The sequence below is a fragment of the Stenotrophomonas sp. STEN009 genome (assembly GCF_056760395.1).
Genome location: NZ_JBRRES010000007.1, coordinates 1 through 56,487 on the forward strand (window position 1 = coordinate 1; position 56,487 = coordinate 56,487).

The following is a 56,487-nucleotide window of genomic DNA, read 5'->3' on the forward strand; positions in this document are numbered from 1 at the left end:
CCCGCCGGGCTGCTGACAGATTCCGGGGGTGCCGCCCGCCACGTAAAGAGAAAATAAGATCAAAGGCAAATGCGGCAGTGCGGGTGCCTGCGGGGGTCAGAGCCGGATCTGACCCCTGCCCCACCTCGGTGTGACAGATCTCATCCATCCGTCACCGGGAAACTGTCGAAGGCGGGGAGGTGTCGGATGGCGGGGTGTCCCCGGCCAGGGGGGCCCCGCCCACCCCCCCCCGCGGGGGGTAACCCCGGCCCCCCCCCCCCCCCCCCCCCCCGCCCCCCCGCCCCCCCCCGCAACACCCCCGCCCGGTTTGGGCTTGGGCGCGCGGGCCCCGGCCCGGCGCTACCCTACCCGTAATGGAAAGGCCGCCTCGCGGCGGCCTTTTCATTACTTCAGCTTGATCTCGCGCAGGCGTTCCTCGAGGAAGCCGTGGGCGGTGATCGGCTCCGGATACCGGCTCGGGTTCTCCGGGGTGATGCAGGACGGCAGCACGTCGATCAGGAAGTCCGGGTTCGGGTGCAGGAAGAACGGCACCGAGTAGCGCGGCTGGCGGGCCAGCTCGCCCGGGGGATTGACCACGCGATGGATGGTGGAGGGATACACGTGATTGGTCAGGCGCTGCAGCATGTCGCCGATGTTGACCACGATGGTGTCCGCATCCGACGTGAACGGCACCCACTTGCCATCGTGCGACTGCACCTCCAGGCCCGCCGCACTGGCACCAACCAGCAGGGTGATGAAGTTGATGTCGCCATGCGCACCGGCACGCACGTTGGGAATGTCGTCGGTGGTGATCGGCGGGTAATGGATCGGGCGCAGGATCGAGTTGCCGAAATTGGTCTTGTCGGCGAAGAAATCCTCCGGCAGGCCGATGTGCAGCGCCAGCGCCGACAGCACGCGCGACCCGAGGTTGTCCAGCGCCTGGTACAGGCCGTAGCCCCGCTCACGGAAGCCCTCGACCTCGGTCGGCCACAGGTTCGGCGGCATCACGTCGCGGTACCTGGAGTCGTCGCCGATCTCCCGGCCGATGTGCCAGAACTCCTTCAGATCGAAGTGCTTGGACCCCTTCGCGGTTTCCACGCCGAACGGGGTATAGCCACGTGCACCGCCCCCGCCGGCCACGTGGTACTTCCGCTTGATCTCCTCCGGCAGGGCGAAGAAGGCCTTGAAGACATCGTAGGCCGCGTCGATGTCGGCCTGCGGAATGCCGTGGTTGCGGATGCCCGCGAATCCCCATTGGCGATAGGCCGCCCCCAGCTCGGCCACGAAGGCCTCGCGGTCGCTGTCAAAACGGGTGATGTCGAGGGTCGGGATCTGGCTCACAGCGGTTCCTGGCTTGTCATTGGGTCTGGAGGGCCGCCGCATTCAGGGCCCACCTGAACATTGTGACAGATCGCCCGCAGGTCGACACCGATACGTTGAAACAAACCGATACAATGCGCGACCCGCGCGCGGATCCGCCGGCCGCGGCGGCGCCGCCCCCTTGTCCCGCTCCTGCTGAACACGTACCGACGATGCCCTCCGCTCCACCCGCCGCCGATCCAGCTTCCCGACCCGGTTGTACCCAGCACTGGCGCCGGCTGGCCTGGTGGTCCTTGTTCGTGGCGGCGAACGCCGTACTGGCAGCCGTCATCACCCTGGGCAACGTGCCGCTGCGGGACAACCCCGGCGGCCCCGTCGGCCTGGCGTATCTGGCCGTTGCCCTGCCCGGCCACCTGCTGGCGTTCGGCGCGCTGGCCGGCCTGCTGCCGCTGCTGCTCGGTCTGTGGGCCCGCAGCGCGCGTCCTCTGAGCATCGGCGCGGTGGTGCTGCAGGGCCTGTGGCTGTGCCTGCTGCTGGTCGATGCCAAGGTGTTCGCGCTGTACCGCTTCCACCTCAATGCCATGGTGGCGAACATGGTGTTCGGCGGCGCGCTGCACGATCAGGTCGCGCTGTCGTGGAAGACCTGGCTGCAGGCGATCGCCCTGGTATCGGCCATCTTCGCCGCCGAAGCCCTGCTGGCGTGGGCCTGCTGGAAGCTGCTGCCCGCCCTGCCCCGACGGCGCCACGTCCTGCAGGCATGGACACTGGTCATCCTGCTGATGGCAGGTGGCCAGGTGGCGACCGCCTATTACGATGCACGCGGCGAGCGTGACGTGATCAGCCAGTGGAACTACCTGCCCTGGGCGCAGCCGATCACCGCCAAGAGCTTCATGCGTCGCCTGGGCGTGGTCAGCCAGCAGCAGGCGGGCCTGCCCGACCCCCGCCATGCCCAGCTGCACTACCCGCTGCATCCGCTGCGCTGCCAGAGCCACCGGCGGCCGAACGTGCTGATGGTGGTACTCGAATCACTCCGCCACGATGTGCTGACGCCACAGATCATGCCGAACACCACGGCATTGGCGAAGTCCTCCCGCGTCTACGAGCATCACTTCAGCACCGGCAACGCCACCCGCTACGGCCTGTTCGGCCTGCTCTACGGCCTTCCCGGTGGCTACTGGGCAAGCATGCTTGACGAGCAGCGTGGCTCGCAGCTGTTCCAGGTCCTGGGACAGCAGGGCTATGACCTGCACCTGTACGGCAGCGCGCCGATGTACAGCCCGGAATTCGACCGCACCGTGTTCGCCGATGTCCGTGACCAGCTGCACCAGGGGCCGTCGGCACTGAAGCCCGATGGCCGCGACCGTGCCATCGTCGCGTCGCTGCAGCAGGACATCCGTAACAGCCAGGCCGCGCAGCGCCCGTGGTTCGGTTTCGTGTTCCTCGACTCCACCCACGCGCCCTACCACCTGCCGGCCGACTATCCGCCCCTGGCCACGCCGATGGCCGCGGACATCGACTTCCTCAAGTTCGGGCCGGACCACGATCCGACGCCGGAACTGAACCGCTATCACACCTCCGTCCACTACGCCGACAGCCTGGTCGGATCGCTGCTCGATACCCTGCGTGCGCAGGGCCTGGAGCAGGACACCATCGTGCTGGTCACTGGCGATCACGCAGAGGAGTTCAACGACCTCGCGCTGAACTACTGGGGCCACAACGGCAACTTCTCCGACTACCAGTTGCAGGTGCCGTTCGTGCTGCACTGGCCGGGCGAGGCCAGCGGCCGTGATGCGCGCACCAGCTCGCATGAGGACTGGGTGCCCACGCTGATGCGGCACGCCCTGGGCTGCGAGAACCCGCTGGCCGACTACAGCACCGGCCAGGACCTGCTGGCGGCCCCGGAAGGGCTCCGTGCCCTGGTGGTGGAAAGCTGGTCGCAGCGCGCCGTCCGCCACGGCGATGCCCTCTACGTGTTCGACAAGTTCGGCAATGCCACCGCGCTGGATCGGCACTATCGCCCACTGCCACAACAGGCGCCGGACGCAGCCGCGATCCGTTCCGCCTGGGAAGCGCTGACGCGCTTCCGCAATCGTTGATATCAAGGATCGAGTCCGCATGAAACGTTCGCTGCGCATCCTGCACACCGAAGCCGCCAAGGGAATGGGCGGGCAGGAGATCTACATCTTCCGCCACATGCAGGCCATGCGCGCGCGCGGCCACGACGTCTCGCTGCTGTGCCAGCCCGAGGCACGGCTGGCGCAGCTGGCGCGCGATGACGGCTTCACCGTGCATACGCTGCGCATGGGAGGGCTGGCGCGCCTGCTGCGCGGCATCTGGTCGGTTTCGCGCCTGGTGCGCCGCGAACGCTATGACGTGGTGAACACCACCAGCCGTCGCGACGCCTTGATTGCCGCCGCCGGCGCCCGCCTCGGCGGTGCGCCGCTGGTGGTGCGCTCGCGCCACCTGATGAGTCCGGTCAACTCGCTGCTGACCTATACCGGCCTGCCGCACCGGGTGCTGACCGTCAGCAGCTTCGTCAAGCAGCTGCTGGCCGACCGTGGCATTCCCGCTGAGCGCATCGGCATCGTGCCGCCGATCGCGGTTCCACCGCGCTGGACCGATATCCGCAAGGAAGATCCGTGGCAGTGCCTGCAGGACGTGCGTGCCGAAGTCCGTGCCGAGCTCGGCTTCGGCGAACAGGACATCGTGGTCGGCTGCGTGGCGGTGCTGCGCGAGCCCAAGGGCCATGCCGATCTGCTGCAGGCAATGGTGCCGCTGTGCAAGGCCAATCCGAACCTGCACCTGGTGGTGATCGGCGACGGGCAGCCAGTGATGGAGCGCCTGCAGGCGATGTGCGCCGAGCACGGCCTGCAGTCGCAGGTCCACCTGCTCGGCTACCGCGACGGCGCCTGCCGGCTGATGGCCGGCTTCGATATCTTCGCCCTCGCCTCGCACAAGGAAGCCGCCGGCACCGTGTTCCTGGAAGCGGCGTACGTCGGCGTGCCGATCGTGGCGACGCGGGTTGGTGGCGTGCCGGAGATGGTCGTGGACGGCAGCAATGCGATCCTCACCCGGCTGGGCGACAATGCTGCCCTGACGGGCGCTCTGCGCCTGCTGGTGGACGATCCGGAACGGCGCCGGCAGATGGGCCGTGCCGGCTGGGAATGGATGCGCGCTGCGCACCGCTTCACGCCCACCGGCCACGGCGAGACCACCGAACACTACTACCGCCAGTGGCTGAAGGAGCTGGGACATGGCTGATGCCCGAACCGTACCGGTGCTGATGCACCATCACGTCAGTCCGTCGCCCGGCATGATCACGGTGTCGCCTGAGAATTTCGAAAGCCAGATTGCCTGGCTGGCCAACAGTGGCTGGACCTCACTGACACTGGAGCAGTACGCCGGGTTCCTGGCCGGCAGGCCGGTGCCGCGCCGGTCGATCGTCATCACCTTCGACGATGGCTACCTGGACAACTGGGTCTACGCGCATCCGATCCTGCAGAAGTACGGCATGCACGCGGTGGTGTTCGTGGTCACCGGATGGATGGGCGAAGGCCCGGTGCGGCCGCATGCAGGCCTGCCCGGCGCGGTACTGCCGGCAACGCCGGACCATCGCGGCTGCGAGGCCGCCATCTACGAGCAGGGGCGCAGCGACGATGTGATGATGCGCTGGAGCGAAGCGCGCGCGGCGATCGACGCGGGCACCTTCGAGGTGCATTGCCACACCCACACCCATACACGCTGGTTGCGCCGCGACGACCTGGACCGCGCGCAGCGCCGGGCCGGCATCAGCAACGACCTGGCACTCTCGCGCCAGGTCCTGCAGGACAAGCTGGGCGCAGTTTCGGACACATTGTGCTGGCCGTACGGTGACTTCGACGATGACCATGTCGAAGTCGCGCGCGAGCAGGGGTTCCGTTACCTGCATACCACCCACCCGTTCGGCCGCAACGTGATCGGCGGCGATCCCGAACGCATCTACCGCTTCGCGATCCGCAACCGGCCGGCCAGCTGGTTGCGCAAGCGCATCGCGCAGAGCTACAACCCGTTGATCGCGCCGCTGTTCAACGGCTTCAAGGCCCGCCAGAAGAAGATGGTGCCGGGCCCCTGAGTCCGCCTCGGCTCAGCAGCGGCCCTCTGAACAGACAACGCCCCGGTCGTCCGGGGCGTTGTCCGTTGCGGAACCACCTGCGGGCTCAGGCCGCGGCGGCGGCCTTCACTGCGGCCGACAGGCGATCCAGCGTGTCCTGCATCAGTGTTGCGTCATCGGCCTCGACCGTCACCCGCACCACCGGCTCGGTGCCGGACGGGCGCAGGAATGCGCGCCCACGGCCGGCCACGGCCTGCTGCGCCTCCAGCAGTGCCGACTGCACGCTTTCGGCCTGCACGGTGGTCTTGGCCGAGACATTGCCCAAGCGCACGTTCACCGTCTTCTGCGGGACCTTCACCAGCGGCTGCAACGCCTGCCGCAGAGTCTGTCCGCTGCTGCGCAGCGCAAGCAGCACCTGCAGCGCACTGACGATGCCGTCACCTGTCGTGGCCCGGTCCAGGCACAGCAGATGGCCCGACGCTTCGCCACCGAGCACGCCGTCACCTTCGATCAGCGCCTGGTGCACGTAGCGGTCGCCGACGTTGCTGCGCTGGAACGGGATCTGCAGGTCGGCCAGCGCCTTCTCCAGTCCATAGTTGCTCATCAGCGTGCCGACCACCGGCCCACGCAGGCGACCTTCCGCCTGCCAGGTGCGTGCCAGGATGTACAGCAGGTCATCGCCGTCGACCGGATTGCCCTGGTCGTCAGCCATCAGCACGCGATCGCCGTCACCGTCGAAGGCGATGCCGAGATCGGCACGGGTCTCGCGGACCTTGGCGGCGAGGTTGTCGATATGGGTCGAACCGACGCCGGCATTGATGTTCACCCCGTTCGGCTCGGCACCGATGCCGATGACCTCGGCACCCAGCTCGCGGAACAGCAGCGGGGCGATCTGGTAGGTGGCACCATGCGCGCAGTCCAGCACCAGACGTACGCCACGCAGATCGAACGCACGCGGCACGCTGGCCTTGCAGAACTCGATGTAGCGGCCTACCGCCTCGCGCGCGCGCGAGGCCTTGCCCAGCCGCTCCGATTCGGCCGTGGTGAACGGCACGTCCAGTGCGGCTTCCAGCGCCAGTTCGGTGGCGTCGTCCAGTTTCTCGCCCTGTGCGGAGAAGAACTTGATGCCGTTGTCGTAATGCGGGTTGTGCGAAGCACTGATGACGATGCCTGCATCAACGCCCAAGGTGCGGGTTAGGAACGCCACCGCCGGGGTGGGCATCGGGCCCAGCAGCTGCACATCTGTGCCGGCGGCGACCAGGCCCGCCTCCAGCGCCGCCTCGAACATGTAGCCGGAAATGCGGGTGTCCTTGCCGATCACCACGATCGGGCGGCGCCCGTCCTGGCCGTGCCGGGCCACCAGCACGCGGCCCAGCGCATTGCCCAGGCGCAGCACGAAGTCGGCCGAGATCGCTCCCTCACCGACACGTCCGCGGATGCCATCAGTACCGAAGTACTTGCGGCCTCCCATCAAGCCACCTCCGGCGCCGGCTGGCGGCCCAGCATCGCCAGCAGGTCGGACAGGCGGTCACGCATTTCGCGGCGGTCGCAGATCTGGTCGATGGCACCATGCTCCAGCAGGAATTCCGAACGCTGGAAACCTTCCGGCAGTTTCTCGCGCACGGTCTGTTCGATCACGCGCGGACCGGCGAATCCGATCAGCGCCTGCGGCTCGGCGATGTTGATGTCACCCAGCATCGCGAACGAGGCCGACACGCCACCGGTGGTGGGATGGGTCAGCACCGAGATGTACGGCAGGCCGGCTTCACGCAGCTTGCCCAGCGCAGCCGAGGTCTTGGCCATCTGCATCAGCGAGAACAGGCCTTCCTGCATGCGCGCGCCGCCACTGGCGGAGAAGCAGACGTATGGCGCGCCGATCTCCACGGCAGCCTCGGCCGCCAGCGAGAAGCGCTCGCCGACCACCGAACCCATCGAACCGCCCATGAAGGCGAAATCGAACGAGGATGCGACCAGCGGACGGCCCTTGAGCAGGCCGCGCATGGCGATCAGCGCGTCGTACTCGCCGGTGTTCTTCTGCGCGATCTTGATGCGCTCGCTGTACTTCTTCTGGTCCTTGAACTTCAGCAGGTCGGTCGGCCCCAGGCGCGCACCGATCTCGGTGGTGCTGTCCGCATCGAACAGCGCGGCCAGGCGCGCGCGCGCGCGGATCGCCATGTGGTGACCGCACTTCGGGCAGACCTCCAGGTTCTCTTCCAGTTCCGGCCGGTACAGCGCGCTGCCGCAGTTGCTGCACTTTTCCCACAGGCCCTCGGGGACGCTGCGCTTCTTGCTGGGGGTGTTGTCGGTGCGGATGCCGGACGGCATCAACTTGCTGAGCCAACTCATGCGGGAGGACACTTCCGTTCAGGGCGGCCCGGGGGCCGCAAAGGCGGACAGTCTAGCTCCGCTTTCCCCGCCCGTGCACCCCTTGCCGGCCTGTGGGCGGCGGCGGAAAAACCATGCTGGGACGTACGTTTAGCGCAGGCAGCGCCGGGCCACGCCCGGCGGATACGCCGTAGCGCGCACCGTCGGGCATGGCCGGGCGCTGCCGTCAGGCGTCCAGGGCCTGGCGCAGGGGCGCCAGGAATGCGTGCGCCCGCTGAGCCGCCTCTTCGGCCGAGGTCGCTTCGGCCAGTGCCGCGACCAGGGCGCTGCCCACCACCACACCGTCTGCCTCGCGCGCCATGGCCGCCGCACTGGCGGCATCGCGGATGCCGAAGCCGGCCACCACCGGGACCGTGGCCCGTTCACGCAGCGCCTGCAGGCGTACGCTGGCGGCCTCGCTGTCGAGGCGGTCGGACGCACCGGTGACACCGGCAAAACTGACGTAGTACAGGTAGCCCCGCGCCAGCGCGAGCAGTTTGTCCGCGCGTGCCGGGCTGGTGGTCGGGGAGGCAAGCAGGACCAGGGCCAGGCCTTCCGCATCAAAGGCCTGCTGGGCTTCGCCGGCTTCCTCCGGCGGCAGGTCGACCAGCAGCACGCCATCCACGCCGGCGCTCACCGCGGCCTTGGCGAATGCCGCGTAGCCATGGATCTCCACAGGATTGAGATAGCCCATCAGCACCACCGGCGTCTGCGCATCGCGCTGGCGGAACTGCGCTACCGCCTGCAGGACGTAACGGCTGCCTGCACCGCGCGCCAGCGCACGTTCGGAACTGCGCTGGATGGTCGGGCCGTCGGCCATCGGATCGGAGAACGGCACCCCCAGTTCGATCACATCGGCGCCCGCCTCAACCAGTGCATGCATGACCGGCACGGTTGCTTCCAGCAGAGGATCGCCAGCGGTGACGAAGGGAATCAGTGCCTTGCGCTGCTGTTCGCGCAGGCGCTGGAAACAGGCGTCGAGTCGGGATACGGGCATGTCAGATACATCCTTCGATCAGGTCAACGGCGCCGCTGGCGCCCCAATGCATTCTGGATACGGTGCCATCCACGATCTCCACGCGGATCGCCAGATCGGAACCGGGGTCCTGCCAGAGCAGGGATTCGCCGGCGTCGGCATCAACGCCCAGCGCAGCTGCGATGACGCCCCGCGGCATCTGCTGCAGCACCTGCGCACGCGGCATGTCCAGGCGCAGTCCGAACGGCCCGGGCTGGGTCACCACCAGGCCCGAATCGTCGATCGGAGCCAGGTCGAAACGCACCACGTTGCCGTCCTGCACCAGCATCGCCACGCCCTCGGGCAGCGTGCCGCGCTCGTAATAGTCGCAGCGCCCGGCCGTCGCCTCGGCGAGGCCAGCCGAGTGCCACTGCGCCTCGGCCTGCAGTTCGCTGAAAGGCTGGCCGATCAGCACCTCGCCGGCATGGTCCAGCGCGACCGAAGCCACCGTCGGCGCGGCCCCGTCATCTGCGACCTCCCCTGCTGCAGGCAACGGTGCATCCTCGATCGGGTGATGGGCGGCATCGTCGTCGTTGCTGGCCACCTGGCGTGCCGGGGCGATGGCCGCCGGAGACGTCGCCGCGGGCGCCAGCACCGGCGGATCGGGCGGCGTGCAGCCGCCCAGCCCCACTGCCAGTACCAGCGCGCCACCATGGCGCAGCATGGGCCTCACAGCACCAGTCCTTCGCGTGCGGCGATGGTATGCACGTCCTTGTCGCCACGCCCGGACAGATTGCACAGCACGATCTGGTCGCGCGGACGCTCGCGCGCCAGCTTGATCGCCTGCGCCAGCGCGTGGCTGGACTCCAGCGCCGGCAGGATGCCCTCGGTGTGTGCCAGCAGATGGAACGCCTGCAGCGCTTCTTCGTCGGTGATGCCGAGATAGCGCGCGCGCCCGCTGTCGGCCAGGAACGCGTGCTCCGGGCCGACCCCCGGATAGTCCAGGCCGGCCGACACCGAGTGGGTCTCGATGATCTGGCCGTCGTCGTCGCACAGCACGTAGGTGCGGTTGCCATGCAGCACGCCTGGACGCCCTGCTGCGATCGAGGCGGCATGGCGGCCTGTGTTGATACCGTCACCGGCCGCTTCGGCGCCGATGATCTCGACCTGGCGGTCGTTGAGGAAGGCATGGAACAGGCCGATCGCGTTGCTGCCGCCACCCACGCACGCCGTGATCGCATCCGGCAGCCGGCCATACTCAGCCAGCATCTGTTCGCGCGCTTCGCGGCCGACGATGGCATTGAAATCGCGCACCATGCGCGGATACGGGTCCGGGCCCGCCACGGTGCCGATGATGTAGAAGGTGTCCTGCACGTTGGTCACCCAGTCGCGCATCGCTTCATTGAGCGCATCCTTCAGGGTCGCCGAACCGGAGGTGACCGGCACCACCGTCGCGCCGAGCAGCTTCATCCGGTAGACATTGATCTTCTGCCGCTCGATGTCGGTGGCGCCCATGTACACCACGCACTCCAGGCCCAGGCGTGCGGCAACGGTGGCGCTGGCGACGCCATGCTGGCCGGCGCCGGTCTCGGCGATGATGCGCGTCTTGCCCATCCGCGCCGCCAGCAGCGCCTGGCCGATGGTGTTGTTGATCTTGTGCGCGCCGGTGTGGTTCAGGTCCTCGCGCTTGAGCAGGATCTGTGCGCCGCCGACGTGGTCGCTCAGGCGCTGGGCATGATAGATCGGGCTCGGCCGGCCCACGTAATGAGCCAGATCGCGGTCGTAGGCCGCCTGGAACGCGGGGTCCTGGCGGGCCTGGTCATAGGCCTGGGCCAGCTCCTGCAGCGGACCGACCAGGGTTTCGGCGACAAAGCTGCCGCCATAGCGGCCGAAGTGGCCCTGGGCATCCGGGAAGGCGTGGTAGTCGGCAATGGGGGAGGCAGACATGGCAGGGACCGGTGATTCAGACAGGTGGATACTCTAGCGCACGGGTCATGACCGGAAAATGGATATTATCTGGCACATATCGTCAGGAAATCTCACATGAGCCGATCCCTGCTGCCGCCACTCAATGCGCTGCGCGCGTTCGAGGCCACCGCCCGTCTGGGCGGTGTGGGCCGCGCCGCGCAGGACCTGCATGTCACCCACGGTGCAGTCAGCCGGCAGCTGAAGCTGCTGGAGGATCATCTGGGCCTGGCCCTGTTCCAGCGCGCCGGGCGTGGCCTGCGCCTGACCGCATCGGGAACACTGTTGCAGGCGGCCTGCAGCGAAGCCTTCGCCGGCATCGAAGACTGCGTGCGCGAGCTGCGGCGGCCCGCGGCGTCGCCAGCGCTGGTACTGGGCTGCAGCGGCAGCGTGCTGGCGCGCTGGATGATTCCGCGCCTCCCCGCCCTGCAGGCCGCACTGCCCGGTGTGCGCCTGCAGTGGTCGGCACTGGACGGCAGCTTCACCGAGGCGCAGGCGGCACTGGATGCGGTCCTGCTGCTGGCGCAGGGGCCGTGGCCACGGGGCTGGCAGGTGCGCGAGCTGGCGCCCGAGCGGGTGGGCGTGGTGGTGGCACCGTCACATCCGGCGGCGCAGCGCCTGCGCCATGTGCCGCCCTCGGCACTGCTGCAGGAGACGCTGCTGCACACCAGCTCACGGCCACAGGCGTGGCCGACGTGGGCGCAGGCGCACGATCTCGACCCCGCCCGGCTGCGGCTGGGCACGGGTTTCGAACACCTTTACTACCTGCTGGAAGCGGCGGTGGCCGGGCTGGGTCCAGCGATCGCGCCGGAGCCGCTGGTCGCTGAGGATCTCGCGGCAGGCCGGCTGCTGGCCCCATGGGGTTTCGCCGCCACGGGCGGCTTCTGGGTCCTGGCGCGGCCGGAGGGCCAGGCCGACGCACGCGTCGACGCCCTGGCGGACTGGGTCGCGGCCCAGCTGAGGTAACGTGACGCCGCAGCCTCCCGGTCCTACTCCAGCACGGTGCAGTCGGCGCGGCGCACTTCCTCGACGAAGGTGCGCATCCTGTAGCCGTCCTTGATGCCCGGCTCCAGTTCAATGCCGCTGGAGACGTCGACGCCCCACGGCAGGGTCGCCAGCACCGCGTCGTACACATTGTCCGGGGTCAGACCGCCGGCCAGCAGGAATGGCCGATGCAACCCGGTCGGAATGCGGGTCCAGTCGAATGCAACACCGGTACCGCCACCGCCCCCCGGTGCATGGCTGTCGAACAGGAAGCCGGCCGCGCTCGGATAGCGCAGTTGCAGGGTACGCGCGTTGACTTCCTCACGTCCCCCCATCGCGACCGCCTTCAGGTAAGGCATGTTGAAGCTGCGGCAGTAGCTCTCGTCCTCCTCGCCATGGAACTGCAGCAGGGTGGGCCGCACGGTGCGCAGCACTTCGCGCACCTCTTCCTTGCTGTTGTTGCGGAACAGCGCCACCACGTCAACCATCGGCGCGATCGCCTGGCGCATCGCGCGCGCTTCGGCGGGCGCAACCCGGCGGCTGCTCTCGCGGGCGAAGATGAAACCCACCGCATCCACGCCGAGCTCGCCGGCCAGGCGCACGTCGCCGGCACGGGTCATTCCACAGAACTTGATGCGTGTACGGTAGTAAGAGCGGCTCATAGCGTGACCTCGGCGGGCAGATGCCAGTTGTCGGGGTACAGCGGTCCAAGAAACACCAGGCCCTGCGGCGGTGCAGTGGGACCGGCTACGGTGCGATCCCTTCCGGCCAGCAGCTCGGCGATCCACTCCACCGGTTTCTCGCCGCTGCCGACCAGGATCAGCGAACCGACGATATTGCGAACCATGTGATGAAGGAATGCATTGCCTTGTACCGCCACCTCGATCACCTCGCCGTGGCGGCTGACCTGCAGTGACTGCAGCTCGCGCCGCGCATGCAGGGCCTGGCACTGGACCGAGCGGAACGCGCTGAAGTCGTTCTCACCCAGCAGCGCCTGCCCGGCCGTGTGCATCAGCGTCGCGTCCAGTGCGCGACGCTCCCAGCTCAGCGTCTGCCGGTCCAGCGCCGGCCGTACTTCGCGATTGAGCAGCCGGTAACGGTAGCGGCGCGCCCGCGCTGAGAACCGCGCATGGAAATCCTCCGCCACCGGTACGCACCAGCGCACCGCGATCGAGCGCGGCAGGCGGGTGGTGGTACCCAGCATCCAGGCGCGCGGGTCGCGCACTACGTCGGTATCGAAATGCACGACCTGGCACTGGCCGTGCACGCCGGCGTCGGTTCGGCCAGCGCAGACCACCTGCAGCGGCGCGTCGGCCACCGAAGACAGGGCCTGCTCAAGACTGGCCTGGACGCTGGGACCGCCCTCTCCCAGGTTCTGCCAGCCTCTGAAATCGCTGCCGTCGTACTCGACGCCAAGCGCATAACGCATGTGCTACCTCGATGTTGCGGAGTGGACGACGCTCAGGCCGGATCGCGTTCCGACCAGACCGCCAGTTCATTGCCACCGGGTTCGACGAACTGGAAGCGGCTGCCGCCCGGGAAGGAGAACACCGGCCGCACCACCTCACCACCCGCCTGGCGCACGGCCATTTCGACCGGGGCCAGCTGATCGGCGTACAGCACCAGCAGCGGGGCGCCTTCGGTGGCGCGTTGCGGCTGGCCGCGGAAGAAGCCGCCCTGCAGGCGACCATCGTCGAAGGCGGTGTAGTCGCTGCCGTAATCGACGAACGACCAGCCGAACACCTTCTCGAAGAAGGCACGGCTGGCGGCCGGGTCGCGGGACGCGAACTCAACATAGTCGATGCGACGCTCGCGGGTCATGGCAGGGTCCTTGTCGAAGGTATCGGTCACGGCAGCCGGGCCAGCAGCTCGCGCGCCTGCGCCTGGCAGTCCGGGTCGCCCCCTTCGGCAACCTCCAGCAGCAGGGTACGCGCGGTCTGTGCGTCGCCCAGATCCAGGTAGGCGATCGCCAGTTCCAGGCGTTCCTGCCCGGCGCGGGGCGACCATGTGTCGCCGGCATCCTCCACCGACGGGGCGTCGTTGTCCTGCAGATCGGCGGGCAGGTCGAACACGCCGCGGAACTGCGGCTGCTGCTCGGCATGCAGCGCGTAGTCCGGGACCGAAACCCCGGAATCGGCTTCCTGGGCCGTCGGCCGGCCAACACCCCTCTCGTCCACCGGTTCGTCCCAGCGCGGCAGGTCGGTCACGGGTTCCGGCAACGGTGCCTCGTCCTTGCCATCGCCCGACGGCTGCCCGTCCGTGCCGCCCGATCCGTCTTCGGATCGGGCGTCGGCGATCGTCGCCCAGGCCGGCATCGCCGGCTCCTGGCGCCCGCTGTCGGCATCGGCGGTAGACCACGCAGACTGCTCGGCCAGCGTATCAAGCGCCGCACCGGCCGGCACGGCCGCCGCCAGAGCTGCGGCATCGTCCTCCTCGCGCAGCGGCGGCAGCGGCGATGGCTTGCGACGGCGCAGCAACCATGCGGCGCCTGCCAGCACCAGCAGCACCGGCAGTCCCAGCCAGTACCACGGCGTTCCGGCGTCACGCGCGCCCGGCGCCTGTGCCAGCCGTTGCTGAGCCGCCGCCAGGTCGTTGTCCTTCATCGCGATCAGCGACTGCTGTTGTGCCTTCAGCGTTTCCAGTTCGGCCACACGCTGTTTCAGCTCGCCGATCTCGGCATCGCGGGTGGCGATGTCCTCGCGCGCCTGGCGAAGTTGTTCGTTGCCCAGCATGTCACCCTCGCTGCCGGCTCCGGTGCCGGTGGTTGTGCCCGCGTGCGCGGCGTCGGACGCCAGCGCCGGGGCGATCTCAAGTCGTGCCCCGGCCGCGGCGGCCGGAGAAGTGGCCCGCGCAGCGACCGCAGGTGCAGGAACGCCTGCCGGCTGCGGCACGGTACGCGCCTGCCGCCACTGCGCGGCGTGTTCGCGGACCAGGGCACCGGCTTCGGCCGCATCCACCGCCGCCAGCGCGTCACTGCCGGGCATGCGCAGTACCGCACCCTGTTTGAGCAGGTTGATGTTGCCCCGGATGAAGGCCTCGGGATTGGCACGCAGCAGCGCAATCATCGCCCGGTCGCGGCTGACCTGGTTGCCGCGGGCGACCGCGCTGGCGATCTGCGACAAGGTCTGCCCGCGCTGCACGGTGATGCTGCCATCGGCAGCCGGCGGCAACGACGGTGCAGCGGCAGCGCGCGGACGCACCGGTGCAGCCGCCGTGGTCGCACTGGCCGGCGTCCCGCCCTGTGCAGGCGCCGGTACCGCCGCCTCGGCGGGCGGATCGCGGGCGATGGTATTGGAGAGCGTGCCCGCCGGTGCGACGATTTCCGGTTCCGCCACGGCCAGCGCGCTGGAGGGCGCATCGATCAGGGCCGAATACTCGCGCACCAACCGTCCCTGCCCCCAGTCGGCCTCGACCAGGAAGCTCAGCGACGGCGTCTCCACCGGCATCTGCGAGGTGACCCGCACCACGGCCCGCCCCTGCGCATTGCGGGTCAGCTCGAACTGGAGCTCGCCCACCAGGCCGGTCGGCTGTTGCAGGCCGACACGTTCGAACGTGGCTGGCGATGCCAGCGCCACGCGCAGATTCTCCAGCTCCGAAGGATCGGCGGACACCACCGGAATCTCCGCCAGCAGCGGCTGACCGGGTCTGGACAGGACGCGGATGTCGCCCAGCCCCAGCGCGAACACCGGACTGCTGGCCAGAGCCAGCAGTGCGGCAGACAGATAGGTGAGCGGGCGCGATGCGCCCTTGGCCCGTTTATTCATGGGCGACACTATAAAGCGTGCGGACCGGGGTCCGCACGCACAGAGCAGCCCAGGGCGCCCGGGCTGTCGATCAACGCTGCTCGGCAGCGACCAGCTCTGCCAGCTGCACCGCGTTCAGGGCTGCGCCCTTGCGCACGTTGTCCGACACGATCCACAGATTGAGGCCACGCGGATGCGACAGATCCTCGCGGATGCGGCCGACGTACACCGCATCGGTGCCCGATGCGTGGGTGACCGGCGTCGGATAGCCGCCGGCTTCATGGCGGTCGACCACCTCGATGCCGGGCGACTGTTCAAGCAGCGCACGGGCCTCGGCCACGGTGACCTTGTCGCGGGTCTCGATCGCCACCGACTCGGAATGGCCGTAGAACACCGGCACGCGCACCGCGGTCGGGTTCACCAGGATGCTGTCGTCGCCCAGGATCTTGCGGGTTTCCCACACCAGCTTCATTTCTTCCTTGGTGAAGCCGTTGTCCTGGAAGTCGTCGATGTGCGGGATCAGGTTGAAGGCGATCTGCACCGGGAAACGCTGCGGATCGATCTCCTGGAAACTCAGCAGCTGGCCGGTCTGCTTGCCCAGCTCCTCCAGTGCGGAGCGTCCACCGCCGGACACCGACTGATAGGTGGAGACGTTGATGCGCTCGATGCCATAGCGACGATGCAGCGGCGCCAGCGCGACCAGCATCTGCATGGTCGAGCAGTTGGGGTTGGCGATGATGCCGCGCGGACGATTGCCGATCTGGTCCGGATTGACCTCCGATACCACCAGCGGCACGTCATCGTCGTAACGGAAGGCCGAGGAGTTGTCGATCACCACCGCACCGGCGGCGGCGAACTTCGGTGCGTACTCCTTGGAGACGCTGCCACCTGCGGAGAACAGGGCGATCTCCACACCCTTCGGATCGAAGCTCGCCAGGTCCTGGATCCTGACCTTCTCGCCGTTGAACTCGACCTCACCACCGGCCGAACGCTCGGAGGCAAGCAGGCTCAGGGTTCCGACCGGGAAACCGCGCTCGGCCAAGATGGCCAGCATGGTCTCGCCGACGGCGCCGGTGGCACCGACGATGGCGACATGGAAGCGGCGTTGTGCATTGCTCATGGGGGAACTCTCAAGAAAACGGATGGGAAAAATTCACGCACGACAGCTGGGTTCGGGGAACCTCCTCGGACGGAACGCGCGGAGGCTCCCTATCGTTTCCCGTTTTTTTTGCCCAGGGCGGCACGTGCGGCCAGCGCCGCGTCGGCATTGATCGCGCTCGGCATGTGCGCCGGCCCGCCGGCCAGGCCGAGCGCGGCCAGCAGGTTGTCCACGGCCCGCTGCACCATCGCCGTACGCGTGGCCAGCGAAGCGCTGCCGATGTGCGGGGTCAGCACGACGTTGCGCAGCGCCAGCAGTTCCGGGCGTACGGCCGGCTCGCCTTCGTAGACGTCCAGCCCGGCAGCGGCCAGGCGCCCATGGGCCAGTGCATCGGCCAGCGCTGTTTCGTCGACCAGGCCTCCGCGCGCGATGTTCACCAGCGTGGCCGTCGGTTTCATCTTCGCCAGCGCAGCGGCGTCGATCAGGTGGTGCGAGGCCGGGGTGTAAGGCAGCACGAGCACCAGATGGTCGGACTGCGCCAGCAGCGTATCCAGATCGACATAAGCGGCACCGACTGCTGCTTCGGCATCTGCTGGCAGTCGCGAGCGGTTGTGGTACAGCACCTTCATGCCGAAACCATGCGCGCCGCGACGGGCGATGCCCTGGCCGATCCGCCCCATGCCGAGAATGCCCAGGGTGCTGCCGTGGATGTCGGCACCGAGCATGGTCTGGAACGACCATTGCTGCCAGTGCCCTTCACGCAGCCAGCGCTCGGATTCGGTGATCCGGCGCGCGGCGGCCATCAGCAGTGCGAAGCCCAGATCGGCGGTGGTCTCGGTAAGCACGTCGGGGGTATTGCTGGCCAGGATGCCCGCCGCGCTGAGCGCGGTCACATCCAGGTTGTTGTAGCCCACGCCGACGTTGGCAACGACCTGCAGCCGCGAGGCATTGGCCAGCTCGGCCGCGCCGATACGCTCGTTGAGGGTGATGATCGCGCCATCGGCGCTGGCCAGTTGTGCGGCGATCTGCTCAGCCGACCACACGGTGACGGCGTCGGTGGTGCGCAGCTGCACGCGATCACGCAGCGGCGCGATGACCGCCTCGATCAGCGGCTGGCTCACCCACACCGTCGGCCGCGTTTCAGCCATCGACCTGCCCGGGAATGCGGGGCGTGATGGTGCCGACATCGCCGCATTGCGCGCGGTGACGCAATGCCTGGTCCATCAGCACCAGCGCCACCATCGCTTCGGCGATCGGCGTGGCGCGGATGCCGACGCAGGGATCATGGCGGCCAGTGGTGACCACTTCGACCACGTTGCCGGCGGTGTCCAGCGATGGGCCCGGCAGGCGCAGGCTGGAGGTCGGCTTCAACACCATCGACGCAACCACCGGCTGGCCGGTGGAAATGCCGCCCAGGATGCCGCCCGCGTGATTGCTGGCGAAACCCTGCGGGGTCAGCAGGTCACGATGTTCGGTGCCCTTCTGGGCCGCGCTGGCGAACCCGTCGCCGATCTCCACGCCCTTGACCGCGTTGATGCTCATCAGCGCCGCCGCAAGCTCGCCATCGAGCTTGCCGTAGATCGGCTCGCCCCAGCCCGGGGGCACGTTGTCGGCAACCACGTCCACGCGCGCGCCGACCGAATCGCCGGACTTGCGCAGCGCATCCATGTACGCCTCCAGCTCCGGCACCTGCGCGGCGTGCGGCCAGAAGAACGGATTGTCTTCCACCGCCGACCAGTCGAAACCTGCAGGAGTGATCCCGCCCAGCTGCGACAGATACCCGCGCACGGTGACGCCGAAGCGCTCGGCCAACCACTTCTTGGCGACCACGCCCGCGGCCACGCGCATGGTGGTCTCGCGCGCCGAGGAACGGCCACCGCCCCGCGGATCGCGGATGCCGTACTTGTGCCAGTAGCTGTAGTCGGCATGGCCCGGCCGGAACTGCTGGCCGATGTTCGCGTAGTCCTTGCTGCGCTGATCGGTGTTGCGGATCAGCAGCGCGATCGGCGTGCCGGTGGTCAGGCCCTCGTACACGCCGGACAGGATCTCGACCTCATCGGCCTCGCGCCGCGCCGACGTGTGCCGGCTCTTGCCGGTGGCACGGCGCTGCAGATCGTGGGCAAACTCGGCCGCGTCCAGCGCCAGCCCGGGCGGACAGCCATCGATCACGCAGCCGATGGCCGGCCCGTGCGACTCGCCGAACGTGGTGACGGTGAACAGCTTGCCGAACGAATTGGAGCTCACGGCCGTTGCGCCGCCAGTTCGGTGATGCGGGCGCTGTGGGCGATCAGCTCGCGGCATTCGACCGCGAAAATGCCCATCTGCCCGACCTTGAACTCGATCCAGGCGAAGTCCACTTCCGGCAGCAGCTTGACCAGGTGCTGCTCGGACTCGCCCACTTCGCAGATCAGCAGGCCGTCCTCGCTCAGGTGCAGCGGCGCATCGCGCAGGATCTTCAGCACCAGGTCCAGGCCGTCATCGCCGGCACGCAGGCCCATTTCCGGCTCGTAGGAATATTCCTGCGGCAGGGCATCGGTCTCGTCGTTGGTGACGTACGGCGGGTTGGTGACGATCAGGTCGTAATGGCGGCCGGTCAGGCCACTGAACAGGTCGGACTTGATCAGCGTGACGTTGTGCGCCTGCAGGCGCTCCTTGTTCTCTTCGGCCAGCGACAGTGCGTCGTCGCTCAGGTCCACGCCGTCCACCTCCCAGTTCGGGTAATAGTGGCCCATGGCGATGGCGATGCAGCCCGAACCCGTGCACAGATCCAGCGCGCGGCTGACGTCGCGGCCGGCCAGCCATGGTTCGAAACCACACTCGATCAGCTCGGCGATCGGCGAACGCGGCACCAGGGCGCGCGCGTCGCTCTTGAAGCTCAGGCCGGCGAACCACGCCTCGCCAGTCAGGTAGGCGGCCGGGATACGTTCGTCGATGCGGCGCTGGAACAGCTCCAGCACCCGCACCTTCTCCTCCTGCAGCAACCGCGCCTGGCCATACGCCGGGCCCAGGTCATGCGGCAGGTGCAGGCTGTGCAGCACCAGTTGGGTCGCTTCGTCCAGGGCGTTGTCGTAGCTGTGCCCGAAGGTCAGCCCGGCGGCGTTGAAACGGCTGGTGCCGTAGCGGATCAGGTCGATGATCGTGTGGAGTTCGGCGGCCGTTTCAGCGGTCATGGCGGTACTGCGGGCAAAGTGGCCCCCGATTATAGGGGCTGGCGCCTGCGCCGGCATCCGTTGCGACGGAAACGATCAGGCCGCAGCCGGTATGATGGGGACCACTTCGCGCGGGGGCTCCCATGTTCAATCGCAACGTCGGCATCATCCTGCTGATCGCCCTGGCGGCGGGCCTGGGCCTGCTCGCCGCGCAGCAGGTCTTTGCTCCGAAGCCCCCGGCCGGCCAGCCGGCCACCGAAGCGATCACCCTGTACCCGCAGCCGCGCGAGCTGCCCGACTTCAACCTGGCCCAGTCCGATGGCACGCGGCTCATTCCGGGCGAGCTGAAGGGCCATTGGACCTTGGTGTTCCTGGGGTTCACCTTCTGCCCCGACGTGTGCCCGACCACCCTGGCCGAACTGGCCGGTGCGCAGCAGCAGTGGGAAGCACTGCCCGACGGGCTGCGTCCGCGGGTGCTGTTCGTCTCCGTCGATCCCGAGCGCGACAGCGCCACCCGCCTTGGCGAGTACGCGCACGGCTTCCACAAGGACACCCTGGCGGCCACCGCCGACGTCCCTTCGCTGGAACGCTTCGCCACCGCACTGGGCTTCGTGTTCCAGAAGGTGCCGGGCAAGCATTTCGACGAGAATCCCGAGGATTACACCGTCGAGCACTCGGCCAGCCTGGCCGTGCTCGATCCGCAGGGCCGGCTCGCCGGCCTGGTGCGGCCCCCGTTCAACGCGCCGGCGATCGCCCGCGACCTGCAGAAGCTGACCGAGAAAACCGCCCCATGAGCCTCACCACCGCCCTGACATACGCCCTGCCCCATCGCCTGTTGTCCTCGATGGCGCGCTCGCTGGCGTACTCGGACAACCCGCGCGTGTCGCGCTGGCTGATCGACACCGTCAGCCGCAGGTTCAACGTCAATCTGGACGAAGCCGCCAACCCCGACCCGCGCAGTTACGCCACCTTCAACCAGTTCTTCACCCGTGCGCTGAAACCGGGCGCACGCGTGGCCGATGTCGATCCGCGCACCCTGGTGATGCCGGCCGACGGCCGTGTCAGCCAGCTCGGCAACATCGAGGCCGGCCGCATCTTCCAGGCCAAGGGCCAGTCGTTCACCGCCGCCGAGCTGCTGGGCAGCGCCGAGGACGCCAAACCGTTCAACGACGGCCTGTACGCGACCGTCTACCTGTCCCCGCGCGACTACCACCGTGTGCACATGCCCTGGACCGGCACCCTGCGCGAGACCGTGCATGTGCCAGGCCGCCTTTTCAGCGTGGGTCCGGCCGCCGTGGCAGGCGTGCCACGCCTGTTCGCACGCAACGAGCGCCTAGTCTGCCATTTCGATACCAGCTTCGGCCCGATGGTGAGCGTGATGGTCGGCGCGCTGCTCGTCTCCGGCGTGGAGACAGTGTGGAGCGGTGAGGAGATCCCTCAGTACGGTGACCGCATCACCCGCAAGGACTATCGCGGCCAGGGCATCCGCCTGGAGCGCTTCGCGGAGATGGCACGCTTCAACTATGGCTCGACCGTGGTCGTGCTGCTGCCGCCGGGCGTGGCGGAGTTCGCTCCACACCTGGCGGCGGAGTCACCGGTGCAGCTCGGCCAGGCCCTGGCCACGCTGCGCTGACAATCCCGCCACCGGGTTGCTGCGCAGCGCCGGGCACGCGCCCGGCACTACGCACAGGCCCCTACTGCAGGGTGGGGGCCGGGCCGACGTCCATGCCGTCGTAGTCTTCCACACCCATCTGCGCTGCCAGCGCTGCCAGCTCCTGGTTGCGGCGATCCAGCGACGCTTCGTCGTGGACCTCCACGCGCTCCACATGCAGCACGTGGAACGGCGCGTCCCCCTCGTCCGGCTCCTGCTCGAACACCTCCACCAGGGTGTAGCCCTGCGCCTGCAGATGCGCGGCCAGTGCCTGCAGCGGCTTGGCAGTGGAATGCACGAAGAAATAGCCCCACAGCAGCGGGCCGCTGATGTCCCAGTCGGTGTTTTCGCGCAGATTGGCGAACAGGTTGCGGGTTGCTTCAAGGTCCATGGCAGTTCCAGAGGTCGTGGAGATTACTTTTCGCAGCCCTGCAGCTTCAGCACCTGGCCGTGGCGCAGGCTGTAGGCTGGTGCCTTCAGACCGTTGGCGCGCGCCAGCGTCGACACGTCGCACTGGAATTTGGCCGCGATGCGGCCCAGCGTCTCGCCGCGGCCGACCTTGTAGCTGCGTGCCGGCTTCGGTCGCGCGGCCGGTGCCGGCCGAGGCGCGGCCACTGCCGCCACCGGTGCGGTCGGTACGCTGGTCGAACTGGCCGCATCGGCCACCGGCACCACGCCGCCCACCGCCACGCTGCCGGTGTAGCTGGCAGCGCTTGGCCGCACGATGGCGGCGTTGAGGTCGGCCGTAATCAGGGTGCGCGCCAGGTCGGCACGCGGTCCGCTCACGCAGTTGCGCTGATACAGGCTCGCGATGCGGGTGGTTGCGTTGATCAGGGTGCCGGCCGGAATCCAGCCATCAGCCTCATAACGCGGATTGAGGTTGCGCAGCGCACGCATGTAGCCATCACGGGTGCCGTGGCTGCCCAGGCAGATGGTCAGCTCGTAGATGGTGGTCGAGCGCGCCAGGCGCAGGGTGGCCGGCTGCGCGCTGATCTTCGGGAACTCCACGCCGTACTGCTGGGGGTGCAGGAAGATCCACGCCGCAGCGATCACCATCGGCACGTAATCCTTGGTTTCACCGGGGAACTGGTTGTAGACACGGTCGACCCAGAAGCTCTGCCCCGGGTTCTCGCGCGCCACGCGCAGGGCGCGCCCTTCACCCCCGTTGTACCCGGCCAGCGACAACTCGATGTTGTTGTTGAGCTCGCGCATGCGCTCGTTGAGATAGGTCGCACTGGCTTCAGCAGCGCTGTGGGCATCAAAGCGGGTATCGAACCCGGTGCCGTCCGGACCGAGGCCGAAACGCCGCCCGGTGGCCGGCATGAACTGCATCAGGCCGGCGGCGCCAGCGCGCGAGGACGCATGCACGCGCCCATTGGATTCCTTGGCCATGATGCCGAACAGGAGCGCTTCGGGCAGGCCGCGCTTCTCCCACTCCGGCCACATCACGGCACGCAGGTTCTGGTAGTTCTCGTAGCTGGTCAGCAGCGCCGGACGCATGTCGGTCAGCCAGCGGCGGATGCCGGCCTGGACGGCCGGGTTGTACTCGACCATGTTGTCGAAGGCGTGCCGCTTGTCGTTGAGCAGTGCCGCTGCGCGTGCGGCTTCCGGCACGTCGGCGGTCAACGGACCGATATGGTCGGGGTCGGCTTCCAGCCGCTCGGCGGGCAGTTCACCGCCCTCGTCTTCCGCGGCCGCATCGGCATCGCGCTTGAGCAGGCGCTTGTAGGTGGCCAGCATGTTGCTCATCTGACAACCCTTCTGCTTCACGCACTCACTGATGACATCCTCCATGTCCTCCAGCGCCGCGTCGGCCTCGTTGCTGCCCTTGGGGTCGGCGTTGGCCACCAGCAGCAGCGCATCGCTGTAACGCTTCTCGGCAGCCGTCATGCGCTGCTGCAGGGCATCTACCTTCACTTTGTCCCGGGCGGAAACCCGCTGGGCGTGGGCATCGGGGGCCAGGGAAACCAGGCCAGCCAGGGCCAGCAGCGGCCAGGTGCGGGAAATCAGGACAGGAACGGGCATTTTTGGCACTGTGTGCGAAACAGGCAGGCAGAGTAGCGGCGCCGCCAAGGTCGGGGCAAGCCGACCTTCGGGCCGTCATCGCTGCCGGTTAACATTGGGCGCATTCACCACAAGGGCTGGACCATGGATCCGATTCTGCTCGGCAAAGGCATCACCGACGATGTGGCCGTTACCCTGCTGCCGAAACTGGGCAACCGCCACGGGCTGGTGGCGGGCGCCACCGGCACCGGCAAGACCGTGACCCTGATGACCCTGGCCGAAGGATTCTCGCGGCTCGGGGTTCCGGTGTTCCTCGCCGATGTGAAGGGCGACGTGTCCGGCCTGGCCGTGCCCGGCACGGGCAGCGAAGCGCTGCTGAAGCGCGCTGCGGACATCGGCGTGGCCGACTATGCGCCAGCGGGCAGCCCGGCCATCTTCTGGGACCTGTACGGAAAACTCGGCCACCCGGTGCGCACCACCGTCAGCGAGATGGGGCCGACCCTGCTCGCGCGCATCCTCGAATTGAATGACACCCAGGCCGGCGTGCTGGACATCGTGTTCAAGCTGGCCGACGACCGCGGCCTGCTGTTGCTGGACATGGATGATCTGCGGGCCCTGCTCGGCCTGGTCGCCGAAGAGCGCAAGGACATTTCCACCGAGTACGGACTGGTCAGCGCGCAGTCGATCGCAGCGATCCAGCGTGCCGTGCTGCGGCTGGCGCAGGACGGCGGTGAGAACTTCTTCGGCGAGCCGGCACTGGAACTGGCCGATATCATGCGGGTCAATCACGACGGCCGCGGTGTGATCGGCATCCTCGCCGCCGACCAGCTGGTGCTCAAGCCCAAGCTGTACTCGACCTTCCTGCTCTGGCTGCTGTCGGAACTGTTCGAACAGCTGCCGGAAGTGGGCGACCTCGACAAGCCCAAGCTGGTGTTCATCTTCGACGAGGCCCACCTGCTGTTCGACGATGCGCCTTCCTCGCTGGTGCAGCGCATCGAGCAGGTGGTGCGACTGATCCGCTCCAAGGGCGTGGGCGTGTACTTCTGCTCGCAGTTCCCCGACGACGTGCCCTCCAACATCCTGGGCCAGCTCGGCAACCGCGTGCAGCACGCGCTGCGGGCCTTCACGCCGCGCGACCAGAAGGCGGTCAGGACCGCCGCCGAAACCTTCGTGCCGAACCCGAAGCTGGATGTCGCCAAGGTGCTGAGCCAGCTCGGCACCGGTGAAGCACTGGTTTCCACGTTGCAGGACAAGGGCGTGCCGATGCCGGTCCAGCAGACGATGATCGCGCCGCCCCGCTGCCGGATGGGGCCGGTCACCGAGGCCGAGCGCGCACAGGTGCGTGCCGGCAGCCCGGTCGGCAGCCGCTACGACACGGCGGTCAACCGTGAATCGGCCGCCGAGCTGCTGGCCCAGCGGGCGCAGAAGAGCGTGGAGCAGGCCCAGACCCCGGCCGCGCGCAGCCGCGAGCAGGACGAGGCACAGGAAGGTGGATTCGGCCAGGCGATCAAGGATGCGATCTTCGGCACCAAGCGTCGCCAGGGCATGATTGAAACCATGGCCAAGCAGACCACGCGCACGGTCGGGACCAAGCTGGGCAACCAGATCGTGCGCGGCATCCTGGGCGGCATCTTCGGCGGCAAGCGCTGAGGCCCTTTCGTATTCCTGAGAAGAAGCTGTATTACATGTCCCGTTGGCGTCCGCCCGCAGAGAAAAGCACCGCCCTGATCACCGCCGCCGGCCACGCCCGGCTGAAAGCCGAGCTGGACGACCTGTGGCGGGTACGCCGGCCCGAGGTGGTGAAGGCGCTGGCCGCTGCCGCCGCCGAGGGCGACCGCTCGGAGAACGCCGAGTACACCTACCGCAAGAAGCAGCTGGGTGAAATCGACCGCCGCGTGCGCTACCTGACCAAGCGGCTCGAATCGCTGCGCGTGGTCGATACCACGCCGACCGATCCACAAGCGGTGTTCTTCGGTGCATGGATCGAACTGGAGAACATCGACAGTGGTGAGACCAGCCGTTACCGCATCGTTGGGCCGGATGAAACCGACGCCGGCCTGGGCTGGATCAGCATCGACTCGCCGCTGGCGCGGGCCGTGCTGAAGAAGCGCCTGGACGATGAATTCTCGGTGGAACTGCCGGGCGGCCGGTTCACCTTCGCGGTGATCAGCGTCGAGTACCCGTCTTCGTAACACCGAGCCCTCCCGGCGTTGCTGTCAATCCAGCGCCGGGCATGGCCCGGCGCTACCGGGGCAAGAGCGGCGGCGGGTACAGGCGGCCCTGCCGCAGCGGGCGGAAGTAGTCGGCGTTGCCATGGAAGGCGGCGTCCTGCTGCGGGTACCAGCCGGGGATTCCGGCCAGTGGCAGCGGGCGCAGCTGCAGCGGATCGGTCACCGTCGCGCCCTGCTCGATCGCCCGGGCCACGGTCTCGATGCAGGCACCCTCATCATCGCCGCGCACCACCACGCACTTGCCGACCAGCAGGCGCCCCGGCAGCAACGCCTGTTCCATCAGTGCATGGCCGAACACCGCGGCGATGGTGATGCGACCGGCCTGCCAGTGCGGCGGCGCGAACAGCATCGGCCAATCGTGGGCGTCCCACGCAGCGATCAGCGCATCGTCCTGGACGCACACGATCACGCCGGTCTCGTCGAACTGGGTCAGCGCCGCCTGCGCGCGATTGCGTTGACCGTTTGGCATCGTGGCGACATGCAGGCATTGCCGCCTGTTGAGCGCGTGCTTCAGCTGCGGGTGACACGCCCACACCAGTGCATTGAACAGATCGTGCCAGCTCGCCGCACGGGTGGCGATACGCCCCTGCGCGATGCGCGTTTCGTAGTGCAGGCCATCGGCCAGCAACGCTGCATCCTGCTCGACCAGTCGCCGCCCGCGCAACGCCAGCCGCGCATCCAGCTCGGCAACGGTCGGCCAGCGGTCGCCGGACAGAAGATCGCGGAAGGCACGCACCCGGGCAAACAGCGGATGATCGAACACCGCCGGGTCCACCGCCGCGCGCGGCGGAGGCACGAATCGCCGAGGGCTGCCAGCGTGGCCGGCAGTACCCTCGGCCATGATCAGAGCACCTTCAGGTCGAAGGCCGGGCGCGTGGTCGGCGGCAGCGCGTCGCCATACAGATCGTGTTCGTCGCTCTCGGTGATTTCCACGTTGATGAATTCGCCTACGCGCAGCGGCACCTGGTCGGCATTCTGGATATGCACCAGTCCATCGATTTCCGGTGCATCGGCCCTGGAACGGGCCACGGCGATGTCACCTTCGATGGCATCGACCAGGCACTGCTGCACCGTGCCGATCTTGGCCTCCAGACGTGCGGCCGAGATCTGTGCCTGCTTTTCCATGAAGCGCGCCAGGCGCTCCTGCTTCACCTCTTCCGGGACAGGGTCCGGAAGAGCGTTGGCGGTAGCACCCTCGACCGGCGAATACGCGAACGCACCCACGCGGTCCAGCTGCGCCTCATCGAGGAACGACAGCAGCTCCTCGAACTCCGCTTCGGTCTCGCCCGGGAAACCGACGATGAAGGTCGAACGCACGGTGATGTCCGGCGCGATGCGGCGCCAGTTCTGCACGCGCTCCAGCGTCTTTTCCACCGCACCGGGGCGCTTCATCAGTCGCAGGATACGCGGGCTGGCGTGCTGGAACGGAATGTCCAGGTACGGCAGGATGCGGTTCTCGGCCATCAACGGCACCACGTCATCCACGTGCGGGTACGGGTACACGTAGTGCATGCGCACCCACGCGTCCAGTTCGGACAGGCCCTCGCACAGCGCCTTCAGGCGGGTCTGGTACGCCTTGTCGCGCCACATCTTCTCGGCGTACTTCACGTCCACGCCGTAGGCGGAGGTGTCCTGCGATACCACCAGCAGCTCACGCACACCGCCCCGGACCAGGCGCTCGGCTTCGCGCAGCACTTCATCGACCGGGCGCGAGACCAGCTTGCCGCGCATCGACGGAATGATGCAGAAACTGCACGCGTGGTTGCAGCCTTCGGAAATCTTCAGATAGGCGTAGTGGCGCGGGGTCAGCTTGATGCCGTAGTCGGGCACCAGGTCCACGAACGGATCATGCCGGGGCGGTAGCGCCTCATGCACCGCCTCCATCACGCTCTGGTAGTCCTGCGGGCCGGACACCGCCAGCACGTTCGGGTACGCCTCACGGATCTGTTCGGGGCGCTTGCCCAGGCAGCCGGTGACGATGACCTTGCCGTTCTGGTTCATCGCCTCGCCGATGGCGTCCAGCGACTCCGTCACCGCCGAGTCGATGAAGCCGCAGGTGTTGACCACCACCACGTCGGCCGAGTCATAGGACGGGACGATGTCGTATCCCTCCGACCGCAGCTGGGTCAGGATGCGCTCGGAATCGACAAGGGCCTTCGGGCAGCCAAGGCTGACGAAGCCGACTTTGGGGTTCAGCTGGGACATGGAATCGCGGGACTCTGGGGGCCTGGGCCCCTGCCGGAGTGGCAGGGGTTCCTGGGGGCCGGGGCCTGAAAGGGCGCCAGTATACCGGGGTTGAGGGCCGCGCTCTGAACGGCCCTGGGGTGTACTGAGGGGAGCGTCCCGGATTCGGCCCCACGTGCCATCTCCATCAGCGGGGTACCCGTGAACGCGTCAAGGCCCCCGGCGGCTTGAGCTGGAACTCCGGCTCGACCCGGCGGAACGCGCTGCGAAGGCTCGACGCTCACGGAGCGGCAATCGTCTCACGGTCCACCGTCGCCACGGCCGCACGGGAGCGTTGATTGCGACATCAATAGACGTTGATTGGTCCGTTGTTTGTTGGGCCCGCGTATTCATCGCTCGCGGAGGTCATGCGGCGCCTGTAGATTTCCCTGCCAACGAATTCTGGAAACGAGCAGTTCCCACCGAATTGAAATTGACTCCGATTGGCGCACTCCCACTTGGCGCCAATGCAAAAACGTAATACCCCGCCTTGGGCTGCGTCATGTCGCTGGAGGCTGGATTCGAATCCTCCGCCGGATCTGAATCACCCTCACAGGACCAACCAACGACGGCCGACTCGCCAGATATCACGGTTTCGCCACGCCGCACCTTGGAGTTCAGCCTTGGCGTGAGCGAGCTGACTCCTCGACGCAGAGGGCCTGCATGTGGTGGCGGGTGTCTCCTCCCGATATCGTTGTTAGCAACGTCACATCCGCAAGGAACGGGCAATGCCGCGTCGGCCAACCATTTCGTACAACACTGGCCTCGGGGCCGATGGGAAACCAAAGGCAATTACGGCTGATTACTACTTGGCCACGACTCAGGATGTGATGCAGTTCTATTGCTTCGATGAGCCGGCAGAACAGGGCAGCGAGGGCAAATGGGAGCTCATCGATCATTTGGATCGGACGCGTCTACTCGGCGCCGGTGATAAGGCGACGGCCAAGACTTGGGCTAAGCGCCTGGGCCTCAAGTCATGGACCTATGTCCGCGTCTGACCTCTTAGGTGGGCCGCCTGAGTAGGGGCATGGGCCGAACTATCTGGCGAAGCGCTTTGCCTACCTGACGGTGCGAAATCTTTGCAAGTTGAGCGACAGCCGTCAGCTCTATCCATCCAACGCTTGCCCACTTGTACCTCGCCGATAGAGGATGGACTGCGCCATGCGTTTTAGTTGGGGCACTTCTAAAGTTTGCTCGTTGTCGGAAACAGACATCAGGCAAGGGCGGGATTAGGAGGATTTATCGAGGATAGGACGGATGCCCGCTTCTGGCCGATAGCGGACCTGACAACCCGTGTGCGCCGCTAGGCGGCGTTGTTTCCGAAGATACTGTTCCCAATGCAATGCGGCTGGTGGCTAAAGCCGCCAGCCTACGGACGCGGCATAAGGCCTGCCTAGTTCATTCGAAGTAGTTGGCGGATGAGGACGCCATGGCTGAAGCGGCGCGAGCTGCAATTGATACTTATCGGAATGAAGCAGAATTCACTTCTTTGCTCCGTGACAAATCTACGGCACTGCCGGGAAACTCCTGAACGACTTGTCCTCCTTCGAGAACCAGAACGCGATCCGCAGAGGCGATTGTCTCCGGCCGGTGGGCGACTATGATGCGAGTGAGGTTGAGTTCTCTAATCGCAGTGTTAACGGCTTGTTCTCGCATGACGTCTAGGTGGCTCGTGGCCTCGTCCAGAACAAGGATGTCTGGCGTTCTGTAAAGCGCGCGCGCGAGAACCAGTCTTTGCTTTTGCCCGCCAGAAAGAGAACTCCCCATGTCGCCGATAAGGCCGTCGTATCCAAGCGGCATGCTGATAATGTCGTCGTGAACGCACGCAAGTGTCGCCGCCCATATCACACGATCAGCATCCGTCTCTGGATCAAAGAATGAAATGTTCTCAGCGATGCTGCCGGCAAACAACTGGTCGTCCTGCATGACAGTCCCAATGCGACTCCTTACCGTTGACGCGCCAATCGTGCGGATGTCGATACCATCTATTCGGACTGAGCCTTCCGACGGATTCAGCAGCCCAAGGATCAACTTCAGCATCGTTGTCTTTCCTTCGCCTGACGCGCCGACGATTGCGAGCGACTCCCCTTGTCGGACTGTAAAGCTGCAATCTTTGATTATCCAGGGCTCGCTCTCAGAGTACCTAAATCCAACACCATCAACGGCAATGTCTCCGAACTTGGTGTCAGGCCCATCAAGCATCGGCACTTGGCTCTCTGACTCTTCTAGAACGATATCTCCTAGACGCTCACCATGAAGGCGGAGCATTCGGAGTTCCACCCACTTGTCAACCAATGACCCTACTCTTATGGAAAACTGATCCTTGTACGCCAGATATGCAATCAACATTCCAACCGAGAATATCCCCTGAATGGTCAGCCACGCACCAATCCAGATCGCAGCGACGCGCTCGACGCCAAAAATCATCTGACTTATTGAGGAGAAGCTCAGGGAAATTCGTGATAGTCGCACATCCTTATCCGTGGTTGTATGGATCAAGTTCAAGAATGTCGTTTCTCTTCCAATTTCTTTGCCCGACACCTTGATGCTTTGAATCCCCCGAATGGACTCTAAGAGATGCGTCTCTTGATTGGCGGCGGCTACTAGTTGCTGTTCGGTGCGATCTCTAAGGTGCTGGAACAAGCACGCCCGTGCCGCCAGATAGACTGCCATGGCCCCGACGCTGATTAGCGCGAGCTTCCAGTTGTAAACGAACATAAGAATGAGCGATACCGCCGTCATCAAACCATCGATTAGCGCCTCCACAAAGCTCGTTGTCAGAGTTCTTTGAATTGCTTGCAGGGAAGATAAACGTGAAGTGACGTCGCCCAGGTGGCGCCTCTCAAAGAAGTCCAGCGGCAGACGAATCGCGTGTGCGAAGACGTTTGCGAGCCACTGCACCCCTAACAACGCGGATAGGTGAATGACCGCCCACCCTCTAAAGAAACCGATGACCACTTGTAGTAGAAGCGCTGCGCCGAAGGCCAATCCCAGTACGGCAAGGATGTTCGTGTCAGCTGACACAAGTGCGTGATCCACTACCCACTGCATATAGAAGGGCGCAGTGGCTAAAAGAACCTGTAGGCAAACTGAGAGGAGGGCGATCTGTGCGAGTGAGGTGCGTAAGCCGCAAACTGGCCCAGTAAGCTCGGATAGTGAGACGGGGCGAGGCCTTTTCTTCTTCTGGAAGCCGAACGCTGGCGCCGCCTCCAGAGCCACGCCAGTAAAGCTGTCGCTAAACTCACTGATCGAAACTCGCCTCTCACCGATCGCCGGATCAATGATCGTCATGTATTTGCCGGATACGCCAGTAAGCACGACGAAGTGATTTAGCTTCCAGTGAAGGATGCAGGGTAGCTTAAGGTCTGGAACGTGTTCCATTTCAAGTCTGACGGGCCTGGTGGACATCCCGAGACTCTGTGCCATGACAATTAGCTGGCTTAGCTTGGCGCCCTTCAGGGATATGCGGAATCGCCTCCTGGCCTCAGAGAGCCGGATCCCCTGGCCAAAGTGTGATGCAAGCATAACCACGCATGCGATACCGCATTCCGCGGCCTCAGATTGAAGTACAACCTGTGTCTTCTTCTTCATCCATGATCCGTTTGATTGAAGATCGGGGCGCACCCCCATCCTCAACCCTTAACTTCAGTTGTGACCAGATGCTGCTGGTACGCTGTTGTCGGCAAGGGCGAGACTCTTGCCGATTGAGTAGCCAGCGCTTGCTACCGCCAAAACTGCAAAGAGGATCCCGAAAACCGAGTAAAGCCCTCTATTCTTCGCCATTTCTGTTCTCACTTGAATGAAAGAGCGAGTGGCTACGTCAACGTGCGTTGTCGCGCGCAGCCAGATCCTTGCCGATGTTGTATCCAGCCATGAAATATGCGCCCATGGCCGGAGCCAGGAACTGCAGGAAGCCGCCTTCGACCTTGGCTACGTCTTCGTTCGTCATTTCCTTCATGCTAAATCTCCTTACTCAGTGAAGTTGGTTTCTGATTACTTTGCATTTACGTAGTAGCCAACCGTCATGCCGAAGCCGAGCACTGGCGACACGAGCCAACCGGCTCCAATTATGATTTTGCTTTCGGTGGACATTGCTCCGCCGTCGACCAGCTCAACCTGTTCCGAGTTCATCTCCAACATTGGCACTTCTCCTTAGTAATGGTGCATTTCCCTTGCACCAGGGCTCCAGATACTTCTGGAATCTGTCTAGGAGCCTGAAAGAGCTCCCTTAACTGAAATTAGCGGTTCAAAAAGCCATTCACCCAGTGTTCTCTTTTCACCTATTACGTCCGCTTCGATCAGCATCCCCGCACGAAGGGGTTCGCTCCTGCCGTACACTGACACAGTTTGTGAATTTGGCTTAACAACAACGCGATACTTGGTGTCAGTATCGTTCCCGTTGCTGGCTGACTGACGATTGTCAGGTATTGAAGCGCTGGCGCTGATCCTGGAAACCGTTCCAAGGTGATGTCCGAACTTCTGATAAGGGAACGCGAGGTATCGCAGGTGTACGGTGTTGCCTTCTGATATGAATCCGATCGCTCGGCTTGGCACATCAAACTCGGCCTCAAGAACATCGCCTTGCGAGATGAGGCTTAGCAACTGCTGACCAGTCTGAATGCTTTGGCCCGACTTTACCCCCTGAAGGGAGACGGTTCCCGATACAGGAGCAAGTATTTCAAGTGAGCCTCTGGCGTCATTCTCGATGCGCTCCTGGTCGAGCGTAGCAATCTGCCGCGAATGGACTGCCTTTGCGGCCATCATCTGTTCGGCGACATCTGCCATGCCTAGCCGAAGCTGACTGAGGTTGCGTGCATTTTGTGCGCGCTGACGCTCTAGTGAGCTCACCTGGGCGGCAAAGTCGAGCTTACGCGCGATCTGTTCATCGACCTGGAGTTGGCTAACGAAGCCCTCTGCGGTGAGAGGGCGCATGCGGTCAACAATCGAGCCAACTATTGCCGCTTGTTCGCGCCGGGTGACTATTTCACCATTCAGCACTTTGATTTCCAATTCGGCAGCCGCGATCTGTGCAGCTAGAGCTCGCTCCTTTCGCAGGAGTTGCTGCATCTCAGCAGACGACTCGGAGTCAAGACTCAGCCTCCGATCACGGAGCCTGTCGTCAATGGCCTTTGCTGTATCTCCATCACCTCCAGTAGCGCGGGGGACGGTGACCACGGCAATGCGTTGCCCTGCTGCAACCTGCTCCCCTTCCTGAACTAGTAGTTCTGTAAGAACGCCCGTGGAGGGTGCCAAGATGACAGAGAGCCCCTTTGAAGGGCTTAGGTGTCCGGCAACGGTGGTACGACGCGAATAGCTTCCAAAGAGAAGCACGCAGATGATCGTCGCCGCAAAGAACAACGCCAGGCAGGAAAGTGCCGTAACTCCAAGCGGTTGTGACACTGAAATGCGGCCGATTGACTCGTTGCGTCTGGCCTCGAACACTTCTTTACGAAAGAAATTTTCAGACATCCTTTTCCTTCCAAGTCCACTGATCCCATCCGAATCAGCTTCTCGAGCAATGATGCAAATCCACTAGGCGGCTGGGTTACACGGCAAAAGGAACCTTCCTGGAATTTTTGAGAACGCATTGTTCTGAACGTGGCTATAAAGTTCATATCGCAGGAGCGGCCGGGTGCCCCGCCTGCCTTTCGCGCTGCTGGTTTGATCCGGCTCCTCTCTCTAAGAAGCGAACGACTGGTTGATGATGCAATCTCGCGTTGAGGATGAAGTGGCAAGCGGGTCGTTCGCGAATCCAAGGTGGAATCCGACGTTGTATCCGCCGGCAGCGAATGTGGCGGCAGGTCGGCGTCACGGTAAGTCGTGGACGGCGATGCCCTCTGACCTCCATCTTCATTGGCTGTAGTACTGCACAATGAGGGCAGCAGGCCATTGCGCCGCCGTGCGAACTTCAATCCGGGTCTCTCACTCAACTGGCGATGCCGGCCACTACTGCTACGGAGTCGCTGCCACGGAGTCGGATGCTTCGTCCGACTTCCGAGGTCCAGTTCCTTCGTAGGCCATCTGAGATGGTCTCCTCACTTGTTAAGGATCGACAAGTTTGGCTCGGCATTAGGGCAGTGCTCCCGCCTCAGCCATTGGCGAGGGCCAGTGAGCGGGGGACGCCAGCGCTACCCCTGACCATTGCAACCAAAGGTTTTCAGCCCACCTGCAACTATACGTCCGGCAAAAGCGCAAACCTATGGTTGCCCGTCGATGATAGAGCTTTGTGATTTCATTCTGATCATCGTATCGATATACAGAACCGCCCTTTCCATCCTTGAAAAGGAGCACCTGGACAGCCACGTCGCCGCCTTCGAAATCAGAAAGGCGCACCGTCCGCTCAACCCACTGCCTGCCATCCGATGACGCCATCTGGCGGTCCTGGTACGACGATTGGTTGGCCATAGCCACCGTGTGCATTGTTGCCATCCCCAATGCACACAGAAGGCGAAATTCCTTTTTCATTTCATGAAACTCCATTTATCGGGCGCCTGCGCCTTCACGCCGCGCCCCGGAAACATGCCGAGTTATGATCAGTCCCATATCGCCCCTCCAGACTGGAGTTCCGCGAACGAAATGCTATCTGCTCGCCCTCTTGGCTTCAGCAGGTGCTTTACTGAATCTACTGTCAGAGCCAGACCGGATCAGATGCCAGAATCCCTGGCAGGATCGTCCGCGACGCATTCGATCGAGTCGCGATCCGACGTCGCTTGATGCATCAGCCGCCCGATCACGCACAGCCGCAGACGCCGCGCTAACCCGCCCAGCGCCGACAATGCAGGTCTGTCCACTGCTACGAGGAACCCGACGATGTCCGAATGGATCACCCTGGATACGCATCATGGCCCGGTCCGGGCCTGGCAGGCCCTGCCGGCGGGCACGCCGCGTGGCGGCCTGGTGGTCGTGCAGGAGATATTCGGCGCCAATCCGCACATCCGTGGCGTGGCCGAGCGCTTCGCCGCCGAAGGCTATGCCGTGCTGGCGCCGTCGTTCTTCGACCTGGTCGATGGCCCGGACGCCGACCCCGACGCCCTGCCCTATGACCCTGAAGGGGTGAAACAGGGCCTGGAACGGGTAAGTGCTCTGGGCATTGAACGGGCACTGGAAGTGGTGCGCGCCGCAGCAACCCGGCTTGCCCCCTTCGGCAAGGTCGGCACGGTCGGCTACTGCTGGGGCGGAACGGTGGCGATGCTGTCCGCGCTGCGCCTCGGCCTGCCCTCGGTGAGCTATTACGGCGCACGCAACGTGCAGTATCTGGACGAGACACCGAAGGCGCCGGTGATCTTCCACTTCGGCGCGCAGGACCGCAGCATCCCGCCGGAGGCCGTGGAGGCGCATCGCCAGAAGCTGCCGCAGATGGCGACCTATGTCTACCCGGCCGACCATGCCTTCAACCGCGAGCTCGGACATGCGTATGATCCAGACAGCGCCACCCTGGCGCTGCAACGCACCCTGGACTTCTTCACGGAGCATCTTGGATGAGCGATTTCGAACTTGATTCCCGCCTGGCCACCGACAGCGTTCTGGTGGCGCAAGGCCCGCTGTCGCAAGTGCGGTTGATGAACGACGAACGGTTTCCCTGGCTGATCCTGGTGCCGCGTCTGGCCGGGGTAACGGAGTGGATCGAACTGGACGGCGACCAGCAGGACAAGCTGCGCACCGAACTCAACCGCGCCTGCAAGGCCCTGAAGGGCTCCGACGGGGTGGAGAAGATCAACATCGGCGCATTGGGCAACATCGTGCGCCAGCTGCATTTCCACGTGATCGGCCGCCACGACGGCGATCCGGCGTGGCCGGGACCGGTGTGGGGCAGCGGTCCTGCGCACCGCTACGAACCGGACGCCCTGCAGCAGCATGTCGCCTACTGGAAGGAACGGCTAGGATATCCGGCCCACTCCTGAGACCGTGCCGACACGATGCGATTCAACCTCGTCGCCGCCATCCTGCTGATCCTGATCGGCCTGTTCATGCTTGCCAGCAACCTGGGCTGGACGCACCTGAACCTGTCCAAGCTGCTGCTGACCTGGTGGCCGGTGGCCCTGGTCGGCGTCGGCATCGCCATGCTGTTCGGCCGCGGCAAATAAGCGAAGGCGGCGCAAGCGCCGCCTTCGATCGAGCGACGCCGGGCATGGCCCGGCGCTACCGGTCCGTCAGGTGCGCGGCAGGGTGACGCCGGTCTGGCCCTGGTACTTGCCACCACGGTCCTTGTAGGACGTTTCGCAGATATCATCGGCCGCCGCCTGGAAGAACAGCATCTGGGCCACGCCTTCGTTGGCGTAGATGCGCGCCGGCAGCGGCGTGGTGTTGCTGAACTCCAGGGTCACATGGCCTTCCCACTCCGGCTCGAGCGGAGTGACGTTGACGATGATGCCGCAACGCGCGTAGGTGCTCTTGCCCAGGCACACCACGAGGGTGTCGCGCGGAATGCGGAAATACTCCACGGTACGCGCCAGCGCGAAGCTGTTGGGCGGGATGATGCATTCGTCGGCGGTGATGTCGACGAAGCTGCCCGAATCGAAGTGCTTCGGGTCCACGATGGTCGAGTTGATGTTGGTGAACACCTTGAACTCGCGCGAGCAACGCACGTCGTAGCCGTAGCTGGAGGTACCGTAGCTGACGATGCGCTGGCCGTTGACCTGCTTCACCTGCCCGGCCTCGAACGGCTCGATCATGCCGTGCTGTTCGGACATGCGGCGGATCCAACGGTCACTCTTGATGCTCATGCTCTGTCCTGGGTGCGAGGGGGCGCGAGGATTCTAGCAGGGGGCCGGGCGCCACCGCCCTCCCCGGCCGGTCCCTACAGCAGCGACGACAGGATCGGGATCGAGGCACGCGGGCGCTTGCCCACTTCCTCGATGAGCCGCTGCGCAGCGTGGCGATAGGCCTGGGCCGGCAGGGAATCCGGCTGCGCGGCGGTGATCGGTGTGCCTGCGTCACCCTGCTCACGGATGCCGATCTGCAACGGCAGCGATCCCAGCAGCGGCACGCCGTACTGCGCCGCCATACGCTCCCCGCCCCCCTCGCCGAACAGGTGCTCGACGTGGCCGCACTGGCTGCAGGTATGTACCGCCATGTTCTCGACGATGCCCAGCACCGGCACTTCGACCTTCTCGAACATCTTCAGTGCCTTCTTCGCATCCAGCGTGGCGATGTCCTGCGGCGTGGTGACGATCACCGCACCGGCCAGCGGAATCTTCTGGGTCAGCGTCAGCTGGATGTCACCGGTGCCGGGCGGCAGGTCGATCAACAGGAAGTCGAGGTCGTCCCACAGGGTGTCGTTGAACAGCTGGGTCATTGCCGAGGTCGCCATCGGCCCACGCCAGATCATCGGCGTGTCTTCCTCGATCAGGTAACCGATCGACATGGTGTCCACGCCGAAGGCACGCAGCGGTTCGATGCTCTTGTTGTCCGGGCTTTCCGGGCGGCCGGACAGGCCCAGCATGGCGGGAACGCTGGGGCCATAGATGTCCGCATCGAGCACACCCACCCGCGCGCCCAGCTGCTGCAGCGCCACCGCCAGATTGACGGCCGTGGTGGACTTGCCGACACCGCCCTTGCCCGAGCCGACCGCGATCACGTTGCGGATGCGCGCGTGCGGTGCCAGCCCCTTCTGCACCTGGCTTGCATGGGGACGACGGGTCGGACTGTTCACTGCGGGCTCCGGCGGAAAGTCAGGAAGGAGAACCCGACATCATACAAGCTGGGCGCAAGCTGACTTGATTCAGGATTGCCCAGATCCGCGCATGGATTCTCAAGTCGGCGCCCCACGGCGGCGTTGCCTCTCTGCCCCCGCTGGGTGCACAGGTGGAAACTTTCACGTGCAGTTGACGGAAGGGCAGCACTCGTTCATCTTCCGGTCATCTTGATGCGAATCGCCACAAGGAACTGTCGATCATGGAAACCCGCCTCACGCGTGCCCGCCTGGGTGCCACCACCGCACTGCTGCTTGGCCTGCACGTCATCCACGCCTCCGCCACACCGTTGCCGGTCGAGGATTTCGCCAAGATCCCGGCCATCCAGTCTGTCAGCATGAGCCCTGACGGCAAGCAGCTGGTTGCGATCATTGCTGCGCCGGGCAGCAACAATGGCGATACCGCATTGGCCAACTGGAACCTGGACGTGCCCGGTTCGGCGCCCGTGGCAATCACGCCTTCCGGTGATCGCATGAAGTTCATTGCCGCCAGCGCGCTCAAGGCGGGTCGCAGCCTGGTGATCGGCCGACAGGAGCTGACCGCGCAGTTGTCCGGCTGCGGTGAAGGCAACTCGGTCGGCTCAACCAAGACGTTCCTGTCCAAGGCATTCCTCACCGACAGCAGCCAGACAAAGTTCGACGAGGCTTTCGCGGACAACACCCGCAAGCTCGGCATCAGCGAACAGACCCAGCGCTGCCTGGAGCTGGCCGGCACCGCGTCCCTGGTGCATTCGCTTCCGCTGGATCCGGACAAGGTGATCATCTCGCAGATCAACCAGACCAATTTTTCGGCCAGCTATTACCTGTTCAACCTCAAGACCGGGCAGACCGAGCTGCTGTTCCGTGGCGACGCCCGCTCCACCCCGGGCCTGTTCCACCCGCGCAACGGCGAGCTGCTGACGCGTACGCAGATCGAGCCGGCCGGCTCGAACGACTACGAGCAGCAGATCCTGGTCAAGAACAAGGCCAGCGGCCAGTTCGAGAAGCACGACACGCTGACCACCCGCCTGTCCGATCGCTACACGATGGAGGTGGTCGGCATCGATGACCAGAACGGCAAGCTGTACATCCTCACCGACAAGTTCTCCGACCAGGTACAGGCCCGACTGTACGACCCGGCCAGCAGAACGTTTGACAACGAACCGCTGGCGGCTCATCCCGAGTATCCGATCGGCGGCCTGATCCTGGGCACCAAGCCCAGCAACTTCAACCAGGTGCTGGGCTTCTATGTCGACGGCCCGCGCCGTGAAGCGGTCTATGTCGATCCGCAGATGAAGGCCCTGTACGACGGCCTCAAGCAGGCGTATCCGGGCAAGTACATCGCCATCACCGGTTACAACGATGATCTGTCCCGCGTGCTGTTCACCACCAACAGCGCGAGCTCGCCCACCAGTTACCAGATCCTGGTGGATCGCAAGCAGGTCACAACGCTCGGCAGCGAACGCCCCTGGGTGGACGGCAAGCAGATCGGCGAGCAGCGCTGGGTGACGTACACGGCCCGCGACGGCCGCAAGATTCCCGCCATCGTCGACCTGCCCGCAGGCTGGAAGAACGGTGACGCGGCGTTGCCGGCGCTGGTCCATCCGCACGGCGGCCCTTGGGCCCGTGACTACACCGGCTGGGATGCGTCCGGCTGGGTGCCGTTCTTCACCTCGCGCGGGTACGCGGTGATCCGGCCGCAGTACCGCGGCTCAACCGGGTTCGGGCGTGAGCACTGGATCGCCGGCGACAAGCAGTGGGGCCTGACGATGCAGGACGACAACGATGATGCGGCTGCCTGGCTTGTGCAGCAGGGGATAGCGGCCAAGGACCGCATCGCGATCTTCGGCTATTCCTACGGTGGCTTCGCCTCGGCCGCTGCGGTCGTGCGCAGCCCGTCGCCCTATCAATGCGCCATTGCCGGCGCCCCCGTAACCGACCTCGCCCGCCTGGGTGTTTCCTGGAGCGAGAACCGTCTGCAGCGCATCCTGCAGGGACAGACCGTGAAGGGCATGGACCCGATGCAGAACACCGCCAAGGCCGCCATCCCCCTGCTGACCTTCGTGGGAGACCGCGATGTGCGCACCCCCGCGTCCCACGCCAGGAATTTCTACAACGGCGTCAAGGACAAGGTGCCCGCACGCTTCGAACTGATTCCGGACATGCCGCACAGCATGCCGTGGTACCCCAGCCACTACCGCGCGACGCTGCCGCTGATGGCGGACTTCCTCAGCAAGGAGTGCGGACCGGGCGGCCTGTAAGCAACCGGACGCTGGCCCGTTCATGGACCCCGCTGGCTTGAACCCGGCGGGGTTTTTTCATGCGCCGTTCACTGAATTTCCCCTTAGCAACAACGGGTTACAGCAATTCTCCATTCATGTTGCATTTACTTTACGTGGCACATACACTCCATTAACCGAAGCATAACAAGTGGGGATCACATCGAAATGCGCAACGCCAACCGCCACATCAAGCCAAGCCGCGTCCCGCTCACTCTTGCTGTGCTGGCCTGCCTGCAGGCCGCACCGGCCCTGGCCCAGGAGACCACCCAGCAGGAAGCCGCGGCGTCAAGCACTTCCTCCCACAACCAGCGCGCCACCGACCTTGACAAGATCACCGTCACCGGATCGCTGATCCGTCGTGCGGATTACGAAACGTCGTCGCCGGTGTTCACCATCGACACCGAACACAACGCTGCCCAGGGCCAGGTGTCGGTGGGCGAGTTCCTGCAGAAGTCCGCTATCGGTGCTGCTGAAACCCAGATCACCCACCAGTTCGGTGGCTTCGTCGTTGACGGTGGTACCGGCGTGCAGACGTTCTCGCTGCGCGGCCTGGGTGCCAACCGCACCCTGGTGCTGCTGGACGGCCAGCGTCCGGGCCCGGCCGGAACCCGCGGCGCGGTCGGCGCATTCGACCTGAACGTCATTCCCACCGCCATCCTGCAGCGTGCGGAAATCGTGAAGGACGGTTCCTCGTCCATCTACGGTTCCGACGCCGTGGCCGGCGTGGTCAACCTGATCACCAAGAAGAATTTCGAGCGCCCGGAGCTGACGGTCACCGGCCGTATCCCGACCGAAGGTGGCGGTGAAGTCTTCCAGGGCTCGCTTGCCAATGGCTGGAACTTCGAGAAGGGCAGCATCGTCGCTGCCGTCGAATGGTACCGCCACAACGAGCTGACCCGCGGCGACCGCGACTTCCTGAACTGCGGCAATGATCTGATCAAGGACGCCAACGGCAACCGCATCGACCGGCAGGATCATTCGATCACCGCCGGGACCAATCTTGCGAACTGCAACAACATGCTCATCAACGTCATCGATGAGTACGACTCGCCGATCCGTTACATTCCCTCGCCGGACGGCAGCACCGTGGGTCCGTTCCCGGGCTATCGCCCGCGCGCCAACCGCACCTACGCCAACGGCAGCCCGGTCGCCTACTACGAAGAACCGCTGAACTTCGATGCATGGGGCCAGGCTCACATCATCAACCGCCAGGAGCGCAAGTCGGCCTACTTCGCTTCCGACTTCGGTTTTGACGGGTTCAACTGGAAGACCCAGTTCCTCTACAACAACCGCAAGACCAACAACTTCCAGTGGCGCCAGTTCTTCCCGACTGTCGAGGCACCGGGCACCACCAACGGCTACGCCCAGCCCGTCCTGCCGTTCAAGTCGTCCTCGCAGACCGAGGTCGACTACTACTACCTGGCGAACAAGTTCGATGGTCTGTTCTCCGGCAGCTGGGGCTGGGAAGTCAATGCCAATGCCAGCCGCTCCAGCGGCAAGTACAGCTCGCTGGGCATCCGCAACTCGATCACCGGCGATCTGACCACTCCGAACGCAGGCGATACTCCGGCAGCGAACTACTTCGACCCGGGCTATCTGAGCGGCGCCAAGGTTGACGAACTGGTCGACATCCTGGGCATCACCGCCACCGGCAAGACCACCTATGACACCGTGACGGTCAATGCGATCTTCTCCGGTGAGCTGTTCGACCTTCCCGCAGGTGCGCTGGGCGCCGCGTTCGGCCTGGAATACCGCTACTACTCCATCGAAGATACGCCGGACGCCAATTACAAGGATCTCTGGGGTGCCTCGACGGCCGACGTGACCAAGGGTAACGACAAGGTGAAGGAAGCCTTCGTCGAGTTCGACATCCCGCTGATCAAGGGCGTCACCGGTATCGAATCGCTCACCGCCAATGCTTCGGGCCGCATCTTCAAGTACGACTCGGTCAGCGGCAGTGACAAGGTCTGGAAGGCCGGCCTGAACTGGCAGATCATCCCGTCGCTGCGTCTGCGCGGTACCGTCGGTACCTCCTATCGTGCACCGGGCCTGTACGAGCTGTACCTGGGCAACCAGACCGGCTTCCAGGCGCAGACCGCGATCGATCCCTGCATCCGCTGGGAAGAGAGCGACAACACCAATATCCGTGCCAACTGCGGTGCCGCCGGCATCCCGGGCGATTACATCGGCGCAGGCTCCAGTGCCACCGTGTTCACCAGCGGCGGCGCCGGCAACCTGGTTCCGGAAACCTCCCGCGCCAAGAGCGCCGGTATCGTGTTCACTCCGTCGTTCGCTGACCTGAGCGTGGCGATCGACTACTTCGACTACGATATCCGCGGCCAGATCACCTCGCTGGGTGCACTGGACATCACCACCGGCTGCTACGGCTCGAACACCTTCCCGAACCGTTACTGCGACCTGCTGGAGCGCAACCCGACCACCGGCCCGGACGCGAATTCGATCCGCAACATCTACGCCCAGTACCTGAACATCAACCAGCAGCGTACCCGCGGCTGGGACATGACCCTGAACTGGGAACATGAGTTCGGCTTCGGCAAGTTCGCCCTGGATTCGCAGGTCACCTACACCGTGGAAGACGTGGCACAGCTGTTCGACAGCGCCGAGGCCAGCGGCCTGGCCTCCTCGGATCAGCTTGGCCTGATCGGCCGTCCGGACCTGGTTGCCAACCTGGGCCTGACCCTGACCCGCGGCGACTGGGAATACAACTGGCTGACCCAGTACATCGGCAAGACCGAGAACACCAATCTCAACTCGCGCTTCACCTACCAGGGCCGTCCGGACTCGTACCGCGACCTGGTCGCCGACGCTCGCGTGTATCACACCGCTTCGTTGAGCTACAAGCAGGCCGACTGGGAAATCCTGGTGGGCGTGGCCAACGTGTTCAACACCAAGCCGGCACTGATCTCCACCGGCGCCGGCACCCGCTACGGCAACACCGCTGCCTTTGCCACCCAGTACGACCTGTACGGCCGCACCCCGTTCGTGCGTCTGAAGTACAAGTTCTGATAGGGCCGTAGTCCGCAGCACCCCGACAGACCCGGCTTTTGCCGGGTCTGTCTTTTGCAGGGCCCGATCCAGCCCCTTGCACCCGCCCATGACCTTCGACACCCTTGCGGGGTAGGCTGGCGGCGTATCGTTCGGCCCACGGCCGTCCCCGCGGCTCTTCCCTGACTCACTCGGCCTGGAGGCCAAACATAGTGATCACGCGTACTCCCAAGATCGTGCTGCTCAGCCTGGCCGTGTCGGCCGTGCTGGCCGGCTGTGGCAAGAACGAAACCCCGGCCAAGGAGGCCGCCGCGCCTGCCCCGGCCGCCGCCGAAGCCACCACCTACACCCTGGATGAGAGCAAGCTGCCGGCCTATAACGCCTTCCAGCCCAGCGATCTGGACACCAACCTGGACGCCTGCACCGCATTCGGCGACTACGTCAACAGCAAGTGGCTGGCCGCCAACGAGATTCCCGGCGACCGCACCAGCTGGGGCGCGTTCACCATCCTCGACGAGCGTTCGGTGGCAGTGCAGCACCAGCTGGCCGAGCAGGTCGCGCAGGTCAAGAACCCGAGCCACATCGAGAAGATCGTCGGCGACCTGTGGGCCACCGGCATGGATGAGGCCAAGATCAACGCCCAGGGCATCGAGCCGCTGAAGGCCGACCTGGCCGCCATCGACGGCCTGCAGGACAAGGCCGCCATCGCCGACTACCTGCGCACCAGCGCAGCCAAGGGCGAGAACGTGCTGTTCGGCTTCGGCGCCGAGGCCGACTTCAAGAACTCGACCATGAACCTGGCCTACGCCAGCCAGGGCGGCCTGGGCCTGCCTGACAGCACGTACTACACCGACGCCAAGAACGCCGACAAGCTCAAGGCCTACCAGGCGCACGTCGCCAAGGTGCTGGAACTGTCCGGCGTCCCGGCAGCCGACGCCGCCAAGCAGGCTGAGGACGTGGTCAAGTTCGAGACCCGCCTGGCCAAGGCGTCCAAGTCGCGCGTCGAACTGTCGCGCAATGTGGAGCTGTACTACAACCCGGTCACCCTGGCTGACGCCGACAAGCTGACCCCGAACTTCAGCTGGACCGAGTTCTTCAAGTCGCAGGGCGTTGCTGCGCCGGAGAAGTTCTCGCTGGCGATGCCGGCCTTCCATGAGGAAGTGAGCAAGGCGCTGGGCGACACCGACCCGTCGGTCTGGCGCGCCTACCTGCGCTTCCACACCGTCGATGGCGCCTCGCCGTACCTGGCCGATGCCTTCGTCCAGGAGAACTACGCGTTCTACGGCAAGACCCTCAACGGCCAGAAGGAACAGAAGCCGCGTTGGAAGCGCGTGCTGGGCACCATCGAGAACGATGCCGGCGAAGCGTTCGGCCAGCTGTACGTGAAGGTTGCCTTCTCGCCGGAAGCCAAGGCGAAGATGGAAGAACTGGTGAAGAACCTGGCTGCCTCGCTGAAGGAACGCATCCAGGGCCTGAGCTGGATGAGCGAGGAAACCAAGGCCAAGGCCATCGCGAAGTGGGAAACCTTCACTCCGAAGATCGGCTACCCGGACAAGTGGCGTGACTGGTCGGGCCTGCAGACCCAGCGCGACAGCTACCTGGCCAACGTGCGTGCGGCCAACGAGTTCAACTACAAGTTCAATCTGTCCAAGATCGGCAAGCCGGTGGACAAGACCGAGTGGGGCATGACCCCGCAGACGGTCAACGCCTACTACAACCCGCTGCAGAACGAGATCGTGTTCCCGGCCGCCATCCTGCAGCCGCCGTTCTTCGATCCGAAGGCAGACGATGCGCTGAACTACGGTGGCATCGGTGCGGTGATCGGCCATGAGATGACCCATGGCTACGACGATCAGGGCGCGCGCTTCGGGCCGACCGGCAACATGGAAGACTGGTGGACGCCGGCCGACAAGAAGAACTTCGAAGGCCTGACCGGCAAGCTGGTCAAGCAGTTCGACCAGTACAAGGTTGACGGTCAGGCCGTGAACGGCCACCTGACCCTGGGCGAGAACATCGCCGACCTGGGTGGCTTGGCCACGGCCTACGATGCGCTGCAGAAGGCCTCGGCCGGCAAGGAAGATCCGAAGGTCGACGGCTTCACCCGCGATCAGCGCTTCTTCTTCAACTGGGCCACCGTGTGGCGTACCAAGTACACCCCGGAAAACGCCAAGGTCCGCCTGGCCACCGATCCGCACGCCCCGGCGCAGTTCCGCGCGATGGGCGCGCCCTCGAACCTGCCGACCTTCGCGGCCGCGTTCCAGTGCAAGGCCGGTGCACCGATGGCGCGCAGCGGCGAGCAGCAGGTGGTGATCTGGTAAGCCACGGCTGACGCCAAGGCAGACCTGCAAGGGCCCGGGATCTCCCGGGCCCTTGTTTTTGCGCGACCCGCCACGGCCGCCAGGCATACCGTGATACGTGCATGCTGCGCCCATGCGCGGCTTGCTATAGTGCGCCCGCCCTCAATCCATCATGGATTCGTTCTACATGCCCAATTTCCGTCCGCTTGCCATCGCCCTGGGCATCAGCCTGGCGACCCTGGTCCCGAGCCATGATGCGTTCGCCGCAAAGAAAAAGGCCGCCCGCGCCCCGGCCGTCAGTGCCCAGTGCAGCGACTTCTACGGCGCCACCAACGCTGGCTGGCTGAAGGCCAACCCGGTACCGCAGACCGGAGTCACCACCGCGCTGGGCCAGCTGGTCGAGCGCAGCAGGCAGCAACAGCGCGAACTGCTCGATGCGGCCATGACGTCGCCGCAGGGCAACGTGCAGAAGCTGCTGGGCGACTTCTGGGCCAGCGGCCTGGACGAGGCGGCGGTGGAAGCCGATGGCTCCAATCCGATCGCGCCGCTGCTGACCCGCATCAATGCGATCAAGAAATCCAAGGATGTGCCGGCGTCGATCGCTGCACTCCATCAGGTCGGCATCCCGGTCGCCTTCAACTTCGGTCCGGACGTCGACCTGAAGGCACTGGACCGTCATATCGGCTACTTCATGCAGGGCGGCATGGGCCTGCCGGATCCGGCGTTCTATACCCGCACCGATGCCGATACCGTGGCGCTGATGGGCCGCTACCGCACCTACGTCAAGCAGGTCCTGGCACTGACCGGTACTCCGGCAGCCAAGCTCGATGCGGAGTCGCAGGCGGTGATCGCGCTGGAAACCGAGCTGGCGCGCAATGCACAGTCGCTGGCCGGCATCAACAACCCGTTCAACAACTACGCGCCGATCTCCACCAAGGAACTCAACAGCCGCTACCGCAACCTGCAGCTGGAGGCGTTCCTGAAAGTACAGGGTGTGAACGACGATCTGGTATCGCTGTCCGACCCGGGCCTGTTCCAGCAGCTGGATGGCATGGTCACCAAGCTCAAGCCGGACCAGTGGAAGGCCTACCTGCGCTGGCGCGTGGGCGACTCGATGGCGCCGTACCTGTCCAAGGCCTACCGGGACGCCGAGTTTGAGTTCCGCGGCCGCGTACTGCGCGGGCAGACGCTGCCGCCGCAGCGCTGGGAAGCGGTGCTCGATGCCATCAATGTGGCGGCCGGTCCGATGGTCGGCCGCGAGTACGCTGCCCGCCATCTCTCGGCCGAGGACCGCCGGCAGGCGGCATGGATCGTCGACAAGGTCCGCGAGGTGCAGATCGAGGCCGTCAGGAACAGCACGTGGATGAGTGCCGAAGCCAAGGCTGAAGCACAGGCCAAGCTGGCGGCGCTGAAGATCGAGATCGGCACCCCGCTGCGCGACCTCGACTACACCGTGCAGCCGATGGGCCGGGGCTCGTTCGGTGGCAACATGCTGATCGCCTCGACCTGGCGCCATCGCGAGGAGATGAAGCGCATCGGCAAGGGCAATGCCGACCGTCGCTGGGATGTGCTGCCGCAACAGCCGTCGCTGGCCTATGACCTGGCGCAGAACCGCCTGATCGTCACTGCGGCCATCCTGCAGGGCCCGGTGTTCAACGCCAAGGCCGACAGCGCCGACAAGTTCGGCAGCTTCGGCGGCCTGGTCGGCCACGAGCTGACCCGTGCCATCGATGCCAAGGGCGCGCTGGTTGATGCCAAGGGCGAACTGCGCAGCTGGTGGACGCCGGCCGACAAGACGGCCTGGACCCTGCTCGGCAGCCGCGTGGCCGCCCAGTACGGCGCCTATGAGTTCCCGGGCGTGAAGGGCGCCAAGGTCAATGGCACGTTGACCCAGGAAGAGAACCTGGCCGACATCGCCGGCCTGGAACTGGCCTGGGCGGCCTACACCGCACAGGAGCCGAAGGCCAAGCCGGCCCAGCAGCAGGGCTTCTTCCGTGCCTGGGCCGCGTTGTGGGCGCAGCAGCTGTCGCCGAACGAAGCCGCACGCCGCCTGACCGCCGACATCCGCGCGCCGGGCATGTGGCGCACCAACGGCACGCTGGCCAACCTCCCGGCGTTCGGCGCCACCTTCAGCTGCAAGGCCGGCCAGCCGATGCAGCGCAGCGATGCCGAGCAGATCAAGGTCTGGCGCTGAGCCAGCCGTCCGTGACACGAAGGGCGCCCTCGGGCGCCCTTTTTTTTGCGCATGCAGCACGATCCGCCATTAACACGCGGCATGCTATCGCTGCGCCTTCGTCCTGCAGCGGAGCCCGACCATGGCCCACAAGAACACGATCTGCATCTGGTACGACAGCGAAGCACTCGAGGCCGCCACGTTCTACGCCGGGATCCTGCCCGACAGCGCGGTAACGGCCGTGCATCACGCACCGGGTGACTATCCGGACGGCAAGGAGGGCAACGTGCTGACGGTCGAGTTCACCGTCTGCGGCATTCCCTGCGTCGGGCTCAACGGCGGCACCGCGTTCAGGCACAGCGAAGCGTTCTCGTTCCAGATCCAGACCGAGGACCAGTCCGAGACCGACCGCCTGTGGAACGCGATCGTCGGCAACGGCGGACAGGAGAGCCAGTGCGGCTGGTGCAAGGACCGCTGGGGCATCTCATGGCAGATCAGTCCGCGCATGCTGATTGAAGCGGTGACCAGCCCGGACAAGGCCTTGGCCAAGCGCGCCTTCAACGCGATGATGCCGATGAAGAAGATCGACATCGCCACCATCGAAGCGGCGATCCGCACCGCATGACCGCGTGGGATGCGGTCATCGTCGGCGGCGGCCACAATGGCCTGGTCTGCGCGGCCTATCTTGCCCGTGCCGGCAGGAAAGTACTGGTGCTCGAACGCCGTGGCGTGCTCGGCGGCGCAGCGGTCACCGAGGAATTCCATCCGGGCTTCCGCAACTCGGTCGCCTCGTACACCGTCTCGCTGCTGCAGCCTAAGGTGATCGACGAGCTGCAGCTGCACGCGCATGGCCTGCGCGTCGTCGCCCGCCCGGCCAACAATTTCCTGCCGTTGCCTGACGGCCGCTATCTGCTGTCGGCACCCGGCCGTACCCAGGCCGAGGTGGCGAAGTTCTCCGAACGGGATGCGCAGCGCCTGCCAGCCTATGAGGCGAGGCTGGAGGTCTTCGCCGACGTGCTGCGCGCCTGGGCCCTGCGCGCGCCGCCGGACCTCGGCGTCGCAGGCGGCTGGCGCGCATTGCCGGCACTGTGGCGGATGGGCCGGCTCGGCCGGGAACTGGCGGCACTGTCCCCTGCCCTGCGCCAGGAGCTGCTTGATCTGTTCACCCTGTCGGCCGCCGACTATCTGGACCGCTGGTTTGAAAGCGAGCCGATCAAGGCCTTGTTCGGATTCGATGGCATCGTCGGCAACTACGCCAGTCCGTACACGCCCGGCAGTGCCTACGTCCTGCTGCACCACGTGTTCGGCCAATGCAACGGAGTGAAGGGCGCCTGGGGCCATGCGATCGGTGGCATGGGCGCGATCAGCCAGGCCATCGCTGCATCGGCGCGCGCGGCCGGCGCAGAACTGCGCGTGGATGCCGGCGTAAAGCGGCTGCTGGTCGAGCACGGACGCGCGGTGGGCGTTGAGCTGGCCGGCGGGGACGTACTGCGCGCGCGCGTGGTGGTGGCCAACGTCAATCCAAAACTGCTCTACGAGCAGTTGCTGGAACCGGAGCAGGTGCCCGCGGCGACGCGCGAACGCATGGCGCAGTGGCGCTGCGGTTCGGGCACCTTCCGGATGAACGTGGCGCTGTCGCGGCTGCCGGACTTCCACGCCCTGCCCGGCGCCGGTGAGCACCTCAGTGCCGGCATCATCATGGCGCCCAGCCTCGACTACATGGACCGCGCGTGGCTGGATGCACGGCGCGACGGCTGGTCGCGCGAGCCGATCGTGGAGATGCTGATTCCCAGCACGCTGGACGATTCGCTGGCGCCGCCGGGCCAGCACGTCGCCAGCCTGTTCTGCCAGCATGTGGCACCGGTCCTGCCCGGGGGTAGGCATTGGGACGCACATCGCGATACCGTCGCCGACCTGATGATCGCCACCGTCGATCGGTATGCGCCCGGCTTCGCCGACAGCGTGCTCGGTCGGCAAGTGCTGTCACCGCTGGATCTGGAGCGGACGTTCGGCCTGGTGGGCGGCGATATCTTCCACGGTGCGCTCAGTCCCAACCAGCTGTTCTCGGCGCGGCCGATGATCGGCCAGGCCGGCTACTGCGGTGCCCTGCCCGGGCTTTACCTGTGTGGTTCAGGCACGCATCCCGGCGGCGGCGTGACCGGCGCGCCGGGCCACAATGCCGCGCAGGTGATCCTGCAGGATCTGTAGGGGTGTGCCAACCACGGTTGGCACCTGCTGCATCAAATGACCCTGCGGATCATTTGACGCTGCGCAGATGATTCGGACGGTTCGGCGGGCCGGGGGGACGGCGCTTGTTGAACGGTGGCTGGCCGCGCCAGTAGCGGATCAGCAGCCAGCCGAACAACATGCCACCCAGGTGCGCGAAGTGCGCCACGCCCGGCTGCCAGCCGGTCATGCCCAGCACCAGTTCACCGACACCGAACAGGATCACGAACGTGCGCGCCTTCATCGGAATCGGTGGGAACAGCAGCATCACCCGCTGGTTCGGGAACAACATGCCGTACGCCAGCAGCAGGCCGAACACACCACCGGACGCGCCCAGCACCGTGGCCGGATTCTCCAGCAGCGTCCCCACCAGCAGCTGGCAGACGCCGGCGCCGGCCACGCACACCAGGTAGTAGAGCAGGAAGCGCTTCTCGCCCCAGGTCTGTTCCAGCGGCGCACCGAACATGAAAACGGCCAGCATGTTGAAGAACAGGTGGCCGAAGCTGCCGTGCAGGAAGCCGTAGGTCAGCAGCTGCCACGGCTGGAAGTTGCCACCCGGGGAGAACGCATCGAAGCCCTGCTGCAGCGGCTGCAGCATGAACGGCTCGAAGGTCTGGTTGCCGAGCAGGAACGGCTGCTGCAACAGGAACAGAATCGCGTTGGCGATCAGCAGGGCCTTGGTGACGGTTGGCAGTCGCGGGAACATGGGGACACCGGCATGGAACGGTCTCCATCATAGCCGCACCGTCGTGTCGTGTCGGCGACTGCCGCGTGCGGCCCGTTCAGACCCCGGTCGCGCTCAGCCCGGTCCCCACACGGCGGCATCCAGCGCCGCCGCCGGGTCGGACGCCGGCATCCGCACTCGGCCGTTCTCCACCACCACGCCTTCCGCGCGCAGCCGCTGCGACTGTTCCCGCCAGCCCGCCGACCCCTCCGCCATGGCGATGCGCCCGTCAGAGCGCAGCACGCGGTGCCAGGGCAGTGTCGGGTCATCGTTCTGGCCGAGAATGCGTGCCGTCAAGCGTGCCCGCCCCGGCAGGCCCGCGCGCATCGCCACCTGTCCATAGCCCATCACCTGTCCCGGCGGGATCGCGTGGATCACCGCCAGGATGCGCGCGCGCGCCTGGTCCGGCGTCAGCGGCGCAGACGCGTCACCAGCAGCACGCCGAGCAGGACCAGCACGGTGCCGGCGATCTGCGCCGGCCCCATCGGTTCGTCGAGCAGCCATAGGCTCATCACGATGGTGGAAACAGGCCCCAGCATACCGACCTGCGCTGCCAGCGAGGAACCCACGCGCTGCACCGCCAGCATGATCGCCAGCACCGGCAGCACGGTGCAGACCGTGGCGTTGGCCAGCGACAGCCACTGCACCGGTGCAGGTGCCTGCCACAGCAGTGGCAGCGGATGGGTGATGGCGAAATGCAGCAGCACCAGACCGCTGGCCACGCAGCTGGCATAGGCGGTCAGGCGCACCGCGCCGATCCGTGCCACCACCTGGCCGCTGCCGAACAGGTACAGCGCATAGCTGAGCGCGCTGCCCAGCACCAGCAGGCTGCCGACGATGATCTGCCCGCCCTCCCGCTGCAGATCGTGGCCGAACGCCAGCAGCACCCCCAGGTAGCTCAGCACCAGCGCGACGACCTGCCAGCGCCCTGGCCGCTGCCGCGCCAGCAGCACGTTGATCAGCAGCACCAGCGTCGGGTTGAGGTAGAGGATCAATCGTTCCAGCGTGACGCTGATGTACTGCAGACCCTGGAAATCCAGCAGGCTGGACAGGTAGTAGCCGGTGAACCCCAGCCACAGCACGCGCGCCCGGTCTGCCCATGACAGCGGCTCGACACGGCGCGAAGCCCACACCGCCATCAGTGCGAACAGGGGCAGTGCCATCAGCATGCGCAGCGCCAGCAGCGTGGTCGCATCGACACCGTGGCGCAGGCCGAGCTTGACGATCACTGCCTTGCCGGATGCGGCAACGGCGCCGATCGCCGCCAGGCCGATTCCCCCCAGGGCGATGCGTGGGGATGCGGTAGCGATGCGCGGGGAGGAGCTTGACATGGGAACAGCGGCGGGCCGCGCAGGGCGGCCCGGGGGTGCGTGTGGACGCCCATTGTCGCATGGCCCGACGCGGCAACCGCAGCGTCAGCGCATCAGCACCACTTCCTCTGCGGAGGTCGGGTGGATCGCCACCGTGTCATCGAACTGGGCCTTGGTCGCTCCCATCTTCACCGCCACCGCGAAGCCCTGCAGGATCTCGTCCGCGGCCTCGCCCAGCAGGTGCACCCCCACCACGCGCTCTTCCGGCCCGGCGCAGACCATCTTGAACAGGCTGCGCTGGGTACCGTTGGCCAGTGCCTGCAGCATCGGCCGGAAACGGCTGTGATAGACCGTCACCTGCTCGAAGCAGGCACGCGCCTCCTCCTCACCCATGCCCACCGCCCCCAGCGGCGGATGCGAAAACACCACGCTGGCCACATTCTCATAGTCCATCTTCGACTGTGGGCGGCCACCGAACAGACGGTCCATCAGCCGACGCGATGCAGCCACCGCCACCGGGGTCAGGCCCACCTTGCCCGCGATATCCCCCACGGCATGGATGCTGGGTACCGCCGTGGTCTGCCATTCATCCACCTGCACCTGCTCGTGCTCGCCGATGTCGATGCCCAGCGCCTCCAGGCCCAGGCCCCGGCTGTTGCCACGGCGGCCGGTGGCGAAGAACACCGCGTCGAACACGCTGTCCATGGGGCCATCATGGCCGAAGGCGCGGACGCGCTCACCGTCGCGCTGCAGTTCGCGCAGGCGGTAATCAAAGTAGATGCGCACGCCCTGCTGGCGGAGGTTTTCCGCCAGCTGACCGGTCAGCTCGTAGTCGAAGCGTTCCAGCAGGCGCTTGCCGCGTACCAGCAGGCTCACCCGGCTGCCCAGCGCCTGCAGCAGCCCGGCCAGCTCCACCGCGATGTAGCCGCCGCCGATGATCGCGACCTCGGCCGGGGCAGCACGCAACTCGAAGAAGTCGTCGGATACCAGGCCCAGCTCCGCGCCGGGGATGTCCGGACGCTGCGGGTGCGCTCCGGTGGCGATCAGGATGTGGTCGGCGGTGTAGCGCACGCCGTCGCTGCAGGCCACCGTGTGCGCGTCGAGCAGGTGGCCGCGCGCCGGAATGCGGACCACGCCGGTTTCATCCAGACGCTTGTGGTAGCTGGTATGGATGTTGCTGATATAGGCCTGGCGATGGATCACCAGTTCCTTCCACGACAGTGCCGGTCGTGGCGGCACATCGAAGCCCATCGCGCTTGCCAGGCCGATACGCTCGTGCAGATCGGCGGCCAGCCACATCGCCTTCTTCGGTACGCAGCCAACATTGACGCAGGTCCCGCCCAGTTCACCGGGTTCCAGCAGCGCCACGCGCTTGCCGTACTGCGCGGCGCGGATGGCGCCGGCCAGGCCGGCAGAGCCGCCGCCAAGGACGATCAGGTCGTAATCATGGGAAGCCGTGTTCATCGGAATCGCTCGGGTCGGTAAGGGGCAGGATCGATCGCTGGCGTGCGGCCACAGACGAGATCGGCGATCAGCTGGCCGGTGCCGGCGCTCATGCTGATGCCGAGCATGCCATGCCCTGCCGCAAGCCAGACGTGAGGATGGGCAGGCGCGCGGCCGATCAACGGTACATCGTCCACGCTCATCGGACGCCAGCCGCACCACTGCTCCTGCAGCTGCGCGCCACGAGGCATGCGCAGGTGGCGATCAGCGGCCAGCTGCAACGCCTGCAGGCGCTGCGCACGCAGCTGCGGGTCGGCACCGGCGAATTCCATCGTGCCCCCCAGTCGCAGCGCGTCGCGCCAGGCGATCACGAACACGGAGTGATCTTTCAGCACCGCCGGACGGGCCGGCACCAGCGGCGGGCGTGACCAGGTCAGCGAGTACCCCTTGCCGGGCTGGATCGGCACCCGCAGGTCGAGCAGCCGTGCCCATCGCGGCGACCACGGGCCGGTGGCCAGCACCAGTTCGCGCGCGCGCAGCGTGCGTCCGCCGGCCTGTACCCGGACCCCGTGTACGTCGCCGCTGAAGCCCTGCATCTCGACCTGCTCGTCGATCTCGACGCCCTGCGCACGCAGTACCCGCGCCAGCTCCGCAGTGAAACGGTCCGGGCGCAGCTGCGCGTCGCCGGGGAAATGGATCGCACCGGCAAGCCGATCATGGAACGCCGGATTGTCGCGTGCGTAGTGGCCGCCATCGATGCAGCGGGTCGCAATGCCGTGCGCATCCAGCGCCTCGCACTGGGCGATGTGCTGATCGAAGCTGCGTGCATCACCGAACACGTAATCCAGGCCGCGCGTCTCGAATTCACAGTCAAGCCCATGGGTTCCCACCCATTCGGCCAGGCGCACGCGGGAATCATTCAACAGCGCAGCGCGCGCGCGCGTGGCCTGCAGCCAATGCCGCGCATTGCAGCGCGCGCTGAACTGCAGCAGCCAGCGCCACAGCGCGGGATCGAGGCGGCTGCGCACATACAGCGGCGCACGTGGGTCGAGCATCCAGCGCAACGCACGCAGCGGCACACCCGGCGCGGCCAGGGGCGGTGCATGACTGGGCGTGACGGTGCCGCAATTACCGTACGACGTCGCTGCGCCCACGCGGCCACGATCGATCACCCGTACCTGCCGTCCCTGTCCGCACAACGCCAGCGCAGTCGCCAGGCCGATGGCACCGGCACCGATCACGATCACGTCATCGCGCGCCCCCTGCATCGGTCAGCCCCTTCCAGCCTCGCGGCGCATCGGCGGCCACTGGCGATAGGTCATCGCCCGCCACAGCCACTCCATCGGTCCGAAGCGGAAGCGGCGCAGCCAGGCATGGGAAAGCGCGACCTGCGCGGCGAACAGCAGCACAGCGAAGAGCAGCTGCACGCCGCGCGGCATCACGCCGAAATAGCCCAGGCCATGGTGGTAGAACACCCAGGTGCACAACAGCGACTGCCCCAGGTAGTGGGTCAGCGCCATCCGGCCGACCGGCGCCAGCCAGCCCAGCCGCGCGCGCCACTGCACGATCCAGGCGAGGTAGCCCAGGCACATCGGCAGCGCGCCGATCATCACCAGCGCCATCGCCGAGGTCACACCAAGGTCGTAGGCACCGGGTGCCAGGTAGGGTTTCCAGGCCACACCCAGCACGGTGACCAGCAGGCCCAGCGGCAAGGCGACCCAGCGCAGCGCCGCGAACAGGCGCGGATGGCGTTCCGGCGCGGCCAGCGCGCCACTGCCGGCCAGTCCACTGCCGATCAGGAACATGCCCAGTACCGCCGGGCCGGTGATCAGCAGCGCCCCCATCGACGAACCAAACTCATGCAGGCGCTGGATGCAGGCCTGGATCCAGTTGCCGTGTCCGTAGACCATGCGCTCCCGGGCGATGCTCTGCTGTGCGTCGACCAGCATCTGCTGCGCGTCTTGCGGCGTCGCCAGTGAAACCATGGCACCGAGCAGCATCATCATCGCCGCGCCACCGAGGTAGACGATGACGCCCATCCACGGCAGCCAGCTGCGCGGTGCCTCGCGGCACGCCAGCAGGGGCAGCGACGCCAGCGCGTAGAGCACCAGGATGTCGCCGGACCAGACCAGCAGCGCGTGGCACAGGCCGATCAGCATGAGCCCGGCGCTGCGGCGCAGATAGAACGGAGTGAACTCGCGGCCGGCGGTCTCGGCGCGCTGTACCATCACTGCGAATCCGGCGCCGAACAGCAGCGAGAACAGGGTGAAGAACTTGCCCTGCACGAACACATAGACGAAGGCGTCGGCCCAGTAATCGATCCCCTGCCAACGCACGTCGATACCAGTGAATGCCAGGTCCAGCGGTCCGCTGAAGGCCTCCATGTTCATCAGCAGGATGCCCAGCAACGCGGCCCCGCGCAGTATGTCCAGCACGGCGATGCGGTCGCCGGAGGCGACCGGCTGCAGGGAAGACGAAGCGCTGTTCACAGGACATCCGGCGGGCAGGTCCTTCATTATGCAGCCCGCCTGCGCGCCGTGGACGAGCGCGCGGTGTTCCAGACATGCAACGGCCCGCCGAAGCGGGCCGTTGCTGCCGTCACGATCGCAGGGCGATCAGTGCGCGTGACCGCCGTCGCCGTGAACGTGGCCGTGCTCGATCTCTTCCTTGCCGGCTTCGCGGACGTCGACGATTTCCACGTCGAAGTGCAGGTCCTTGCCGGCCATCGGATGGTTGAGATCGACGTCGACCACGCTCATGCCGACCTTCTGCACGGTCACCGCACGCGGGCCGAAGTTGGTCTGCAGCACGACCTGCTGGCCCGGCGCCAGCTTGGTATTGCCGAAGTGCTTCTTCGGCACGCGCTGGGACAGGCCTTCGCGGCGCTCGCCATAGGCGTCGGCCGCCGTGACGTCGACACTGAAGGTGGCGCCGGCTTCCTTGTCCATCATGGCGTTTTCCAGGCCCGGGATGATGTTGCCGTGACCGATCAGGATCGCCAGCGGCTCGCCGCGGTCCTTGGACGATTCGATCGGCTCCTGGCCGACTTCGGAAACGGTGTAGTGGAAGCGGACAACGCGGTCTTTTTCGATCTTCATGCGCGACTCTGTCTGGTTCTGCCGGAGGCAGACGGGTTGGGGCGGGTTGTCGCCCGGCGGGGACGCCGCCATCATGACGGCCAATCCAAGGTGGCGCATTATCCGGAGAACATGCACATCACGCCAGTTTCGTCCGGCCCGCGCCGGCTGTCCGTGCCCGCCCTGCTGCTGGTCCTGCCCCTGCTGCTGACCGCCTGCGGCGGCGGCAAGGCCACCCGGACGGCGGCGCCCCCGCCGTCGGCGCACTGGCCGGCGACCACCCCGGACAATCCCGAGGCCGCCAATTCAGTACTGATGCGTGCCATCAGCCTGGTCGGCACGCCCTACCGTTACGGCGGCAACACCCCCGAATCGGGCTTCGACTGCAGCGGCCTGGTCGCCTATGTCTACCGCGAGATGCTGGATCTGAAGCTGCCGCGCACCTCGCGCGACCTGGCCGCCGTACAGGGCCCGAGGATCGATCCGAAGCGTCTGGCCACGGGTGACCTGGTGTTCTTCGGC

The 56,487-nt window shown here is 65.9% G+C and carries 50 protein-coding genes (1 of these 50 only partly in view); 19 read left to right on the forward strand and 31 right to left on the reverse strand.

All coding sequences use genetic code 11. From position 1 onward, the window contains the following. Window positions 1-384 precede the first annotated feature (384 nt). Entirely contained in the window at window positions 385-1,362 is a 978-nt protein-coding gene (locus tag ACVOMM_RS04790) for an isopenicillin N synthase family dioxygenase (protein WP_053520081.1), read from the reverse strand. Between the two features lie 149 nt (window positions 1,363-1,511). Between ACVOMM_RS04790 and ACVOMM_RS04795 the strand changes: the two genes are divergently transcribed. From ACVOMM_RS04795 to ACVOMM_RS04805, 3 genes are read left to right on the forward strand one after another with little or no spacing between them, the layout of a single operon-like run. After that, on the forward strand, window positions 1,512-3,395 hold the full coding sequence (locus tag ACVOMM_RS04795) for a DUF3413 domain-containing protein (RefSeq protein WP_180876063.1): 1,884 nt from the start codon (window positions 1,512-1,514) through the stop codon (window positions 3,393-3,395). A gap of 19 nt (window positions 3,396-3,414) precedes the next feature. Then, window positions 3,415-4,560 carry a glycosyltransferase family 4 protein gene (locus ACVOMM_RS04800; protein ID WP_053520079.1) on the forward strand — a complete coding sequence of 382 codons (1,146 nt, stop codon included), beginning with the start codon at window positions 3,415-3,417 and terminating at the stop codon, window positions 4,558-4,560. Beyond that, entirely contained in the window at window positions 4,553-5,410 is an 858-nt protein-coding gene (locus ACVOMM_RS04805; RefSeq protein ID WP_128988887.1) for a polysaccharide deacetylase family protein, read from the forward strand. The genes ACVOMM_RS04800 and ACVOMM_RS04805 overlap by 8 nt, the downstream gene beginning before the upstream one ends. Window positions 5,411-5,495: 85 nt before the next feature. On the opposite strand, the gene glmM is transcribed toward ACVOMM_RS04805, so the two are convergent. The 5 genes from glmM to trpB all read right to left on the reverse strand — a co-directional run bounded on the left by glmM (window position 5,496) and on the right by trpB (window position 10,655). After that, window positions 5,496-6,860 carry a phosphoglucosamine mutase gene (gene glmM / locus ACVOMM_RS04810; RefSeq protein WP_053520077.1) on the reverse strand — a complete coding sequence of 455 codons (1,365 nt, stop codon included), beginning with the start codon at window positions 6,858-6,860 and terminating at the stop codon, window positions 5,496-5,498. After that, the gene (gene accD / locus ACVOMM_RS04815; protein WP_053520076.1) at window positions 6,860-7,735 is read right to left on the reverse strand and encodes an acetyl-CoA carboxylase, carboxyltransferase subunit beta; all 876 of its coding nucleotides are present in this window, start codon (window positions 7,733-7,735) and stop codon (window positions 6,860-6,862) included. The genes glmM and accD overlap by 1 nt, the downstream gene beginning before the upstream one ends. A gap of 205 nt (window positions 7,736-7,940) precedes the next feature. Next, complete coding sequence (gene trpA / locus ACVOMM_RS04820) at window positions 7,941-8,750, reverse strand: tryptophan synthase subunit alpha (protein ID WP_065174902.1); 810 nt, start codon at window positions 8,748-8,750, stop codon at window positions 7,941-7,943. Window position 8,751: 1 nt separating this feature from the next. Then, window positions 8,752-9,441, reverse strand: a complete 690-nt coding sequence (locus ACVOMM_RS04825; RefSeq protein ID WP_476340803.1) for a hypothetical protein — start codon at window positions 9,439-9,441, stop codon at window positions 8,752-8,754. Beyond that, a complete protein-coding gene (trpB, locus tag ACVOMM_RS04830) occupies window positions 9,438-10,655 on the reverse strand; it encodes a tryptophan synthase subunit beta (protein ID WP_180876068.1) in 1,218 nt (405 codons plus the stop codon). The genes ACVOMM_RS04825 and trpB overlap by 4 nt, the downstream gene beginning before the upstream one ends. Window positions 10,656-10,751: 96 nt before the next feature. Between trpB and ACVOMM_RS04835 the strand changes: the two genes are divergently transcribed. Continuing rightward, the gene (locus ACVOMM_RS04835; RefSeq protein WP_053520072.1) at window positions 10,752-11,639 is read left to right on the forward strand and encodes a LysR family transcriptional regulator; all 888 of its coding nucleotides are present in this window, start codon (window positions 10,752-10,754) and stop codon (window positions 11,637-11,639) included. Window positions 11,640-11,662: 23 nt separating this feature from the next. Here ACVOMM_RS04835 and ACVOMM_RS04840 read toward each other — a convergent pair whose 3' ends face one another. The 8 genes from ACVOMM_RS04840 to prmB form a co-directional block, all read right to left on the reverse strand. Next, a complete protein-coding gene (locus ACVOMM_RS04840) occupies window positions 11,663-12,319 on the reverse strand; it encodes a phosphoribosylanthranilate isomerase (RefSeq protein WP_481525938.1) in 657 nt (218 codons plus the stop codon). Then, complete coding sequence (truA, locus tag ACVOMM_RS04845) at window positions 12,316-13,086, reverse strand: tRNA pseudouridine(38-40) synthase TruA (RefSeq protein WP_053520070.1); 771 nt, start codon at window positions 13,084-13,086, stop codon at window positions 12,316-12,318. The genes ACVOMM_RS04840 and truA overlap by 4 nt, the downstream gene beginning before the upstream one ends. A 32-nt stretch (window positions 13,087-13,118) precedes the next feature. Further along, entirely contained in the window at window positions 13,119-13,478 is a 360-nt protein-coding gene (locus ACVOMM_RS04850; protein WP_065174912.1) for a VOC family protein, read from the reverse strand. 26 nt (window positions 13,479-13,504) lie between these two features. Next, on the reverse strand, window positions 13,505-15,421 hold the full coding sequence (locus ACVOMM_RS04855; protein ID WP_481504835.1) for a motility hub landmark protein FimV: 1,917 nt from the start codon (window positions 15,419-15,421) through the stop codon (window positions 13,505-13,507). Between the two features lie 70 nt (window positions 15,422-15,491). Next, on the reverse strand, window positions 15,492-16,520 hold the full coding sequence (locus ACVOMM_RS04860) for an aspartate-semialdehyde dehydrogenase (protein WP_053516858.1): 1,029 nt from the start codon (window positions 16,518-16,520) through the stop codon (window positions 15,492-15,494). An 89-nt stretch (window positions 16,521-16,609) separates the two neighbouring features. Next, on the reverse strand, window positions 16,610-17,647 hold the full coding sequence (locus ACVOMM_RS04865) for a 2-hydroxyacid dehydrogenase (RefSeq protein ID WP_481525939.1): 1,038 nt from the start codon (window positions 17,645-17,647) through the stop codon (window positions 16,610-16,612). Then, window positions 17,640-18,743, reverse strand: coding sequence for a chorismate synthase (gene aroC, locus ACVOMM_RS04870; RefSeq protein WP_053516854.1), 1,104 nt, complete (start codon window positions 18,741-18,743; stop codon window positions 17,640-17,642). The genes ACVOMM_RS04865 and aroC overlap by 8 nt, the downstream gene beginning before the upstream one ends. Further along, window positions 18,740-19,669 (reverse strand): 50S ribosomal protein L3 N(5)-glutamine methyltransferase, encoded by a 930-nt coding sequence (gene prmB / locus ACVOMM_RS04875; RefSeq protein ID WP_053516852.1) that lies wholly within the window; start codon window positions 19,667-19,669, stop codon window positions 18,740-18,742. Before prmB ends, aroC begins: the two co-directional genes overlap by 4 nt. 122 nt (window positions 19,670-19,791) lie before the next feature. On the opposite strand from prmB, the gene ACVOMM_RS04880 reads away from it, so the two are divergent. Both ACVOMM_RS04880 and asd read left to right on the forward strand, forming a co-directional pair. Next, window positions 19,792-20,442 carry an SCO family protein gene (locus ACVOMM_RS04880; RefSeq protein ID WP_065174897.1) on the forward strand — a complete coding sequence of 217 codons (651 nt, stop codon included), beginning with the start codon at window positions 19,792-19,794 and terminating at the stop codon, window positions 20,440-20,442. Next, complete coding sequence (gene asd / locus ACVOMM_RS04885; protein ID WP_481525940.1) at window positions 20,439-21,281, forward strand: archaetidylserine decarboxylase; 843 nt, start codon at window positions 20,439-20,441, stop codon at window positions 21,279-21,281. The genes ACVOMM_RS04880 and asd overlap by 4 nt, the downstream gene beginning before the upstream one ends. Window positions 21,282-21,342: 61 nt before the next feature. Here the strand turns inward: asd and ACVOMM_RS04890 are convergent, their stop codons facing one another. Together ACVOMM_RS04890 and ACVOMM_RS04895 are read right to left on the reverse strand one after the other, a co-directional pair. After that, the gene (locus ACVOMM_RS04890; protein ID WP_164152032.1) at window positions 21,343-21,690 is read right to left on the reverse strand and encodes a ribonuclease E inhibitor RraB; all 348 of its coding nucleotides are present in this window, start codon (window positions 21,688-21,690) and stop codon (window positions 21,343-21,345) included. Between the two features lie 23 nt (window positions 21,691-21,713). After that, window positions 21,714-23,324, reverse strand: a complete 1,611-nt coding sequence (locus ACVOMM_RS04895) for a transglycosylase SLT domain-containing protein (protein WP_445394225.1) — start codon at window positions 23,322-23,324, stop codon at window positions 21,714-21,716. A 123-nt stretch (window positions 23,325-23,447) separates the two neighbouring features. Here ACVOMM_RS04895 and ACVOMM_RS04900 point away from each other — a divergent pair, with 123 nt between their 5' ends. Next, on the forward strand, window positions 23,448-24,953 hold the full coding sequence (locus ACVOMM_RS04900) for a helicase HerA-like domain-containing protein (protein ID WP_053516846.1): 1,506 nt from the start codon (window positions 23,448-23,450) through the stop codon (window positions 24,951-24,953). A gap of 35 nt (window positions 24,954-24,988) precedes the next feature. Next, the gene (gene greB / locus ACVOMM_RS04905) at window positions 24,989-25,495 is read left to right on the forward strand and encodes a transcription elongation factor GreB (protein ID WP_053516845.1); all 507 of its coding nucleotides are present in this window, start codon (window positions 24,989-24,991) and stop codon (window positions 25,493-25,495) included. A gap of 52 nt (window positions 25,496-25,547) precedes the next feature. Here greB and ACVOMM_RS04910 read toward each other — a convergent pair whose 3' ends face one another. Together ACVOMM_RS04910 and rimO are read right to left on the reverse strand one after the other, a co-directional pair. Continuing rightward, window positions 25,548-26,375: a DUF3025 domain-containing protein gene (locus ACVOMM_RS04910; RefSeq protein ID WP_481525941.1), complete on the reverse strand. Its 828-nt coding sequence runs from the start codon at window positions 26,373-26,375 to the stop codon at window positions 25,548-25,550. 2 nt (window positions 26,376-26,377) lie between these two features. After that, window positions 26,378-27,739: a 30S ribosomal protein S12 methylthiotransferase RimO gene (rimO, locus tag ACVOMM_RS04915; RefSeq protein WP_053516842.1), complete on the reverse strand. Its 1,362-nt coding sequence runs from the start codon at window positions 27,737-27,739 to the stop codon at window positions 26,378-26,380. Between the two features lie 746 nt (window positions 27,740-28,485). Here rimO and ACVOMM_RS04920 point away from each other — a divergent pair. Then, window positions 28,486-28,755: a hypothetical protein gene (locus tag ACVOMM_RS04920; protein WP_460255890.1), complete on the forward strand. Its 270-nt coding sequence runs from the start codon at window positions 28,486-28,488 to the stop codon at window positions 28,753-28,755. 463 nt (window positions 28,756-29,218) lie between these two features. Here ACVOMM_RS04920 and ACVOMM_RS04925 read toward each other — a convergent pair whose 3' ends face one another. The 4 genes from ACVOMM_RS04925 to ACVOMM_RS04940 form a co-directional block, all read right to left on the reverse strand. Continuing rightward, the gene (locus ACVOMM_RS04925; RefSeq protein WP_481525942.1) at window positions 29,219-31,348 is read right to left on the reverse strand and encodes a peptidase domain-containing ABC transporter; all 2,130 of its coding nucleotides are present in this window, start codon (window positions 31,346-31,348) and stop codon (window positions 29,219-29,221) included. A gap of 229 nt (window positions 31,349-31,577) precedes the next feature. Beyond that, a complete protein-coding gene (locus ACVOMM_RS04930) occupies window positions 31,578-31,715 on the reverse strand; it encodes a hypothetical protein (RefSeq protein ID WP_460255892.1) in 138 nt (45 codons plus the stop codon). Window positions 31,716-31,750: 35 nt separating this feature from the next. Further along, on the reverse strand, window positions 31,751-31,897 hold the full coding sequence (locus ACVOMM_RS04935; protein WP_154582323.1) for a hypothetical protein: 147 nt from the start codon (window positions 31,895-31,897) through the stop codon (window positions 31,751-31,753). A 66-nt stretch (window positions 31,898-31,963) separates the two neighbouring features. Further along, window positions 31,964-33,226, reverse strand: a complete 1,263-nt coding sequence (locus tag ACVOMM_RS04940; protein WP_481525943.1) for an HlyD family secretion protein — start codon at window positions 33,224-33,226, stop codon at window positions 31,964-31,966. A gap of 1,341 nt (window positions 33,227-34,567) precedes the next feature. Between ACVOMM_RS04940 and ACVOMM_RS04945 the strand changes: the two genes are divergently transcribed. The 3 genes from ACVOMM_RS04945 to ACVOMM_RS04955 are packed head-to-tail and all read left to right on the forward strand — an operon-like array spanning window position 34,568 to window position 35,841. Next, window positions 34,568-35,239: a dienelactone hydrolase family protein gene (locus ACVOMM_RS04945; RefSeq protein WP_481525944.1), complete on the forward strand. Its 672-nt coding sequence runs from the start codon at window positions 34,568-34,570 to the stop codon at window positions 35,237-35,239. After that, window positions 35,236-35,658, forward strand: a complete 423-nt coding sequence (locus tag ACVOMM_RS04950) for an HIT domain-containing protein (RefSeq protein WP_053516834.1) — start codon at window positions 35,236-35,238, stop codon at window positions 35,656-35,658. The genes ACVOMM_RS04945 and ACVOMM_RS04950 overlap by 4 nt, the downstream gene beginning before the upstream one ends. A 15-nt stretch (window positions 35,659-35,673) precedes the next feature. Further along, window positions 35,674-35,841 (forward strand): LiaI-LiaF-like domain-containing protein, encoded by a 168-nt coding sequence (locus tag ACVOMM_RS04955; RefSeq protein ID WP_005410498.1) that lies wholly within the window; start codon window positions 35,674-35,676, stop codon window positions 35,839-35,841. 66 nt (window positions 35,842-35,907) lie between these two features. On the opposite strand, the gene dcd is transcribed toward ACVOMM_RS04955, so the two are convergent. Together dcd and apbC are read right to left on the reverse strand one after the other, a co-directional pair. Next, window positions 35,908-36,480 (reverse strand): dCTP deaminase, encoded by a 573-nt coding sequence (gene dcd / locus ACVOMM_RS04960; RefSeq protein WP_065174891.1) that lies wholly within the window; start codon window positions 36,478-36,480, stop codon window positions 35,908-35,910. 74 nt (window positions 36,481-36,554) lie between these two features. Beyond that, entirely contained in the window at window positions 36,555-37,409 is an 855-nt protein-coding gene (apbC, locus tag ACVOMM_RS04965) for an iron-sulfur cluster carrier protein ApbC (RefSeq protein ID WP_053516830.1), read from the reverse strand. A gap of 242 nt (window positions 37,410-37,651) precedes the next feature. Here apbC and ACVOMM_RS04970 point away from each other — a divergent pair, with 242 nt between their 5' ends. From ACVOMM_RS04970 to ACVOMM_RS04995, 6 genes are all read left to right on the forward strand, one after another. Continuing rightward, entirely contained in the window at window positions 37,652-39,688 is a 2,037-nt protein-coding gene (locus tag ACVOMM_RS04970; protein WP_128988869.1) for an alpha/beta hydrolase family protein, read from the forward strand. Window positions 39,689-39,874: 186 nt separating this feature from the next. Next, window positions 39,875-42,736 carry a TonB-dependent receptor plug domain-containing protein gene (locus tag ACVOMM_RS04975; protein ID WP_180876080.1) on the forward strand — a complete coding sequence of 954 codons (2,862 nt, stop codon included), beginning with the start codon at window positions 39,875-39,877 and terminating at the stop codon, window positions 42,734-42,736. A gap of 194 nt (window positions 42,737-42,930) precedes the next feature. Then, entirely contained in the window at window positions 42,931-45,033 is a 2,103-nt protein-coding gene (locus tag ACVOMM_RS04980; RefSeq protein WP_180876129.1) for a M13 family metallopeptidase, read from the forward strand. A 166-nt stretch (window positions 45,034-45,199) separates the two neighbouring features. After that, window positions 45,200-47,206, forward strand: a complete 2,007-nt coding sequence (locus ACVOMM_RS04985) for a M13 family metallopeptidase (protein WP_481525945.1) — start codon at window positions 45,200-45,202, stop codon at window positions 47,204-47,206. A 121-nt stretch (window positions 47,207-47,327) separates the two neighbouring features. Further along, complete coding sequence (locus ACVOMM_RS04990) at window positions 47,328-47,810, forward strand: VOC family protein (protein ID WP_065181841.1); 483 nt, start codon at window positions 47,328-47,330, stop codon at window positions 47,808-47,810. Further along, entirely contained in the window at window positions 47,807-49,393 is a 1,587-nt protein-coding gene (locus tag ACVOMM_RS04995) for a phytoene desaturase family protein (protein WP_481525946.1), read from the forward strand. The genes ACVOMM_RS04990 and ACVOMM_RS04995 overlap by 4 nt, the downstream gene beginning before the upstream one ends. Window positions 49,394-49,442: 49 nt before the next feature. On the opposite strand, the gene ACVOMM_RS05000 is transcribed toward ACVOMM_RS04995, so the two are convergent. From ACVOMM_RS05000 to ACVOMM_RS05030, 7 genes are all read right to left on the reverse strand, one after another. Further along, entirely contained in the window at window positions 49,443-50,117 is a 675-nt protein-coding gene (locus ACVOMM_RS05000; RefSeq protein ID WP_053516819.1) for a rhomboid family intramembrane serine protease, read from the reverse strand. Between the two features lie 93 nt (window positions 50,118-50,210). Then, complete coding sequence (locus tag ACVOMM_RS05005; RefSeq protein ID WP_229765798.1) at window positions 50,211-50,639, reverse strand: MGMT family protein; 429 nt, start codon at window positions 50,637-50,639, stop codon at window positions 50,211-50,213. After that, the gene (locus ACVOMM_RS05010) at window positions 50,546-51,466 is read right to left on the reverse strand and encodes a DMT family transporter (protein WP_164152020.1); all 921 of its coding nucleotides are present in this window, start codon (window positions 51,464-51,466) and stop codon (window positions 50,546-50,548) included. The genes ACVOMM_RS05005 and ACVOMM_RS05010 overlap by 94 nt, the downstream gene beginning before the upstream one ends. Before the next feature lie 84 nt (window positions 51,467-51,550). After that, window positions 51,551-52,909 carry a glutathione-disulfide reductase gene (gene gorA / locus ACVOMM_RS05015; protein WP_164152018.1) on the reverse strand — a complete coding sequence of 453 codons (1,359 nt, stop codon included), beginning with the start codon at window positions 52,907-52,909 and terminating at the stop codon, window positions 51,551-51,553. Next, a complete protein-coding gene (locus ACVOMM_RS05020; protein WP_065174883.1) occupies window positions 52,906-54,156 on the reverse strand; it encodes an NAD(P)/FAD-dependent oxidoreductase in 1,251 nt (416 codons plus the stop codon). The genes gorA and ACVOMM_RS05020 overlap by 4 nt, the downstream gene beginning before the upstream one ends. Before the next feature lie 3 nt (window positions 54,157-54,159). Then, window positions 54,160-55,404 (reverse strand): DUF418 domain-containing protein, encoded by a 1,245-nt coding sequence (locus ACVOMM_RS05025; protein WP_481525947.1) that lies wholly within the window; start codon window positions 55,402-55,404, stop codon window positions 54,160-54,162. Between the two features lie 99 nt (window positions 55,405-55,503). Further along, the gene (locus ACVOMM_RS05030) at window positions 55,504-55,986 is read right to left on the reverse strand and encodes an FKBP-type peptidyl-prolyl cis-trans isomerase (RefSeq protein WP_053516805.1); all 483 of its coding nucleotides are present in this window, start codon (window positions 55,984-55,986) and stop codon (window positions 55,504-55,506) included. Window positions 55,987-56,097: 111 nt separating this feature from the next. On the opposite strand from ACVOMM_RS05030, the gene ACVOMM_RS05035 reads away from it, so the two are divergent. Next, a protein-coding gene (locus ACVOMM_RS05035; RefSeq protein ID WP_053516860.1) for a C40 family peptidase crosses the window boundary here: on the forward strand, window positions 56,098-56,487 show its 5' portion. Its footprint extends 150 nt past the window's final position; the window shows 390 of its 540 coding nt (coding positions 1-390); the start codon lies at window positions 56,098-56,100; its stop codon lies beyond the right edge, outside the window.

Excerpts from the sequence above, each read along its gene's own strand:
- ACVOMM_RS05010 (WP_164152020.1), bottom strand. The coding sequence starts at position 51,466 with ATGTCAAGCTCCTCCCCGCGCATCGCTACCGCATCCCCACGCATCGCC.
- prmB (WP_053516852.1), bottom strand. The coding sequence starts at position 19,669 with ATGACCGCTGAAACGGCCGCCGAACTCCACACGATCATCGACCTGATC.
- ACVOMM_RS04855 (WP_481504835.1), bottom strand. The coding sequence starts at position 15,421 with ATGAATAAACGGGCCAAGGGCGCATCGCGCCCGCTCACCTATCTGTCT.
- ACVOMM_RS04880 (WP_065174897.1), top strand. The coding sequence starts at position 19,792 with ATGTTCAATCGCAACGTCGGCATCATCCTGCTGATCGCCCTGGCGGCG.
- trpA (WP_065174902.1), bottom strand. The coding sequence starts at position 8,750 with ATGCCCGTATCCCGACTCGACGCCTGTTTCCAGCGCCTGCGCGAACAG.
- ACVOMM_RS04805 (WP_128988887.1), top strand. The coding sequence starts at position 4,553 with ATGGCTGATGCCCGAACCGTACCGGTGCTGATGCACCATCACGTCAGT.
- ACVOMM_RS05000 (WP_053516819.1), bottom strand. The coding sequence starts at position 50,117 with ATGTTCCCGCGACTGCCAACCGTCACCAAGGCCCTGCTGATCGCCAAC.
- ACVOMM_RS04890 (WP_164152032.1), bottom strand. The coding sequence starts at position 21,690 with ATGGACCTTGAAGCAACCCGCAACCTGTTCGCCAATCTGCGCGAAAAC.
- ACVOMM_RS04910 (WP_481525941.1), bottom strand. The coding sequence starts at position 26,375 with ATGGCCGAGGGTACTGCCGGCCACGCTGGCAGCCCTCGGCGATTCGTG.
- ACVOMM_RS04985 (WP_481525945.1), top strand. The coding sequence starts at position 45,200 with ATGCCCAATTTCCGTCCGCTTGCCATCGCCCTGGGCATCAGCCTGGCG.
- ACVOMM_RS04790 (WP_053520081.1), bottom strand. The coding sequence starts at position 1,362 with ATGCGGCGGCCCTCCAGACCCAATGACAAGCCAGGAACCGCTGTGAGC.
- truA (WP_053520070.1), bottom strand. The coding sequence starts at position 13,086 with ATGCGTTATGCGCTTGGCGTCGAGTACGACGGCAGCGATTTCAGAGGC.
- trpB (WP_180876068.1), bottom strand. The coding sequence starts at position 10,655 with ATGTCTGCCTCCCCCATTGCCGACTACCACGCCTTCCCGGATGCCCAG.
- ACVOMM_RS04850 (WP_065174912.1), bottom strand. The coding sequence starts at position 13,478 with ATGACCCGCGAGCGTCGCATCGACTATGTTGAGTTCGCGTCCCGCGAC.
- glmM (WP_053520077.1), bottom strand. The coding sequence starts at position 6,860 with ATGGGAGGCCGCAAGTACTTCGGTACTGATGGCATCCGCGGACGTGTC.
- ACVOMM_RS04900 (WP_053516846.1), top strand. The coding sequence starts at position 23,448 with ATGGATCCGATTCTGCTCGGCAAAGGCATCACCGACGATGTGGCCGTT.
- ACVOMM_RS05025 (WP_481525947.1), bottom strand. The coding sequence starts at position 55,404 with ATGAAGGACCTGCCCGCCGGATGTCCTGTGAACAGCGCTTCGTCTTCC.
- greB (WP_053516845.1), top strand. The coding sequence starts at position 24,989 with ATGTCCCGTTGGCGTCCGCCCGCAGAGAAAAGCACCGCCCTGATCACC.
- ACVOMM_RS04930 (WP_460255892.1), bottom strand. The coding sequence starts at position 31,715 with ATGAAGGAAATGACGAACGAAGACGTAGCCAAGGTCGAAGGCGGCTTC.
- ACVOMM_RS04940 (WP_481525943.1), bottom strand. The coding sequence starts at position 33,226 with ATGTCTGAAAATTTCTTTCGTAAAGAAGTGTTCGAGGCCAGACGCAAC.
- ACVOMM_RS04840 (WP_481525938.1), bottom strand. The coding sequence starts at position 12,319 with ATGAGCCGCTCTTACTACCGTACACGCATCAAGTTCTGTGGAATGACC.
- ACVOMM_RS04800 (WP_053520079.1), top strand. The coding sequence starts at position 3,415 with ATGAAACGTTCGCTGCGCATCCTGCACACCGAAGCCGCCAAGGGAATG.
- ACVOMM_RS04995 (WP_481525946.1), top strand. The coding sequence starts at position 47,807 with ATGACCGCGTGGGATGCGGTCATCGTCGGCGGCGGCCACAATGGCCTG.
- ACVOMM_RS04895 (WP_445394225.1), bottom strand. The coding sequence starts at position 23,324 with ATGCCCGTTCCTGTCCTGATTTCCCGCACCTGGCCGCTGCTGGCCCTG.
- ACVOMM_RS04925 (WP_481525942.1), bottom strand. The coding sequence starts at position 31,348 with ATGAAGAAGAAGACACAGGTTGTACTTCAATCTGAGGCCGCGGAATGC.
- gorA (WP_164152018.1), bottom strand. The coding sequence starts at position 52,909 with ATGAACACGGCTTCCCATGATTACGACCTGATCGTCCTTGGCGGCGGC.
- ACVOMM_RS05005 (WP_229765798.1), bottom strand. The coding sequence starts at position 50,639 with ATGGCTGCTCGACGAACCGATGGGGCCGGCGCAGATCGCCGGCACCGT.
- ACVOMM_RS05020 (WP_065174883.1), bottom strand. The coding sequence starts at position 54,156 with ATGCAGGGGGCGCGCGATGACGTGATCGTGATCGGTGCCGGTGCCATC.
- ACVOMM_RS04865 (WP_481525939.1), bottom strand. The coding sequence starts at position 17,647 with ATGGCTGAAACGCGGCCGACGGTGTGGGTGAGCCAGCCGCTGATCGAG.
- ACVOMM_RS04835 (WP_053520072.1), top strand. The coding sequence starts at position 10,752 with ATGAGCCGATCCCTGCTGCCGCCACTCAATGCGCTGCGCGCGTTCGAG.
- ACVOMM_RS05030 (WP_053516805.1), bottom strand. The coding sequence starts at position 55,986 with ATGAAGATCGAAAAAGACCGCGTTGTCCGCTTCCACTACACCGTTTCC.
- ACVOMM_RS04860 (WP_053516858.1), bottom strand. The coding sequence starts at position 16,520 with ATGAGCAATGCACAACGCCGCTTCCATGTCGCCATCGTCGGTGCCACC.
- ACVOMM_RS04935 (WP_154582323.1), bottom strand. The coding sequence starts at position 31,897 with ATGTTGGAGATGAACTCGGAACAGGTTGAGCTGGTCGACGGCGGAGCA.
- rimO (WP_053516842.1), bottom strand. The coding sequence starts at position 27,739 with ATGTCCCAGCTGAACCCCAAAGTCGGCTTCGTCAGCCTTGGCTGCCCG.
- ACVOMM_RS04975 (WP_180876080.1), top strand. The coding sequence starts at position 39,875 with ATGCGCAACGCCAACCGCCACATCAAGCCAAGCCGCGTCCCGCTCACT.
- ACVOMM_RS04920 (WP_460255890.1), top strand. The coding sequence starts at position 28,486 with ATGCCGCGTCGGCCAACCATTTCGTACAACACTGGCCTCGGGGCCGAT.
- ACVOMM_RS04970 (WP_128988869.1), top strand. The coding sequence starts at position 37,652 with ATGGAAACCCGCCTCACGCGTGCCCGCCTGGGTGCCACCACCGCACTG.
- asd (WP_481525940.1), top strand. The coding sequence starts at position 20,439 with ATGAGCCTCACCACCGCCCTGACATACGCCCTGCCCCATCGCCTGTTG.
- ACVOMM_RS04795 (WP_180876063.1), top strand. The coding sequence starts at position 1,512 with ATGCCCTCCGCTCCACCCGCCGCCGATCCAGCTTCCCGACCCGGTTGT.
- dcd (WP_065174891.1), bottom strand. The coding sequence starts at position 36,480 with ATGAGCATCAAGAGTGACCGTTGGATCCGCCGCATGTCCGAACAGCAC.
- ACVOMM_RS04950 (WP_053516834.1), top strand. The coding sequence starts at position 35,236 with ATGAGCGATTTCGAACTTGATTCCCGCCTGGCCACCGACAGCGTTCTG.
- accD (WP_053520076.1), bottom strand. The coding sequence starts at position 7,735 with ATGAGTTGGCTCAGCAAGTTGATGCCGTCCGGCATCCGCACCGACAAC.
- ACVOMM_RS04955 (WP_005410498.1), top strand. The coding sequence starts at position 35,674 with ATGCGATTCAACCTCGTCGCCGCCATCCTGCTGATCCTGATCGGCCTG.
- ACVOMM_RS04945 (WP_481525944.1), top strand. The coding sequence starts at position 34,568 with ATGTCCGAATGGATCACCCTGGATACGCATCATGGCCCGGTCCGGGCC.
- ACVOMM_RS04990 (WP_065181841.1), top strand. The coding sequence starts at position 47,328 with ATGGCCCACAAGAACACGATCTGCATCTGGTACGACAGCGAAGCACTC.